Raw genomic sequence first — 56080 nt, forward strand, 5'->3', positions numbered from 1 at the left:
TCGTCGCCTATTCCAGGCGCTTCTCGATCCCGCTGATTGCGATTACCGCGGGCGCGGCCTCGGCGCTGGCGCGCGCGGCCGACGTGGTGGTGCTCCTGCCGTCCGCGCCGGAAGCCTGCCCGCACGGTCTGGCGCCGACGACATCGACCCTGCTGCAACTGGTGGTCGGCGATGCGCTGGCCATAGCGCTGCTCGAAGCGCGCGGCTTCACGCCCGACCATTTCCGCACGTTCCACCCCGGCGGCCAGCTCGGCGCCAATCTCACGCAGATCCACGAGATCATGCATGTCGGCGAAAGGCTGCCGCTGGTGGCTTCCGGCACGGGCATGCGCGAGGCGATCCTCGAATTGTCGAACAAGGGCTTCGGCTGCGTGGCGATCGCGACGGCGGATGGCGCGTTGGTGGGCATCATCACCGATGGCGACATCAGGCGTCACATCGGCAGCAATCTCATGGAAATGAGCGTCGATCAGGTGATGACGAAAAAGCCGAAGACGGCCACACCGGACACGCTGGTGGCGACGGCGCTGCAGATTATCAACAATTCGGCCATTACGAGCCTGATGGTGGTCGAAGGCAGGCGGCTCGTGGGACTGGTTCATCTGCACGACCTGCTGCGCATCGGCGCCGCCTGAAAAAATCAAAGGACGCGTCGCGTTCGGGAAGCCCTAGGCGACGCGCCTGATTTTCCGGATCGAAAGCGCCATGCGCTTTCGAAATGTCAAACTGCCTCGACGGTCAGTTCCAGATCGGTGTCGGCCGAACTGACGACGCGCACCTGCGTGCCGGCCGGCAGGTCGGGACCGGAGACGCGCCACAGTGTGTCGCCGAGTTTGATGCGGCCGCGACCGTCCTTGATCGGCTCGGCCAGCGTTGCCATCCTGCCGACCAACTGCGCGCCGCGCCGGTTGAGGAGCGGCTGGTCGCTAGGGGTATTACGCCCACCAACCAGCTTCTTTCCGGCAAGGGCCGAGACCAGCGACAGGGCCAGGAAGGCGAGGACCTGGACTTCCCAGGCCCAGAAGCTTGCGTCCCAGACGAGCAGGGAAATCACACCGATCACCAATGCGGCGATGCCGATCCACAGCATGAATATTCCTGGCGCGATGACCTCCATCACCAGGAGGACGAAGCCCAGAACCATCCAGTTCCACGGACCAAGTTCGGAAATGATGCGGTCGAACATGGGAGTGCGCTCCTAGTTCTTGTTTGAGAGCATGATCTTTTCCGAAAACCGGCTCCCACTTTTCGGGATCATGCTCTTATGATCTCAGTTCTCGCCCGATCTCAGTTTTCGCTTGGGCGAACCACCGGAGGGCGGGCGGCCTGCCTGGCGGCGCCGGCGGTGCCTTCGCTGCGGAACACCTCCCTGGCGATCTCGCTTATGCCGCCGAGGGTGCCGATCAGCGCCGAGGCTTCCATCGGCATCAGCACGACCTTGCTGTTGTTAGCGGTGCCGATCTTGCCCATCGCTTCGGTGTATTTGAGCGCCACGAAGTAATTGAGTGCCTGCACGTCGCCCTTGGAGATGGCTTCCGATACAACCTGGGTGGCTCGCGCTTCGGCCTCGGCCGAGCGTTCGCGCGCCTCGGCGTCGCGGAAGGCGGCTTCCTTGCGGCCTTCGGCCTCGAGGATCTGCGACTGCTTGAGGCCTTCGGCGGCGAGGATCTGCGCACGCTTATTGCGTTCGGCGGTCATCTGACGACCCATCGATTCGATGAGGTTGGCCGGCGGATTGATATCCTTGATCTCGACGCGGGTGATCTTGATGCCCCACGGATGCGCCGCTTCGTCGACGACGCGCAGCAGGCGCTCGTTGATGGCGTCGCGGTTCGACAGCAATTCGTCGAGGTCCATCGAGCCCATGACGGTACGGATGTTGGTCATCGTCAAATTGAGGATGGCGTTCTCCAGGCCGGCGACCTGGTAGGCGGCCTGGGCCGCATTGAGGATCTGGTAGAAGGCGATGCCGTCGACGCCCACAATGGCGTTGTCGCGCGTGATGATTTCCTGGCTCGGAACGTCGAGCACCTGCTCCATCATGTTCATCTTGGCGCCGATTCGGTCGACGAACGGCACGATGAGGTTGAGGCCGGGGCTTAGTGTTTTGGTGTAACGACCAAAGCGCTCCACCGTATAATTATAGCCTTGCGGGATTGTCCGGATGCCTTTGATAAGAAGCACCAATACCAGAAAGGCAAGCGCACCAATCGCAATACCGAAACCACTGAAGTCCATTTGAATCTCCCTCAGATGCCGGCCATGGCGTTGATTCCATGCAACCGACTTCACCAAACACTTAGGTGTGTTTCAATAATGTTACAATCAGGTGATCGTTGATTATTAGTGCATGGAATAGCGCAACTGCGGCGATCGATCGCCGCAACGTGGCGGCCTCAGACCCAGCCCGACAGCTCGCGCCGCACCATCGCCTCGATCACCGCCATGCCTTCTGCACTGTCGTTGAGGCACGGGATGTGGGCGAATTTCTCGCCGCCGGCGTGATGGAAGGTCTCGGCCGCCTCGCGGCCGATTTCGTCCAGCGTCTCGATGCAGTCGACGGAAAAGCCTGGGTTGACGATGGCGATCGATTTCACGCCGTCCTTCGCCAGTTTCTCGACCGTCTTGTCGGTGTAGGGCTGCAGCCATTCCTGGGCGCCGAAGCGCGACTGGAAGGTGATGATCAGCTTCTTTTCATCCCACCCCAGTCGTTCACGCAACAGCCGTGTCGTCTTCTGGCAGTGGCAGTGATAGGGATCGCCCTTCTCGAAATAGGGCTTCGGGATGCCGTGATAGGAGGTGATGACCACCTCGGGCTCGAAGTCTAGCGTTGCCAGATGCCGTTCGATCGAATGGGCGAGCGCCTCGATGTAGACCGGCTCGTCATAGTAGGGCGGAACACTGCGCACGGCAGGCGCGCGGCGCATCTTCATCAAGGCGCGAAACAGCTGGTCGTTGGCGGTCGCGGTGGTGGTCGCGGAGTATTGCGGGTAGAGTGGGAACGACAGGATGCGGTCGCAGCCTTGTTCGACCAGCCTTTGAGCGACGCTCGCGGTCGAGGGGTTGCCGTAGCGCATCGCCCAGTCGACCACGACATCGGGTAGGTCGATGAGCGCTGCGGCCAGCTTTTCGCTCTGCGCGCGGGTGTAGGTGCGCAGCGGCGACTCGTTCCTCTCGCGGTTCCATATCCTGGCGTAATTGGCGCCGGACTTCTTCGGTCTGGTGGTCAGCACCAAGCCGTAGAGGATCGGATACCAGATCGCCTTGTTGAGTTCGATGACGCGCGGATCGGACAGGAATTCGCGGAGATAGCGCCACATCGGCTTGAAATCGGTACCGTCGGGCGTGCCGAGATTGACCAGCATGACGCCGATCTTGCCTGCCTTTACCGGCGGATGTCCCGCCGGCAGCAGGTCGAGCGCTTTCGCGGCTTTGGGGTCGACAGGCGTGGAAAGCGTCATGAAGGTCTCCCGACACCGCGAAACCGACGATGTCGGGCGAACCTAGCGATGCGGCGCGAGTTTTCAATGCTGCGTCTGGCCGCACCTTACCCTGAAAGCCAAAAACCGCCCGGTTTCCCGGACGGATTTTGCTGGTCGCAAGCGCGAAGCGAGGTTACTTCGCCGGAATGGTCAAGCTCGCGCCGACCGGAAGCCGGCGTGGCTCGTAGCCTTTGTTGGCCTCGGAGATCACCTTCCACTTGGCGCCGTCGCCGTAGGCCTTCTTGGCGAGATCCCAATAGGTATCGCCGGCGACGATGACATGGCTGGCTTCGGCCGGGGCGCCGTCAGCCGGCTTTGCCGGAGCAGGTGCGGCTTCGGCCGGTTTTGCCGGTTCGGCCGGAGCCGGCGTTGCCGGGGCGGTTTCCGCCGGGACAGTCGGCGGCGTGGTGGTGATGTCGCCGGAGCCTGCCGGCAATGCGGGCATCGCCGGCTCCGCCGGTGCAGCCTCGGCCGATTTTGCCGGTTCCGCTGGAGCAGGTGCCGGTTCGGCTGGTTTTGCCGGCTCGGCGGCCGGGGCAGCCGCTACGGTTGCGGCAACCTCGGTGATGCGGCCGTCGAGCTTGGGCGTGTAGGGCCGGTGCGCGGCGAGATAGTCGGCGACCACCTGTTCGAGGCCCGGGCCGTAATCATAGGCGTTCTTGGCCTTCTCGGCGAAGACCTTATAGCCGTCGCCGCCCTGGCGGACGTAATTGTTGGTGGCGACCAGATAGTCCTTGTCCGAATTGATCGGCGCCCAGGCACCGTTCTGCATCACCTCGACCGACTTGACTCGGCCGGCATTGGGCGCGACCGACTTGTCGAAGGAGTATTTGAGACCTGCCACCTGCGGGAAGCGGCCGCCGCCGTCCTCGACCTGGCTGACGCCGTTTTCCAGCCCGGCAACCAGATCCTTGCCGGAAATCTGGAAGGTCGCCAGCGTGTTCTGGAACGGCAGCACGGTCAGCACCTCGCCCATGGTGACGGTGCCCTTGTCGATCGAAGCACGCAGGCCGCCGCCATTCGAGACGACGATCTCGACGCCCTGTCCCTTGACGCGGTCGAGGATGGCGTCGGAGACGAGGTTGCCCATCGCGCATTCCTTGGTGCGGCAGCTTTCGCGGCTGCCGTCGATGGCCTCGGTGGTCTCGGCCACTTCCTTGTTCTTCAGCGCCTCGATCGGCGCGCCAAGCTCCTTGATGCGGGCAAGAACGGCCGGATCGGGAGTGATCGACTTGTCGAGGAAGATCGGGTCGCCGCTGGCTTCCTTGACGTTGCCATTGTCGTCGAACACGACCTTGAATTCGCCGAGATATTTCGAATAGGACGCGGCCTGCACGACAGGCACCTTGGAGCCGTCGGGGTTGTCGACCATCGTCGGGTAGGGGCCTTCAGCCTTCGGGTCGGTGTTGGACAGAAGCGAATGGCTGTGGCCGCCGACCACCACATCGATGCCCGGGATCTTGGCGATGACATCGCGCTCGCGCCTGTAGCCGATATGGGTGACGGCAATGATCTTGTTGACGCCTTGCGCCTTCAGCTTCTCGACCTCGGCGGTGATCGACTTGACGTCGTCCTCGATGGTAATGTTGGGGCCGGGAGAGGCGAGTTCCGGCGTGTCGTTGGTCACGGCGCCGACAATGCCGATCTTCTGGCCGCCGACCTCAAGCACAATCGACGGCTTGATCTTGCCTGCGGCGCCGGACTTGTCGTTGGGCACGACATTGGCGCTGACGATCGGGAACTTCGCCTTGTCGAGATAAGGCACCAGCGCGCTCTCGCCATCGTCGAATTCGTGGTTGCCGAGCGTCACCGCGTCGGGCTTGATCTGATTGAGGAATTCCTCCTCCGCCGTGCCCTTGTAGGTGATGTAGAACAGCGATCCCTGAAAGCTGTCGCCGGCATTGAGCAGCAGCACGTTCTGGCCTTCGAGCTTCTTGCGCTCCTGTGCGATCGCGGTGACCAGCCGGCCGGCGCCGCCGATGCACTCACCCTTGGTCTCTTCCTCGGCCGAGCAGGTTGACTCGTATTTGTTGTTGCCTTCGATGCGGCTGTGCCAATCGTTGAAATGCAGGATGTTCAACGTGTAGTCGGCAAAGGATGGTGCGGCCGACAGGCCGAGTGTCGAGGCAGAGAGGGCGGCAATGGCGGCGAGCTTCTTCATCTTCGTCTCCCGGATATGATCAAAGGCGTTTAGCGCTCTTGCCCGACTGCAGGATAACAGCCAGCATTTCGGGTATGTTCACATCGCGGTTGTGGCGATGCAAGAAGAATCAGGGCGGATAACCGGCATCGGTTTGCCGGCATAAAAAAGGCGGCGGCATCGCGCCGCCGCCATCCGCAAAGCCGCATGGGAAAGGTTCAGCCGCGCCTGGTCAGCACGAAGTTCTGCCCGGCGGAGCTGGTGCAATTCAGCTGGTTTATGGACACCAGCAGGCAGTTGAAAGCGATTGGCTGCTGCCGGATCAGCGAGGTTCCGTTGATCTCGACCGAGGTGGCGCCGGTCTTGGTGTAGCTGCCGTCAGCGAATTTCTCACCGGTCTCCGCCGAAACGGTGGTGAAGACGCCGCCGTTCAATGTCGAGACCGCCTTGCCTTCGGCGTTCAGCCATGAGCCTTCGACGCCTCGCGCCTGCGATGAGATCGGTGGCCCGTCGGAGCCGCCGGTGGTGCAGGCGGCAAGCATCGTCGCAAGAGCGCCCGCCGCGCCCGCAGAAAGAATTTTGCGCGCAATCGTCATATCAAATCCTCTCCTGACGCATCGGCCCAATCGTCAAACGACGCTTTGGAGAACACGATGTGCGTGGCCTCAAGTTTCCAGAGCCGTCCCTCGTGCGTCCAAATGGATGCACACTGCTCTCGTCCGCATCCCTTCAATCGCCCGATTTCCGGGCGATTGCAAGGCAGTGAGGCAGGGGTATGGAACCGCTATCGAACGAGGATGTTGCGGAATTGCCACGGGTCGCTTTTGTCGAGGTCCTCGGGAAACAGGCCCGGACGGTTATCGAGCGGCGTCCAGTCGGTGTAGTAGCCCTTGACCGGTCCGAGATACTGGGACTGCACTTCCAGGCAGCGCCTGTAGTCCATCTCGTCGGCCTCGACGATGCCGGCTTCCGGGTTTTCCAGCGCCCAGACCATGCCGGCGAGCACGGCCGAGGTGACCTGCATGCCGGTAGCGTTCTGGTAGGGCGCCAGCTTGCGGGCTTCGGCCAGCGACAGCTGCGAACCGTACCAGTAGGCGTTCTTGGCATGGCCGTAGAGCAGCACGCCAAGCTCGTCGACGCCGTCGACCAGTTCGTTTTCGTCAAGCACATGGTGGATCGGCTGCGGCTTGCCGGCAGCGCCGAACATTTCGTGCAGCGACAGCACGGCGTCGTTGCAGGGGTGATAGGCATAGTGGCAGGTCGGGCGGTATTGCACCTTCCCCTTCTTCGACCGCACGGTGAAGAAGTCGGCGATCGAGATCGCCTCATTGTGCGTCACCAGGAAACCGTATTGCGCGCCCGGCGTCGGGCACCAGGAGCGCACGCGGGTGTTGGCGCCGGGCTGTTCGAGATAGATCGCAGCCTTGGAGCCATGCTTGTGCTCCTTGCCGTTCTTCGGCATCCATCTCTCATGCGTGCCCCAGCCGAGCTCGGCCGGCTGCAGCCCTTCCGAGATGAAACCTTCGACCGACCAGGTGTTCCAGAACACGTTCATCGGCTTCGGCTTCTTGGTGCGCTGGGTGTCGCGCTCGGCGATGTGGATGCCCTTGACGCCGGCCTGCTTCATCAGCTTCGCCCAGCCGTCACGGTCGTCCTGCGCGGGTTCGGAAAACTCGAGGCCGAGGTCGCCCGCAAGGTTCAGCAGCGCCTGCTTGACGAACCACGAGACCATGCCCGGATTGGCGCCACAGGTCGAAACCGCGGTAGCGCCGCCGGGCTTGTCGTGCTTCTCCTTGATCAAGGCTTCGCGCAGCGCGTAGTTGGTGCGGCTGGCATTGTCGGCCTTGGCGTCGAAATAGAAGCCGAGCCACGGCTCGACGACGGTGTCGATGTAGAGCACGCCGAGCTTGCGGCAGAGCCGCATCAGGTCGACCGAGCCGGTATCGACCGACAGATTGATGCAAAAGCCCTGGCCGTCACCATTGGTCAAAAGCGGCGTCAGCAGTTTCTTGTAGTTTTTCTCGGTCACGTGCTCCTGGACGAAGGCGATGCCGCGCTCGTCGAGCAGCTTGCGGTCGGTGTCGAGCGGGTCGATGACCGTCATGCGCGACTTGTCGAATTTGAAATGGCGCTCGATCAGAGGCAGCGTTCCCCGTCCGATCGAACCAAAGCCGATCATCACGACAGGGCCGGTGATTTCACCGTAAACGGGCCAGTTTTCATTCGCCATTTTATCGAGCACTCCTTCAAGCAACGCGCCAAAACGGCCGTTCGACCGCCGCGCGACAAACCATAGATCATTGTCACAATAAAGCGAAAAGCAGGGATAAGGTTAGTTCCCGGCCGCGCAGATACGCCTACGGTTCGAGCAGTTTCGCGAATTCCGGTGTGAACAGCGCTTGTGCTTCGGAGACCGGCATTTCAACGAGATCGCCGCCGCAAGCCTGGATGACGTTGGGCAAACCTTGCAGGCCGAAGACCAGAACCTGCCTGTCGCCATCGCGCTTCAGGCTGGCGCCGAGATAGTCGCTGATCAAATCGTCGATGCCGCATTCGGCCTCGTAATCCACCTCGGTCTGGTCGCTTGGCTTCTTGCGGTTCTCCCTGACGAAGGCGGCCAGCGAGGGGCCTGGCTTGCCGTCGCCCGTATCGGAAAACATGTCCTGAAGGGTAAGCAAGGCGCCACGGCGCACGTCCATGACATAGGCGTCGGAATAGTTGTTCGGATGCGCACCGCCGCAATAGAGGCTGCCGGATTCCGACCAGCTCATCAGCTTCGGCGTCAATGACGTCACTTTGGACGTCGTGTCTTCGTAGCCGCCAAGCGAATCGTCATCCATGCCCTCCATCGGTGGTCCATCGTGGAAGCCGGCGTATTGCAGCGCCGCGCACGTCAAGGCGCTGAGGCTGTCATGCCAATGGCGGTTCTGCAGCAAGGCATTGGCGGCTTCGATCGGCGCACTGCCGGCGAGATCGACGATGCGCGGCCTGGCGAATTTGGTGCGCGGATCGGTGACATAGTTGTAGGCTGCATCCGGCCAACCTTCCTTGGCGTCTGCCTTGGGCGCGAAATCCAGCTTGATATAGTCGTAGGGCGATGCCGCCATGGTGATCGGCGCATCGTCGCCCGAGAATGTCATGTCGGTGAAATCATAGAGATCGCGTGGCGTCGTCGCCGGCGTCTCCGTCTGGGCACGGCTGGCGATCCTTGTCAGCTTCAGCGGCAGGGTCTTTTTGGCCGTCCAGGTGCCTTCCAGCGTCTTGCCCTTGTCGGCGGAACTCAACCGCCAGACGGCGCCGATGGGTGGAGCCTGGCCGTCGCCGCACTTCTTGGCATCGCAGGCTTCTTCCTCGGCCAATTGAAAGGTGGCGCCCTTGCTCGACTTCGCCTGCAGAGGAATATCGACGCCCTTGGAGCGGTAGAAATAGCGCGCCGCCTGTGCCTCTCCAGCCGTCGCCGGATCGCCGGTAAACTCGACGACGATGTCGATGTTGCCGAGCTTGCCGGCATAGGTGACGGGGTCGGCGAGCGCCGTTGCCGGCAACGCCAGCAATGCACCGAGCAATACGGCTTGCTCCAGGATTTTTCGGATCATCGTCACTCCTGAGCCATGGTTTGCAGGCGTTGCACCAGCCGGTCACGGTCTGATGTCATCCCCTTATAGTCGAGTTGAGCCTCATCCAGCGCCTGCAATTGCGCCGCGAAAGAGGCGGCAAGCGTTGCCCGGTCGGGATGCCGCGCCAGCACTTTCAGCGGGTCGAGATGGATGCGGATGGTGAACAGGATGTCGCGCGACAGAGGCAGTTTGCGCAGCGTCTGGCGCTCGACGCGGATGAAGGCGTGGGCGTTGACGTCGCCGTCGGGAAATCGCGAGGGGCGGTTGGTGGCACGGTCGATGCGCTCGACATTGGAGAGCGGATGATAGAGCGCGTCGCCGGCCTGGATCGACCAGTTGAAGCGTTCGACGGCCTGACCCTGCAGGCCGTCGAACATGCGGTTGATGAGCTCGGCCGGCCTGGTGCCCGGACCGAAGCCCGGCACCGGTGCGTGGATCTGCTGCAGCGGCCGGCCGAATTTTTCGACCAGCGACCAGGATGACGGGAAACACAGCGAGCCGGCGGCGAGCCGCCAGCCGGTGTCGTCACGGCGCATCAGGATCAGGTCTTCCTGAACGAGCAGCGACGCTGCGACCAGCGGGGCATCGGGGAAGGTGGCGTCAGAGTCGGCTTTGGCGCCAATGACCTCAACCCCGGCATTGGTGCGCCGGTACATCCCGGGAAATGTCGACAGCAGATGTGCTTCGATGAGGCCGCGCACTTCGCGCTGGGCGTCGCGCGTGCCGTCTTCCTCGACAAACACCTTGTCGGGAATTTCGGCATACAGCCGGCGCTTTTCGGCGAGATGGTCGAAGAGATACCGGTCGACCTCGATCCACTTGTCGAGTTCGAGCGGCTTCAGCCCGATGGTGAAGAGCTTTGAGGAGCCATCATAGGGCGTGTGCGTGGGCTGACGAGAATTCATGCTTCGCTAGAAAGTGTCCAATGCCGGCGGTTATTCTCGCAGCCGCTTCGTATCAGGCCAATGTTGCCGGGATCAAGCCGCGCAGAGAATTGCCGACGAACAGTGTTTTGGCGGATTTCAACTCGTCATAGCTGTAGATCGCCTCCTGGGCGCGGCCTTCGTCCAGCAACTCGGCGCGCAATACGCCAGGCAGCAGGCCGCAGTCGAGCCTGGGTGTCATCAGCATGCCATCACCGAAATCGGCGAAGACGTTGGTGATGGTGCCTTCGCAGATTTCACTGCGCTCATTTGCGAGCAACACTTCGTCGGCCTGGGTGATCAGATATTCGGAGCGGGCGTGAGTGTAGACTTGCCGCCGGCCGGTCTTGTGGCGCAGCAGCGTGTCGGTGGAGGAGAGCCGGACCCGCGCCAGTCGCAGCCGCCAGACCTTGTCGGCGGCGAGTGGCTCGTAACGCTGAACAGAAGCCGTCACCTCGCCATTGCGCTGCAGGACGAGCCGGGTGCGCAGCGCCGTCTGCTGCGCCCCGATAGTATTCGCCAGCACCTCGCCGATCCGCTGCGGATCGCAGGCAAAGCCGAGTTCTTCCGCCGAGCCGTAAAGGCGTGCGAGATGGCGTTCGAAGCGCAGAAAGCCCTGGCCGGGCTCCCAGCGCATGGTCTCGATCAGCTCGAAATCGGCGGTGTCCCCGTCGCGAAGCGCGCCTTCAGCAGACACTCCTGATACTCCTCTTGCGCCGTCGAATCGAAGACGACGCCGCCGCCGACATTGTAAACGGCCTCGCCACTGGAAAAGAGGGATATAGTGCGGATCGCCACCGAAAAGCGCATCATGCCGCCAGGCGCGATCCAGCCGATGGCGCCGCAATAGACGTCGCGCGGTGTGTCTTCCAGCTCGTGCAGGATTTCCATCGCGCGGATTTTCGGCGCGCCGGTGATCGAGCCGCAGGGAAACAGCGCGCCAAAGACTTGGCGGATGCCGAGATCAGGCAGAAGCTTCGCCCGCACACGGCTCACCATCTGATGGACGGTCGGGTAGCTCTCGATGCGGAACAGTTCCGGGACTTCCAGCGTGCCGACCTCGCTGATCAGTGAGATGTCATTGCGCAGGAGATCGACGATCATCCGGTTCTCGGCCTGGTTCTTTTCGTCGCTGCGCAAGAAGGACTTCAACCGCGCGTCCTCGGCCTTGGTCGCGCCGCGCGGTGCGGTGCCCTTCATCGGATGGGTTTCGATCATGCCTAAGGCATTGATCTCGAAGAACAGCTCGGGCGAACGCGATAAGACGATGGGATCGCCGAGCGAAATCAGTGCGCCATACTTGACCGGCTGGCGTCCTGTCAGTGCGTCGAAGGCAGCAAGCGGATCGCCCGACCATTGGGCACGGACCGGAAAGGTCAGGTTGCCTTGGTAGCAATCGCCCTTGCGGATGTGGTCGTGAAGGCGCGCGAAGCGTCTGGCGTAGTCCTGAGCGGACCAACTGGCCCTGGCGTCGAAGATGGGGCCATTGGTGGCCGGCGCATCGTTGCGCGGCACGCCCTCTTCGACCGGAGCATCGAAGACACCCAGACAAACCAGTGGCGCACGCCGGCCTTCAGGCAGCAGCGGCACGAGTTTCGGTTCGAGCAGATAGCCCGCTTCGTAGGAGAAATAGCCGGCCAGCCATTTGCCGGCATCGCTCGCCGCCTGCGCAGCCGCCAGCGCCGGCAGAAAATCCTTGGCATCATAGGCAATGATGATGTCGGCCGGGTGGTCGAAGACCAACTGACGGCCGCTTTCATCGTTGCGGAAAATGGCAGAGGGCAGGGGCATGGGGCTCGGGTACTGCGGTCGATGACGCCAGAACCGCTCTATATGGGGGCCGGGCGGCGTGCAATCGAGGGAGCGGCGTCGCAGGGCGCAAAGACAGTGGCGAATGCAAAAACAAAGACGGCGCCCGAGAGCGCCGCCTTCTGGTTATGTTGCCGATGACAGATCAGCTGTTGTTGGCGGTCCCGGCGCTCGGGAATTGGCGTGCGAACTCCTTTTCGTCGCCGGTGGCAAGCAGCTTGGCCTGCTCGACCCACTTTTCGCGGGCGATGCGGCCGTCGAAATTCAGCGTGTCCTCGATGCGCTTGACATCGGCCGCGGTCCAGCCGGCGATCTGCGCGTAGGTGGTGACGCCAAGGCCCTTGAGCAGTTTGTCGTTGACCGGGCCGATACCGATCAGGCGGCGCAGATTGTCGGCCTTCCCAGCTGCCGGGGCGGCCTTCTTCGGGACGGCGGCGGGCTTTGAAGCCGCGGCTTTGGGCGCGGCCTTGGCGGCGGCAGGTTTGCTGGCCGCTGGTTTTGCGGCCGCGGATTTGGCCGCAGCTGGTTTGGCCGCGGCGGGTTTGGCGGGGGCCGGTTTCGCGGCCCGGGCGGACTTGGCCGTTGCCGCTGTCGATACCAGCGCAGCCGGCGCCGAACTTGAAGGCTTGGTGGATGGAGCCGATGTTTCACGCAGCCGGCGTTCGAGATCGGCGCGGGTCTTGCCGCAGGCGTCGAGTTCGCCGGTCAGGCGATCGGCGTCGGCGCGCAGTCTGTCACGCTCGCTGCGGGTGCGGTCGAGATCACCCCGCAAGCTGTCGAGTTCGCCGCGCAGCCGGCCCCAGATAAACCAGCCAACCAACACACCTACAAGGAACGCCAGGACAATGTAAAAGAAGGTCATCGTCTCTCTCCAGTCGGATCCGTCCGCCGCCGTCCCAAGTCATGACCTTGGCAGATCGGATCATCCAATGTGGTTCGGCGGCTCAGGGAACAGCCGGTCTGTCGTCGACTGTCGGCGTTCGGCTTTCCCGCCCATTGCCAACCGTCGCTGTCGCATTCGTCAGACCGCTGCCATGGGCCGGGATGCTGTCCGGCCTTAAGCCGCGCGCCCGGCTGAGCTTCGGTCGGAAAGCTATCATACGGCTTCGGGAAAGCTAACGGAAAATTTCGCCGGAGAGTTATTCAAGAACAGATATTTAGAACAAGAACAGCGCTGCCGTCACATGAATTCCGGCTAAACTGTTCTGCGATTCTGCAAAGTCGAGACCGCTCCTGAACCTGTCACTCTGCGGCATCGGTCCAATGGGTGCGCGCATTAACTGTCGAGCACTTCCAACTCGTCGATCAGGCCGCCGATCACGCCGAGCCCGATCTGCCAGAAGGCGGGGTCTGTGGCGTCGAGGCCGAAGGGGGCGAGAAGCTCCGAGTGATGCTTGGTGCCGCCGGCGCGCAACATCTCGAAATACTTGTCCTGGAAGCCATGCTCGGCGTTCTGGTAGACCGCGTAGAGCGAGTTCACCAGGCAGTCGCCAAAGGCATAGGCGTAGACGTAGAAGGGGGAGTGGACGAAGTGCGGGATGTAGGTCCAGAAGACCTCATAGCCCTCGCGCAGCTTGATCGCCGGCCCCAGGCTTTCGGCCTGCACCTCGAGCCAGAACTGGCCGAGCTTGTCGGAGGTCAGTTCGCCTTTCTTGCGCTCTGCATGCACCTTGCGTTCGAACTCGTAGAAGGCGATCTGGCGCACGACCGTGTTGATCATGTCCTCGACCTTCTGGGCGAGCATCGCCTTGCGCTCGCGCTTGTCGGTGGTCTGGTCGAGCAGCGAACGGAAGGTCAGCATCTCGCCGAACACCGAGGCCGTCTCGGCCAAAGTCAGCGGCGTCGAAGCCATCAGCGCGCCCTGGCCGCCGGCCAGCACCTGATGCACGCCGTGGCCGAGTTCATGCGCCAGTGTCATCACATCGCGCGGCTTGCCCATGTAGTTGAGCAGCACGTAAGGGTGCGCCGAAGGCACGGTCGGATGGGCGAAGGCGCCGGGCGATTTGCCGGGCCTGACCGGCGCGTCGATCCAGTTGCGGTCGAAGAAGGTGCGGGCGATCTCCGCCATGTCGGGGGAAAAGCGCTGATAGGCCGATAGCACAGTGTTCCTGGCATCATCCCAAGGAATCACCGTTTGCGGCGTTTCGGGCAAGGGCGCGTTGCGGTCCCAGTGGTTCATCACCTCCATGCCCAGCCAGCACGCCTTCATCGCGTAGTAGCGATGAGACAGGCGCGGATAGGCCTCGCGCACGGCCGATGCCAGCGCGTCGACCACGCTGCGCTCGACACGGTTGGCGAGATGGCGTGAGTCGGCGATGTCCTCGAAGCCGCGCCAGCGGTCGGAAATCTCCTTGTCCTTGGCCAGCGTGTTGGTGATCAGCGTGAAGGTGCGCAGGCTCTTGCGGAAGGTTGTGGCCAGCGCTTCGGAGGCGCGGCGGCGGACCTCCCCATCGGCGTCCTGCAGGCGGTTCAGCGCCGGCTCCAGCGTCAGTTCCTCGCCGTCTATGTCGAAACGCAGATCGGTCATCGTCTCGTCGAACAGCCGGTTCCAGGCACCGCGCCCGGTGATCGATTTCTCATGGAACAGCTGCTCGACCCGATCCTCGAGCTGGTAGGGCTTGTCCATTCTGAGGTCGAGCACCCAGGGCCGGTAATGGGCAAAGCCGGCGTCGGCGGCGAGGGCGGATTCGAGCGCCTTGTCATCGATCAGGTTCAGTTCCAGCGCGAAGAACAGAAGATGCGCGCTGGCGTCGGTCATCTTTTCCTGGATGTCGCCATAGAGCTTTGCGCGCTGCGGATCGGCCGTGTTGCCGGCATAGATCAGGCCGGCATAGGAGACGATGCGGCCGATCAGTTCCTCCAGCGCCTCATAGGCTGTCAGCGCCTCGCCAAGCCTGCCGGCGCTTCCGCGCCCGGCCTCCGCAGCCAGTGTGCCCTTCCAGCGGTTCTCGAAGGCGACGGCGTCGGCCGCCGCCTTGGCAAGGTCACGCTTCAGTTCGGGCGCCTCCATGCCGGAATAAAGATCGGCGAGATTCCATTCCGGCAGGTCGCCAAGTTCCGCCGCGCCCTGACCGGACGCTACCGCCGCAAGCTGCCGACCGAGAATCCTGCTCATCAACAATTACCTTCTGGAATCAATGGGAAAGGACAAGCCGGTCAAATCCTAAGGAATTCGTTCACCGGGTTTTTTGAAACCTTGTTTAGAACCCTGTGCCAAGATGATCCATGGGAATTTCCCGGGCGGGCAACTCAAATCAGTCATGACAGGTTCCATTCTTATAGTCGATGACGATCCCGTGCAGCGCCGGCTGCTCGAGGCGGCGGTGACGAAATTCGGCCACAGCGCCATCGTTGCCGATGGCGGCGAGGCCGGTCTGAGCGCGCTTGACGGACCCAATGCGAGGGGTATTTCGGCAGTCATCCTCGACCTTGTCATGCCGGGCCTCGACGGCATCGGCGTGCTGAAGGCGATGCGCGAGCGCGGCATCACTGTTCCCGTCATCGTGCAGACTGCGCAGGGCGGCATCGAAACGGTGGTTTCGGCGATGCGCCACGGCGCTTTCGATTTTGTCGTCAAGCCGGCGTCTCCCGACCGGCTGCAGACCGCGGTCGGCAACGCGCTCAAGGTCGAGGCGGTCGAGGACGAGGTCAAGCGCACGTCGCGGCGTCGCGGCGGCCACCTGACCTTCAAGGACATGATCACGCACAGCCCGGCGATGGACCGGGTGATCCGCCTCGGCCAGAAGGCTGCGGCCTCCAACATCCCGATCCTGATCGAGGGCGAATCGGGCGTCGGCAAGGAATTGGTGGCGCGCGCCATCCAGGGCAGCGGCGAACGCCGCACAAAGCCGTTCGTCACCGTCAATTGCGGCGCCATCCCCGACAATCTGGTCGAATCGATCCTGTTCGGTCACGAAAAAGGTTCGTTCACCGGCGCCACCGAAAAGCACACCGGCAAGTTCGTCGAGGCGCATTCGGGCACCCTGTTCCTGGATGAGATCGGCGACCTGCCGCTCGACGTGCAGGTCAAGCTGTTGCGCGCCGTGCAGGATGGCGAGGTCGATCCGGTCGGCGGCCGTTCCACCGTCAGGGTCGACATCAGGCTGATCTCGGCCACGCACCGCAACCTTCTGCAGCAGGTCAAGGACGGCAAGTTTCGCGAGGACCTGTTCTACCGGCTCAACGTTTACCCGATCGTCGTGCCGCCGCTGCGCGACCGCCGCGACGACATCCCCTATCTGGTCAAGCATTTCATGGACAAGGTGGCGCCGGCGGGCAATCGCCTGCACGGCATCTCGGATGCCGCACTGGCCATGCTGCAGGCGTATGATTGGCCGGGAAACATCAGGCAGCTGGAAAACGCCGTGTTCAGGGCCTCGGTGCTTGCCGAAGGCGATGTGCTCACGACTGACGAATTTCCGCAGATCCGGGCGCAGGTCGACGGCACCGTCAATCTCGACGCCGATGCGTCCTTGTCGGACCCCGGCATGGCCTTGAGCACCGGATCGCAAGGCGATGGCGCGCAGACTGACGACGCCGGTACTGCAGCTGCCGAGCCCGCCCCTCCGGCGAGGCTGCTTCAGCGTTTCGGCACGCTGCGGGCGCTGGACGAGCGTGGCAATGTGCGTGCGCTGGCCGATGTCGAACTCGAAATGATCAAGCTCGCCATCGACCATTATAACGGCCAGATGAGCGAGGTCGCACGGCGTCTCGGCATCGGCCGCTCGACGCTCTACCGCAAGCTCAAGGAATACGGCATCGACCCGGAAACCGGTCGCCTCGACCGCCTTGCCTCCTGAACGCCGAATTCCACAGCTTGCCAACGCAAGGCCGGGACCAGCTTGCCGTGCCATATCCGGCGCTGCATAAGGGGGTTGGGGCGGGAATATGGCTGATGCGGACAGCGTTGTTCACGCATTAAGGCCAGCGGTAACAGATCGTGTAGCGCGAAAAGGCTGAATCTTGATCTAAACCAGCAGTTTACCAAGAAATCCTGTGTATTATTTTTGACGGGATATCGCCACGGTGTTACCGCATTTCGGCTTCAATAAGCGATGATTAACCATTAGGATCGATATTCGGATGTGAGAACCACGCATCCGTTTGGACAAATCCGGGGACAAACGGCAGCCTGCAAGGCCTTTTGATTTGAACAAAGTCGAACGACACAGAAACGGGCGGCGCGATCACATGGGCGTCTGGCCGAGATGGCTGGCAGCGTTGATCGTTGCGTTCGCTTTCCTCGCCGCAACTGCTGCCGGCGCCAGCGCTGAAACGCGCTCGCTCAAGCTCTATCACCTCCACACGCACGAAAAGGCCGAGATCGTCTACAAGCGCAATGGCCGCTACGATCCGGCAGGCCTCAGGAAGATCAACATCATCCTGCGCGACTGGCGTCGCAACGAACCGACCAAGATGGATCCGCGCCTGCTCGATCTGGTGTGGGAAGCTTACCGGCAGGCCGGCGCCACCGACTATATCCAGGTCGTCTGCGGCTATCGCTCGCCGTCGACCAATTCGATGCTGCGCAGCCGCAGCCGCGGTGTCGCCAAGGAAAGCCAGCATATGCTGGGCAAGGCGATGGACTTCTACATTCCGGGTGTGCCGCTGAAAAAGCTGCGCAACATCGGCCTGAAGATGCAGGGCGGCGGCGTCGGCTACTATCCGTCGTCGGGTTCGCCCTTCGTCCACATGGACGTCGGCAATGTGCGGCATTGGCCAGGCATCAGCCGCCAGGAACTGGTCAGCCTGTTCCCCAATGGCAAGACGCTGCATGTGCCGAGCGACGGCAGGCCGTTGCCGGGTTATGACCAGGCGCTCGCCTCCTACAAGGCGCGCAAGGGCGCCGGTTCTCCTGCCATCATGATGGCCAGCGCAGGCGGCAGCACCAAGAAATCCGGTGGCTTCCTGTCCGCGTTCTTTGGCGGTGGCGGTGAAGACGAAGCCGACGACAGCGCCGATGTCGCTACCGCCGCGCCGCCGCCGAGAAGCGTGAAGCCGGTGCTGGCTGCCACGAGCAACAACAACAGCAATCTGCCTGGCATCGCGATCGTGTCGCCGCAGAACGCCAAGCGCGCCAACGTTCCGCAGCTTGCCGACGACAGCGCTGACGATTCGGAGCCGCAGGACACGCCGGAGACGATCATCGCCGCGCTGCCCGCCAAGGAAGTGCCGCTGCCCGCTTTCGCACCGCGGCCGAAGGCCGATGTCGGCGCGCAACAACCTGAGACCGTGCCGTTCGGCGTGGCCGATGCCACCACCGAACAGACGGTGGCGACGGCGCAGGCGCCGGCCAATGTGCCGTTCGGCACGGCCGATGCGAGCAATGCCGACCAGGGGGCCGATCAAGCTGCCGCTCCGGCGCAGGTCGCGGTCAACGTCCCGTTGCCGACCTGGCGTCCCGACCGCTCTTCGCCGCCGGCTGAGCTTGCGCCGCAGGACAAGGGCGTTCTGCTGGCGCTGGCCGATACGGCTGCCCACACACAGACCGCAACCGACGCGTTCTCGGTGCTGCCGTCGCGGCGTCCGGACGAGGTCAAGGCGGTTCTCGAACAGGCCAGCGCCGCCGATACAGCCGGTGCTACCGACGACTATCAGGTTGCGTCGCTTGAGCCGCGCTCGGCGTTCAACGATCCGTCAGGTGTCGATGCCGCATCGCCGCGCGGCGCTATTGCTGCCCGTCCCGCCGGTACCGATCCAGCCTCGGTGATCGGCGCCGGCGTCAAGACGACACGCAAGGAAGCCAGGGCTTCGGCCCGCGACCTGAAGCCAGGACCGAAGGCAGTGGTGGTGGCGGCCGAACCGCAGGCGGCCCGCTGGGCGCTGAGCAGCGGCGACAACATCGCCACCGTTTCCAGCCCGACGACAGCGCCGCGCTATGCCTACAACATCGTGCATACGCCGCCGAGCGAGGTCTACACCGCAGGCTTCCATGCGGACAACCAGATGGCCGATGCCAACCGCTTCACCGGCAATGCCGTGAAATTCCTTTCGGTCGCCCGCTTCCAGACGAAGTAAGAGCTCGACGGGGTAAACATTGAAGCCGCGCTGGGCAACCCGCGCGGCTTTTGCTTCTAGCGAGATATCGAGCACTGGCTTCCATCGCCCCAGAATGCTAACCACCAAACTGCATTCCCGCTTCGTCTAATGGTAGGACAGCGCCCTTTGAAGGCGTGAATCGAGGTTCGAGCCCTTGAGCGGGAACCAAAATCTCAACGCGTAGCAAACCCGGTCGGCGCAGCTGGCGGGTTTTTGTGCCGAGTGCAATTCCGGGAACACTGTGATTTTCCCGGGAAAGCGCGGAGCGCTTCCCTTGGGATTGCGCAAAGATAAAGTAGCGGAGGTTATTTTCCGAGCTTGCTCGCGGTCTGTGCGAGCGCCTCGATCTCATCCCACTTGCCGGCCTTGACCAACTCGTCCGGCGCCACCCACGAGCCGCCGACGCAGATAACGTTGGACAGGCTGAGATAGTCGGCGGCGTTCTTGGCCGAGATGCCGCCGGTCGGGCAGAATTTCACGTCGGCCAGCGGCGAGGCAAAGGCCTTCAGCGAGGCGATGCCGCCGGATTGTTCGGCCGGGAAGAATTTCAGGAACCGCAGGCCGGCCTCGCGGGCAGCCATGATCTCGCCGGGCGTGATGGCGCCGGGCAGCAAGGGAACGTCGCTGTCCTTGGCCGCCGCCAGCAACTCGCGCGTGATGCCGGGGCTGACGATGAACTTCGAGCCAGCCGCCGCTGCCTGGTCGAACTGCTTGGCATCGAGAATTGTGCCGGCGCCGACAATGGCGCCCTCGACCTCACCGGCCACGCGGCGGATCGCTTCCAGCGCATCGGCGGTTCTCAACGTGATCTCGATCGCCGGCAGGCCGCCGGCGGCCAGCGCCCGGGCGAGCGGGACGGCGTCCGCGACATTGGCGATCTTCAGCACCGGAATGACCGGCTGGCCATTGAGCAGCGACAGGAGCTTTTCGGTCTTGCTGGGCATTGGCTTTTCTCTCCCTGGGTGATTTCAACCGATTAGCAGAAGGCCGATTCCGAGTCCACGAAACCCGGCCTGCCGCGATGTCACATGTCGGCCAACGAGCCTGCGGGCGAATACCGACGAAGTGTCTTTAGCTCTGCCTTGAATCCGCTTTGACCACGGTCTAGTGGCTTGGCGATGACCAACCATGAACCCGTGCGCGTCGCCGCGCTCTACAAATTTGCGAGGCTGGGCGACTTCGACGCGCTGCGGGTCTTGCGCACGCCGCTTGCCGCCTTCTGCTGCGGGCGCGGCATCAAGGGCACGCTGCTTCTGGCGCAGGAGGGCATTAACGGCACGGTCGCCGGCAGCGAAACCGACATAGCCGACCTGATCGCTTATCTCGAGGCCATCGAGGGTCTTGCCGATCTCGAGGTCAAATACAGCACTGCCGCCGAAATGCCGTTCCATCGCATGAAGGTGCGGCTGAAGCGCGAGATCGTCACCATGGGCGTCGAAGACCTCGACCCGGCGACGGGTGCGGGGACCTATGTCGCGCCGGCCGACTGGAACGCGCTGATCTCGGACCCCGGCACCATCGTCATCGACACACGCAACGCGTACGAAGTGTCGATCGGCACGTTCGAGGGCGCGGTGGACCCGCGCACGTCGAGCTTTCGCGAATTCCCGGCCTGGGTGGAAAAACACCGCGACCAACTCGACGGCCGCAAGGTTGCGATGTTCTGCACCGGCGGCATCCGCTGCGAAAAGGCGACGGCCTATGTGAAGTCGCTCGGCTTCGAGGATGTGTTCCATCTCAAGGGCGGCATCCTCAGATATCTCGAAGAGGTGCCGGCCGAAGACAGCCTGTGGCAGGGCGAGTGTTTCGTCTTCGACGAGCGGGTCTCGGTGTCGCATGGGTTGACCGAAGGCGAGGCCGAACTCTGCCGCGCCTGCCGGCATCCGCTGACGCCGGAGAACCGGCTGTCGCCGCATTTTTCCACCGGCGTGTCATGCCCGCATTGCTACGAGGCACGCTCGGATGAGGATCGCACCCGCTATGCCGAGCGCCAGCGCCAGGTCGAACTTGCGCAGGCGCAGGGCAGGGGACATATCGGCAGTTAAGTGCCGCCGACGCCCTGACTGGATCACCACACGACAGAATAGCGGTCGATCACCCACAGCCATGTGCCGTCGGCCTGCCGGCGCGCGACCTCTGAGGTTATCGAGCCGTCGGCAAGCCTGGTCGACGTCAACGCGAGTTCGCCGTTAATGGCCGCCGGGCGCTGCTCGCCGCGCTGGAATTTTCGCCAGCTCGCGGCAAAGGCTTCGAACAAAGCGCGGATCGCCTCATGGCCACGCGTCAATTCGGCTGCTCCGGTGTCGATGACGGCATCGGGTTCGAACAGCGCTACCATGCCCTCAATGTCTCCCGCCCATTGCCGATCAATTAGCAGGCGCTCCAGATCCTGGGGATCTCGTGCTTGGTCGCGGTCTGGCTGATCGGTCACGGCAAAACTCCTCCCTCGCCGACGTTGCGGCGACACTAACCGAAGCCGAGGCGGGTTTCGACACATCGAATTTGATTTGCGGCATTGCCGGCGCCGATAGCAAAGCGCCGGTCCGTCATTGTAATGTCAACAATCGGGACCTACGTCTGCAACGTCCAAAACCTGCCCGTCCACGTTGGCGCGGGCCCTTTTCTGGAGGCACCATGTTCGACCCCAAGAAGCTTCTCGACGATCTGCTCGGCTCGCAAGTTCCCGGCACAACCGGCACCGTCCGCGACAAGGCCGGGCAGGCTGTGCAGATGGCCAAGGACAATCCGCTGGCCGCCGGTGCGCTGGCCGCGGTGCTGCTTGGAACCGGCACGGGACGGCAGGTCACCGGCACGGCCGTGAAGCTCGGCGGACTGGCTGCGATCGGCGGTCTCGCCTACAAGGCCTACCAGAATTACAAGGCCGGCAATGCACCCGAGCAGGCGCCGGCGGCCGGCCAGCCGGAATTGCTGCCGCCGCCCGCCGACACCGGCTTTCATCCTTCACAGGCGCCACAGGGGGAGGACGAGTTCACGCTGACCCTTGTGCGGGCGATGATCTCGGCGGCCAAGGCCGATGGCCATGTCGATGACGCGGAACGCCAAAAGATCGCCGGCAAGCTCAGTCTGGCCGGCATCGGCACGGAAGCGGAAAAGTTTCTGATGGCCGAGCTGGATAGCCCGCTCGACCTCGATACGCTGGTCGCAGGCGCCAAGACCGATGAGCAGAGGCTCGAGCTCTACACGGCGTCGCGACTGACGATCGACCCCGATACGCGCGCCGAACGCGGCTATCTCGACCTGCTCGCCGGCCGGCTCGGCCTGCCGGATGCGCTCGTCGATCATGTCGAGGCTACGGTGTCGGCGGCCAAGGTGCCGGTTCCGTCAGGCACGGCGCCGAATCCGCGCTGGTAGACAACGCAGCCGAGGCCGGAAAAAATGCGTTAACGTCTCGTTTACCGAGGAAGCGCATGATTTTAGTCAGTCGGATCGGCTTTCCTCCTCCCAAGCCCGGTTCAGATCAGGGCGGTCGCCAATGACCGCCCTTTTTGTTGGACCGATCACATAAAGTGCGTCGCGCTTCATGTTTTTGTCCTGATGCATGTCGTTCTCTCACAACCGGGGCCACTTTGAGCGACATGCACAGTGTCCGGCTTGCCATGATCCCCGTCATTTGCGATGGGTCGGTGCATTCGGATGCACCCCGATCTGTTGCCGGGATGCGCGGCGCGCAGGAGCGAAATCCATGACAGCCCTCACAGAGAAAACCGCCATCGTCACCGGCGCCGGCACCGGCATCGGCAAGAGCGTCGCCACGGCGCTGCTCAAGGCGGGCTGGAACACGGTGTTTTGCGGCCGCCGCAAAGCGGTGCTCGACGCCGCCATTACCGAAGCCGGGAAAGCGGACGCCAAGGCGCTGGCAGTTGCCTGCGACATCAGCAAGGCCGGCGAAGTCGATGATCTGTTCGAGACGGTGGCCGCAGCCTTCGGCCGCGTCGACCTGCTCTTCAACAATGCCGGCATGAGCTACAAGTCGACGCCGATCGACGAGATCCCGGTCGAGGTCTGGAACGATATTGTCGGCGTCAATCTCACCGGATCGTTCCTATGCGCCCGCGCCGCCTTCGGCGTCATGCGCAAGCAAAAGCCAATGGGCGGCCGCATCATCAACAATGGCTCTGTGTCGGCCTATGCGCCACGGCCGGGCTCGGTCCCCTACACCGCGACCAAGCATGCCATATCGGGGCTGACCAAGACGCTGGCGCTCGACGGCCGGCCCTATGACATCGCCTGCGGCCAGATCGACATAGGCAACGCGCTGACCGATATGGCGCACGCAATGACGGTCGGCGTGCCGCAGGCCAATGGCACCATCGCCGCCGAAGCGGTGATGGACGTCCAGCGCGTCGCCGACGCCGTCGTCCACATGGCCAGCCTGCCGCTCGATGCCAATGTGCTGTTCATGACGGTGATGGCGACCAAGATGCCGTTCGTGGGGCGTGGGTGAAGAGCCGAAGGCCTACCTCTTCAAAAACGACTCGATCCGCTCCAGCGCGCGCAAGATGTTCTCTTCGGAATTGGCGTAGGAGAGCCTGATGTAGCCTTCGCCGAGAATGCCGAAATCGGGGCCGCCGATCAGCGCCACGCCGGCCTCCTCGAGCAGTGCCGAGGCGAGCTTCTTGGCCTTCCAGCCGGTCTTCGAAACATTCGGGAAGGCATAGAATGCGCCCTTGGGCGTGATGCAGGAGACGCCCGGCAGCGCGTTCAGCCCCTCGACCACGATCTTCCTGCGGTTGTCGAAGGCGCGCATCATCTTGTCGACATCGTCCTGCGGGCCGTCGACCGCGGCGATGCCGGCGAACTGGCTCGGCGCGTTGACGCAGGACCAGCAATTGACCGCCAGCTTGCGCACCTTGTCGTAGAGATGCGCGCCCTTGTCGCCATTCGGCCAGATCGACCAGCCCATGCGCCAGCCGGTCATCGCCCATGTCTTCGACCAGCCGTTGAGCACGATCAGCCGGTCGCGAATTTCCGGAAAATTGAGCAGCGAAAAATGCGTCTCGCCGTCATAGGTCATGACGTCGTAGATTTCGTCGGAGAGGATAGCGACCTGCGGATGCGCTTGCAGCCCCTCCACCAGCTTCTCGATCTCGGCGCGCGGCGTGACGCCGCCGGTCGGGTTGGCCGGTGAGTTGAGGATTAGCAGCCTCGTCTTCGAGGTGATCAGCCCCAGCGTCTCCTCGGCCGAGAAGGCAAAGCCGTTCTCTTCGCGGATCGGCACCGGAATGGGCGCGGCGCCGGTGAACTCGATCATCGAGCGATAGATGGGAAAGCCAGGGTCGGGATAGAGGATCTCGGCGCCGGGTTCGCCGAACATCAGGATCGCCGCGAACATGGTCGGCTTGCCGCCGGGCAGGATCATCACATTTTCCGGCGAGACCTCGACGCCGGTGGTGGCCAGCGTGCGCCGCACCACCGCTTCGCGCGTCGCCAGCAGGCCGTTGGCCGGGGTGTAGCCATGGTGACCGTCGCGCAGCGCCTTGATCGCTGCGTCGACAATGTGCTGCGGCGTTTTGAAGTCGGGCTGGCCGATGCCGAGATTGACGATATCGCGGCCCTGTTGAGCCAGTGCGGTCGCCCGCGCCAGCACGGCAAAGGCGTTTTCCTCGCCGAGGCGGTCGAAGGCCGAAATCGTGTGGAGCATTTTTCCCGTCCGTGTGGTTCTTGCTGTTAGGTCGCGTTTTTGTGAGCGTCTGCTCACAAAAGTCAAACGGATTGGAGTTTTGCGTGTCGGAAAATCTCAAAGATTGGCAAGCGCGTCCGCGGCCCGAGCGCAAGCCCATTGACGGCCGCTATGTCCGGCTCGAACCGCTGAGCGCCGAAAAGCATGGCGACGGCCTTTACGAGGCGTCGTCGGTGCCTGACATTGACGGCCGCTTTGCTTGGCTGCCCGACTATCCGCCGCAAACCCGCGCCGATTTCCAGCCATGGCTGGATAAGGTCGAGGCGAGCGAGGATCCGCTGTTCTTCACCGTCATCGACAAGGCCAGCGGCAGGGTCGCGGGGCGACAGACGCTGATGCGCATCGATCCCACCTATGGCGTCATTGAGATCGGCAACATCTATTGGGGGCCGCTGATCTCGCGCAAGCCGGCAGCGACCGAAGCGCAGTTCCTGTTCATGAAGTACATTTTCGACGGGCTCGGCTATCGCCGCTACGAGTGGAAATGCAACAACCGCAACGACCCTTCGAAGCGCGCTGCGGAGCGGTTCGGCTTCAAGTTCGAGGGCATTTTCCGCCAGCATCTTGTGGTCAAGGGTGAAAACCGCGATACGGCATGGTACTCGATCATCGACAAGGAATGGCCGGCGCTGCGCAAAGCCTATGAGGCATGGCTCGATCCCGCCAATTTCGATGGCGAAGGCCGGCAGAAGCGGCGGCTCGAGGATTTCCGCGCCGAGTTCGGCGCGTAACAGGAGTTTTTTTCGATGGCGCACAGCCATGATCATGGTTCGCATGCTGGGCATGGCGCCGGCCATGTGCATGGCTCGACCGACAAGAAACGCGTGCTGATCGCAGCCTGCCTGACCGCCGGCTTCATGGTTGCCGAAGTGCTTGGCGGCGTTTTGACGGGATCGCTGGCGCTGCTGGCCGACGCCGGCCACATGCTCGCCGACTCGATCGCGCTTGGCCTTGCTTGGTACGCCTTCCATCTTGGCGGAAGGCCGGCGACAGTGCGCCTGACCTATGGCTTCGGCCGGGTCAAGACGCTGGTCGCCTACACCAACGGCATCGCCATCTTCGCCATTGCGTTGTGGATCGTCTACGAAGCCTGGGGCCGGCTGATGACGCCGGCGCCGGTGCTGGGCGGGCCGATGCTGGTGGTGGCGATCGCCGGCCTTCTGGTAAACTTCGCCTCGTTCTTCGTGCTGCATGGCGGCGACCGCGACAGCCTCAACATGCGCGGCGCCATCCTGCATGTGCTGGGCGACCTGCTCGGCTCGGCGGCGGCGATCGTGGCGGCGCTGGTCATACTGGCCACCGGCTGGACGCCGATCGATCCGATCCTGTCGGTGCTGGTCTCCCTGCTGATCCTGTCCACCGCGTGGTCGCTGATGCGCGAAGCCGCCCACGTCCTTCTCGAAGGCGTACCGGCAAGCCTCGACCGCGACCTCATCGCCAAGGACATTGCCGGCACCGTCAAGGGCGTGCGCGAAGTGCATCACATGCATGTCTGGTCGCTGGACGGCTCCAGCAACATGGCGACGCTGCATGCCTGCCTCAACGATGGCGTCGATCCGCACCAGGCGGTCAGCGCCATCAAGAAGCGGCTCGCCGCCGAACACGGCATCAGCCACGCGACGGTCGAACCGGAATTCGGCCAGTGCGCCGACAGCCATGACGAGCACGATCATGACCACGACCATGGTGCGCCACCGCATCACGGCCATTATCACTGACAGGGAATTTCATGGCATTGGCATCCGAGTTGACGAGTTCCCGCTGTGGCGGGACGGCATGATGGATCGCGACACGCGAAACGCGCTGATTGCCGCAGCCTGGATCATGCTGCTGTTCGGCATCGCGGCGTTCTATCTGCCGACCGTGATGCTGGCCGTCGGCAATGTCTCGACCGTACTTGCCGGCATCGTCGGCATCGCCTTCGTGCTGGCATTCTTTCTGGTGTTCTGGTTGCGGGGCCGCAGCCAGAACAAGGGCAAATAAGAGGCTTTGAAATGCGCATCCTGATTACTGGCGCCGCCGGCATGGTCGGCCGCAAACTTGTCGACCGGCTGGCCAAGGACGGCACGCTCAACGGCCGCAAGATCACCGGGCTCGACCTGCACGACATCGTGCCGCCGCAGGCGCCGGCGATGGATGGCGTCAGCATCGCCACGCATACGGGCGACCTTGCCGACGCCGGTGCTGCCGAGAGCCTGGTCGCCTCACGCCCCGACGTCATGTTCCATCTCGCCGGCATCGTGTCGGGCGAGGCGGAGGCGAATTTCGATCTCGGCTACCGCGTCAATCTCGACGGCACACGGGCTCTGTTCGATGCGGTCCGGCTGGCGGGCTTTTCGCCGCGTCTGGTCTTCACCTCGTCGATCGCGGTGTTCGGCGCGCCGTTCCCCGATGTCATCCCGGACGACTTCCATCCGACGCCGCTGACCTCCTACGGCACGCAGAAGCAGATGAGCGAAGCGCTGCTGGCCGACTATTCCAGGCGCGGCTTCTTCGACGGCATCGGCATAAGGCTGCCGACCATTTGCGTGCGGCCCGGCAAGCCGAACAAGGCGGCGTCAGGGTTCTTCTCCGGCATCATCCGCGAGCCGCTGAGCGGCCATGAGGCCATCCTGCCAGTGCCGCGCTCGGTGCTGCACACCCATGCCAGCCCGCGCTCGGCGGTGAACTTCCTGATCCATGCCGCCGGGATCGACAGTGCCGCCGTCGGGCCACGCCGCAACCTCACCATGCCGGGCGTTGCCGTCACCGTCGGCGAGCAGATCGAGGCGCTGGAACGCATAGCGGGCACCAAGGTGGCGAGCCTGATCCGTGAGGAGCCCGACGAGACGATCTGGGCGATCGTCAAGGGTTGGCCGACGCGCTTCGAGGCGCGACGGTCAAGAGACCTCGGCTTCAGCGCCGAAAAAAGTTTCGATGAAATCATCCGCGCGCATATCGAGGATGAGCTGGGCGGAAAGATCGCGGGTCAGGCCTGACCCGCCGAGGTCATACAGTTCCGGACAGGCTCGCCGACAACAGCAACAGTCCGAACAGGAAGACGAAGGCGGCGCCGCCGATCTCGACGAATGTGTGAATGCGGTTGCCCATGCGGCCATCGCCGGCGAAATAGACCGCCCAGTTCTTGGCGGTGACTGCGATCGTTGCCAGCGCCGAGACTGTGATGGCGGTTCCAATCGACATCGCCAGCACCGAGAGCAGGCCGCCGAGCCACAGGCCGTTGAGCAAAGCGAAGCTCAGCACAATCAGCGCGCCGGAGCAGGGGCGGATGCCGACGGCGGCTACTGCCGACCAGGCCGTGCGCCAGTCGAAGCGGTCGCCCGACAGCAGCGCCGGATCGGGCGCATGTGAGTGGCCGCACGTACCACAGACTTCGCCGGCTGGGTGATCGTGGGCGGCGTGATCGTGATGAGCGTGGTCGTGATGGGAATGATCGTGTGTGTCGTGGTCGTGCGCAGCGTGATCGTGATGATCATGCGAATGGTCGTGATGCACATGCAAGGCATGCGAATGCGCATGCGCCGCGTGGCTGTGAGCGGCATGTGAATGGCCGCCATGGGAATGACCGGCGTGGGCTGCCGACAGGCTGTAGGCGGGCGCCTTGCCGAACCAGCGCAGGACCGTAGGCCCGAGCTTGCGCCACAGCAGCCAGGCGCCGAACAAAGTGACGAAGACATAGCTCATGATCTCCATGAACCAGGCTGCGTCGGTCATCGAGATGGCGGTGCCGCGCAGGACGAAATAGGCAAGCAGCATCACCAGGATCGCGGTCAGGCCCTGCAGCAGCGCCGAGACGAAGGACAGCAGGATACCGCGCCTGAGCGCCACTTCATTGGCCACCATGTAGGACGAGATCACCGCCTTGCCGTGGCCGGGGCCGGCGGCGTGGAAAATGCCGTAGGCGAAGGACAGGCCGATCAGCAGCCACATCTTGCTGCCGTCCTCGCGCATTGCTTTCATCGCCGTGGCCAATGCGCGGTAGAATTCCTGCTGGCGCAGATTGATCCACATCAGGATGTGGGCGAACGGGCCGGTGGTGGGCGCCATGCCGTCATTGACACCGATGCCGAGTGAGCTCTGGGCATGGGCCTGCCCGAGAAAGTGCGTCATCAGCAGGGCAGCGGCCACGAGGCCGAATGCCAAACGCAGGGACGGTTTCATCACCGGATCTATCCTTCTGGCGGGCAATTCAGTTCGAGCTTGGTGGCGAAGATCTTGCTCATGTCGGTGCCTGTCGGGTCGTTGAAGAACGCGTCCGTCAGGGTCTTCTGGTTTTCCTTGATCGCCTCGTCTGGATCAGGCCGGATGACGCTCTTGGTGCAGTTCGAGGGCAGGCCTTCCACCGTGATGTTGCTATCCTCGGTGAAGTCGATCGCTGTGTAGAAGGTTGGATCGTAGACGCCGAAATCGATCTTGCCGGCGAGCTTGATCGGCACCTTGGGTTCGGATTCGAACAGGATGATCAACTGGTCGTTGTCGAAATTGGCCATCAGATGCGGTGGCGGCGTCATAGGCACGTCCTTGCCGTCGACGGTGACGAGCTGGAAATAGTTGAATTCGGCCAGCGAGGCATGAACTGTGTCGGCGACATCCTTCAGCTCCTTGTCGTCAAGCTTCAGGTCGGAGTTCTTGTCGAACTCCATCATCACCGTACTCGAAAACAGATCATCGAAACGCCAGAGGTGACGCAGCGCTTTCACACTTTGGTGATCCGGCGAGAGGATCACGTCGAGGCGGGCCTCGGCGAAGACATGAGGATGCGCGCCAGCCGCTCCGACGGAGGCAAAAGTCGTCGCCAGGGCCGAAGCCAGCATGATTGCGTGCCGTTTCAGATGCATTCTCGGTCGCTGTTCCATCGGCCTCGGAGAGATTTCGAGAGGTTACCAGAAACGGGGCGAAATTGGGACCGCGGCACGGCAGGACCGGCTCAAGCGCTCTCGCGGTTCTTGAACCATTGCACCAGGAAATCGACGAAGACACGGACCTTGGCCGGCAGATAGCGACGGTGCGGGTAGACGGCGAAAATGCCGCTGCCCGACTGGATGCGGTCGTCGAGCAACGACACCAGCAGCCCGGATGCGAGGTCGGGCGCGGCGATGAAATCCGGCAGGATGGTGAAGCCCAGACCGGACACGGCGGCGGCTCGCGCGGCCATCGGGCTGTTGACCTCGATCGGACCCGATACGTTGACACTGACAGACTCCTCGCCATCGCCCCTGAAGCGCCAGTTGGCGAGCGAGCGGCCATTGGTGTCGACGATGCAGGGCAAGTTGGCGAGATCCTGCGGGCGCGTCGGCTTGCCGTGCTTGGCGATCAGCTCCGGCGAGGCGCAAAGCTTGATCGAAAACGGCCCCAGGCGGCGGGCGATCAGCGATGAGTTCTCCAGGCGCGAGATGCGCACGGCAAGATCGAAACCTTCCTCGACCAGATCGACAAAACGGTCGTCGAGATGGATGTCGAGCACGATGTCGGGATGCTGTCTGGCGAAGTCGATGAGCGACTGGCCTATCGGCGCGTCGGCGAAGGTGCGCGCCGCGGAGATCTTGATCCTGCCGCGCACGTCGCCGGAGGATTCGCGCACGGCGTCGGCTAGGCTGTCGACCTCGCGCACGATTTCCGAAGCGCGGCTGTAATAGGTATGGCCGGCCTCAGTCAACGAGAACTGCCGCGTGGTGCGGTTGAGCAGCAGCGCGCCGAGTTCGTCTTCGAGTTCGCGCACATATTTCGACAGCAGCGCCTTGGAGCGACCGATCTTGCGCGCGGCCGCCGAAAAGCCTTCGGCCTCGACGACGTCGATGAAGGCGCGCATGCGGGTCAGTGTATCCATCATCAAGCCTTTCGTGCCGCATCGAGAATTCGCCGGCCGAGCCGTATCAGGGCAATGTCGCTGCCGGGAGGACCGAGCAGCGAGAGGCCGAAAGGGGCGCCGTCAACCGAGCCCAGCGGCAGGGTGATTTGCGGAAAGCCTGAAAGACCCGAAAGGCACAAAAGATGCAAGGCCCTTTCGCGGTAGGCCTGGAGCTGCTGCGGCTCGCTTTTGACCAGAGGTGCGGGGCCTGGAACGGTAGGCAGGACAAGAAACCCGTCCTGGCCGAGCAGCGCGGCTAGCTCGGAGCGGAACGTCAAGCGGCGCACCGCCTCGGCCCGCGCGGTCTTTTCGTCGATTGTCCGGCCGAAACCAAAGCGCTCCTCGACGCCCGGCCCGAGATCGCGCTCGTCCGAAATGATCCAGGCGCCATGCTGCTGCCAGGCCTCGGCGGCCTGGAGGCGGCGAAAGCACCAGTAGAGCTCGTCGGGGAAGGAGGCGAAGCTGTACTCTACCGGCGCCGGCTCACCGACAAGACTGGCGGCCAGCGCTCTCATCCTGGCATATTCGGCTGCCTCGGCGGGGCCGGCCACGAAAGCGTCCAGCCAGCGGATCGAAAGCGGCCGGTTGAGCGGATGCTGATGCGGGTCGCGGCCAAGCAACAGCTTGCCGATCGTCTCATAGGTCTCGATGTCGTCGGCGAACCAGCCGAATGTGTCGAAGCTCGGCGCCAGCTTCATCGTGCCTTCGAGCGAAATGCGGCCATGCGTGGTGCGCAGCCCGATCAATCCGCAAAAGCTCGCCGGGGCGCGGATCGAGCCGCCGGTGTCGGAGCCGGTGGCGATATCGGCAAGCTTGCCGGCCACCGCCGCCGCCGATCCGGAGGACGAGCCGCCGGTGACGCGATCGGGAGCGGCCGGGTTCACCGGAAACGGAAAATGCGCGTTCTGGCCCATCAGCGAGAAAGCGAACTCGTCGGTCTGCGTCTTGCCGATGAAACGCGCGCCGGCGTCGAGAATCATCTGCACGGCCGGTGCCGTGCTGGACGCGGCGTGGGACTCGGCGAACTTCACCGGATTGCCGCAACCGGTGCGGTAGCCGGCGACGTCGTAAATGTCCTTCACAGCCAGGCGCAGCCCGGCCAGTGGCCCAAGTTCCGCATTGGCCACCGGCATTCGACGCAGGTCGAGAAGGGCGTTGAGCGGGCCGTGCGTGCCTGGCATCGTTCGATATCCCTATATAGTAGGCCCAGCATTGTTCGATGCCGGAAATTTTACAACCTGGAGTACGATTTTTATTGATTGTGAAATCTTTCGATCTTATATCGCGCTTGCCCAAAGTCGCACGTGCCTGTGGGTGTCCGCCGATCCTCGAATGGTGAGGGAAATCGGTAAGGTAACTGGAGCTAACCCCTCCAGTCGGTCTAGCGGCCAACCGCCAGCCCGAGGACACCTTGAAGCAACGACGGTGCGGGCCTTTCTGGTGTTCTGCCGGTCGTCCAAAGACCGGGGTTACTGAAGAGGCACACCTTCATTGCCGGTAGTGCGGACGGGTCTCCCATCCAAGCCAAGGCAGACAAAGCGAACCGAGGCCGGGCAAGGCCAAGGTTCACCGCCGCGAGACGGCGTTTCATGGTTCCGGGGTCTCCACCGGCTGGTTCCATGGATTTCCGTCCCGCCTTTGTTTGACCGCGTGTTCGCGAGGCCGAAAGCCCGTCCCGCAGCCTTATTGCGCGCCGCAAGGCGTTAATGGAGAGACCCCGATGGCCACCCAGCGCATCCTCGACTTCCTCGCCACCCGACGTCCGTCCGGCCCCTGCCTCGTCGTCGACCTCGATGTCGTGCGCGACAATTTCCGTGCCTTCGAGAAGGCGCTGCCCGATTCCAGAATCTACTATGCGGTGAAAGCAAACCCTGCGCCGGAGATCCTGCGCCTGCTTGCTGCGATGGGCTCGTCCTTCGACACCGCTTCCGTTGCCGAGGTCGAGATGGCGATGGACGCCGGTGCGCCGGCGGACCGCATCTCCTTCGGCAACACCATCAAGAAGGAGCGTGACATTGCACGCGCCTACCAGCTCGGCATTCGGCTGTTTGCCGTCGACTGCGTCGAGGAGGTCGACAAGATCGCCCGCGTCGCTCCCGGCGCGCGCGTGTTCTGCCGCGTTTTGACCGACGGCGAAGGCGCCGAGTGGCCGCTGTCGCGCAAGTTCGGCTGCGTGCCTGCGATGGCCGTCGACGTGCTGCGCCATGCCAGGACGCTCGGCCTCGACCCCTATGGCGTGTCGTTCCATGTCGGCTCGCAGCAGACCGACCTGACGGCGTGGGACCGTGCGCTGGCCGACGCCAAGAAGGTGTTCGCCACGCTCGCCGACGAAGGCATCGTCCTGAAGATGGTCAATATGGGCGGCGGTTTCCCGACGCGCTATCTGCGTGATGTGCCGGCGGCCCAGGCTTACGGCCAGGCCATCTTCTCGGCGCTGCGCAAGCATTTCGGCAATGCGATCCCTGAGACCATCATCGAGCCGGGTCGCGGCATGGTCGGCAATGCCGGCGTCATCAAGTCGGAAGTCGTGCTGATCTCGAAGAAGGCCGAAAACGACAATGTGCGCTGGGTGTTCCTCGACATCGGCAAGTTCGGCGGTCTGGCCGAGACGATGGACGAGGCGATCCGCTATCCGATCGTCACCCGCCATGACGGTTCGGAGACCGCACCTTGCGTGCTCGCCGGCCCGACCTGCGATTCGGCCGACGTGATGTACGAGAAGACGCCGTATCCGCTGCCTCTGTCGCTGACCATCGGCGACGATGTGCTGATCGAAGGCACCGGCGCCTACACAACCACCTACTCGGCGGTCGCCTTCAACGGCTTCGAGCCTCTCCGATCCTACGTGATCTGACGGCTTCGGCCTTCAGATCACCCCAGGCGGACGTTTGCGTCCGCTCGGGTTCGCCTTGGAACAAGCTCCGCTCGTGAAGGATCGCGGAAATGGACATTGTAAATTACATTGATGGTGCCGTGGGAATCTCCCCCCTTGACGGGGAGATGGCAGGCAGGCCAGAGGGGGTCGTCTCGCGTGAAGCGCCGGCATCCCTCGTCCACGACGCGGTGTCGCGTCAGGTCGTGCCGACCCCCTCTGTCGCCTTCGGCGACATCTCCCCCTCGAGGGGGGAGAGTGCCCGCGCCATTCCCATCGTCGCCGAAACTGCGGCAGACATTGCATTGCGTGAAGCGTTGCTCGATCGCGCTATGGGGCCGATGCGGCGCAAGAAATCGTCGGAGAAGCTGCGGCGTGGGCGCCGGCCTTCCGAAGGTCTCGCTTTTGTCGTGCGGGATGCCGCCGGCGCGGTTGCCGGCACGGTGCGGCTGTGGGACGTACGTCTGGGCGAGGGCGGCCCGGGAGCACTTCTGCTCGGACCGCTCGCCGTCGATCCGGCGCTGAAGAACGCCGGCATCGGCTCGGCGCTGATGCGCCATGCTTTGGCCGAGGCCGCGCGTCTCGGCCATGCCGCGGTGCTGCTGGTCGGCGATGCGCCTTATTACGGTCGCTTCGGCTTTTCGGCGGAGAAGACTGGCGCGCTAGCCATGCCTGGTCCGTACGAGCGGCACCGCCTGCTCGCGCTGGAACTGATCGATGGTGCGCTCGACGGCGCGCATGGCACGCTGAAGGCTGCAGGTCGCAAGCTCAAGACACAGAGGCTCTCGCTGGCCGCCTGATTGGTCAAAAACAAACGCCGCCGGTCCTTTGCATTTCAGCGAGGGCGGCGTTTTGTTTTTGCGAAGGGCTCAGCCGATCAGCTGGCTGAGCGCCATGGCGACCGACATATCGCCTTCGACCTTTATCTTGCCGGACATGAACGCCATGGTCGGATTGAGGTCGCCGGCGATCAGCGAATCCAGATCGTCGAGCGACAGCTTGATGGTGCAGTCGGTCGGCGCATCGGTGTTTGAGACGGTCGCGCCATCGATGACGATGACGCCGTCGGTGCCGGTGTCGAACTTCACGGAATGTTCGAACCCGGCGCTCGCCACGCGCGACCTCATCTTCTCGGCAATGTCCTGAACGCTCATGACTGTTCTCCTGGTCTCGTTGCGTTTTGCCGCGCTTCAGTGACCGGCCTCCGCCGAAGTCGCTGTCTCGCGCGTACCGCGATCCTGGTCGCTTGGCGCATATAGCTTCGAGTTGACGTAAACGTCAACGCGCGATGCGTCATCTCGTTTCAGTCGGAAGGAATGCGGCAGAGAACATTCACCCTGCGACGAAGGTTAGTGTTCAGCAGCGGGCTTCGCCGCCTCGGCCTGGGCCGATTCCGCCGGGGCCGGTTCGGTCGGCGTGGCCGGATCCTTGCGGCGGCGCATGGCGTTGTCGCGGATTTCATCCTTGGTCAGGAAGTTGACCTGGTCGATCAGCACTTCATGCACCAGGTCGGCGCCGACGCGAGCGTTGACGGTGTCGCGTATGGCCTTGCGGAAGGCATCGAGATTGATGGTTTCCTTCTTGGTGAAGTCGATCTGCGGATTGGAGTAGAGATAGGAATAGACCTGATCGGTCATCAGCGCTTCGGCCGGGATCGACATCTTCTTTATCTCGGCCGGCTCGACCGTGTAGACGAGCTTGGTGAGGAAATAGCCGTCGATCTTGGAATCGCGGATCAGCGGCACCGAGATGATGTCGGTCTTGACGTAGTCGAGGCCACCCAGCATCGGTTTCGGCGTCTCGCCGACGCCGCGCTCACCGGCCGCCTGGAACGAATAGAACACCGCGCCAAGCGTGGCGGCGCAGATCCAGATCGCGGCGGCGATGAATTTGATCACCGGTTGTTCCCGCCTGTTGCCGAGATCATCAGCTCGCCCAACCGAATTCGCCGGCCGAGTATGTGCCGTCGGCTTCGGCGCGCTGAATGGCGTTCTTCAACAGCGTGGCGACTTCGTTGACCGCGTTGAGGTGGGCGAGGATTGCAGCCTCGTTTTTCGCGAGCTTCTGGCGCAGCCGCGCCAGACTGTCGCGATGCTGTTCCAGGAATTCGATCTCGTTGGCGCCCTTCATGGCGCGGGTCAGCTCATAGAGGTAGCGGCTCTTGCGGGCGTTGGAGGCCTTGAGGTCATAGCTGGTGTCGTTCTTCAAACCGGCCGTCTCTTCCTCGACCGCTTCCTCGATGCGGCCGATGATGGCGGCAATGTTGCCCGGCCGTGCAAACGGGATCGGCGCTTCGGACGTACGCGCCGGCAGGTTGGAAGAGTATTTTGAAAAATCGGCCATTGAAAATCCTGGTCTAGATCTTGATTTCGGTTTTGATGGTCGTCTCGTCGCCGGTCATCGACCGTGCGGCCTTGCGCTGCAATTCCTCGACCAGCGAGGTGGACAGCCGGGTCTGCTGGTCGATCTCGGTCTTGTGCGGCCCGGTTGACACCGGGCCGATCGGCACGGTGCGCTTGCCGTCCTTGTAGTGGTCGGCGAGCAGCGATTTGGCTATGCCGATCCCTCCGCGCTCGGCCATGACGTCGGCGACACGCTCGGCAAGCTGCGATTTCCACATGTCGCCGGCCAGCCCCTTGCCGTAGACGCCCTCTGTGTCCTTGGGCAGCATGTTCTGGATGAAGGTCTGCAAGACCATGGCCTCGAACTTCTTGAATTTTCCCGCGGGATCGGCGCCTGCCGCGGCCTTGTCGGCCGTGGCACGCGACAAGATCGAGCCGGTATCCACCGAAGCCGCCATGTCGACCAAAAAGGCGCCGCCAACGCCGTTGGCCCGCTTGGCCAGCGCGGCACGGGCAGCCTCGATATCCGTCGGGTCGACGGCTCGGGCAACATCGAGAACGATGTCGCTGGGTGGAGAAATCGCCAAGAAAGTCCGCCTCTTTGCCGGGTTTCCTGAGCGACCATGCCGCAACAAGCTTGTGGCAGGCTTGCCGGTTTGAAATCCTTCGCCGGATGCTGGGCCATTGCTATCAGCAGCGGCAAGTCCGGCTGGGTCGATGCGATCTGGTCGTTTGCGGTGGGCGCTGCCGGTGTCGCCATGGTCAGATCGTAGGTGGCGTAGGCGCAGAGGCCGAACACGGCGCCGTACACCCAATACAGCCCGCCGCACGGAACGAAACCGAACGCCGTCCGCAAGTGACGCGGCTCTAACTTCCGATTATTCCTGCCCGCGCCTCTGCGCGATCAGATCGAGCCGGTCGCGGTCGGAGCGTTCGCGTTCGTCCTGTCGGCGCACGTCCTTGTAGGCGCGCTCGACCATGTTGGTGCGCGCCGTCGCAGTGGCGATGAGCGTGATCTCCTGCCTGGCGCTTTCCAGGCTCGCTTCCTGCCGGACCAGCGCATTGGCGATGCGGCGATGGTAGAGGTCAGGGAACAGCACCGCCAGCGACTGATCGGCCTCGAAATGCTGGACAAGTTCCCTGGCTTCGGTCTCGGCGGTTGCGGCCGCCGCCAGGAAGGCCGCATGGCGCGTCTCGTGCAGGGCCTTCAGCTGCTCCTGCACCTTGACCAGTTTCTTCAGCCGTTCCATGCGCGTGCTCATCTCACCTCGCCAGCGTCAGGTCGACAAAGCCGTCGACGAACAGCGACAGCATGGTGCCGATGGCGAAGTAGAAGATGATCATGCCGCCGGCGATGACGAAAGGCAGCGAGATGAAGTAGACCGGGATCTGCGGCGTCAGCTTGTTGACGAAGCCGATCGTCAAATTGACCAGAATGGCATAGGCGATGAATGGGCTGCCGAGCCGGATGACCAGGAAGAAGGCGTCCGACACCGTGTCGGTGAGATCGACCAGGGCGGCCTGGGGATTGAAGAAGGCGTTGACCGGCGCCACCGTGTAGGAGGCGACCAGAGCGCGGATGATCTCGTGGTCGAAATCGAAGACGAAGAGCAGCAGCAACGCTGAAAACGAGATGATGGCGGCGAGGGCCGCCTGCGGCTCTGGCTCCTCGATCGCCGGGCCGCCGGTGCCACCATAGCCGATCAGCATGGCAATGGCCGAGCCCATGAAGCGCAGCGCTTCCATGTAAAGCCTGGTCATGGCGCCGATCAGCCCGCCGACCAAAAGTTCCGAAATGATCATCGGTGCCAGCACCTGCGGACGCGCATCGACGAAGGGAAAGATCTTGTCCCACAGGAAGGCGAGCAGGCCACCGGTGGCGGCGATCGACACGAACAGCCGGACCTGGACCGGCACGCGGGCGCTGGACAGGCCCGGCATCAGCATGAAGCAGGCGCCGATGCGACAGAAGGCGAGGAAGGCGGCGATGACGACGCCTTGCGACAGTATGTTCACGAGATCGTCCCGAGCACCTTGATCTCGACGCCCTTGGCGATTTCGACATGGGAGAGAACGGGAAGCGTCGTGAACAGGCGCTCGATGATCATGCGCACATAGGGGCGAGCATCGGGCGCGGTGACGAGGACAAAACGCTCGCCGGCCTCGAGATGCTTGCGGATCGCCTTGGTCGCGTCCTGGCCGAATTCCTCCAGCTGGCGCGGGTCGATGTCGAATTCGCGCACCTCGCCCTTGGCGTCGCGCTTGAGGCTCTGGTGGAAGGCGAGGTCCCAGCGGTTGCCGAGGCGCAGCACCTTGAGCATGCCGCCCTCGGAGAGATCGCCGCAGATCTGCTGGGCCATGCGGATGCGGACATGCTCGACGATCTGCTCGGTGCGGCGCACATGCGGCGCGATCTCGGCGATAGCCTCGATGATCAAATGCAGGTTGCGGATCGATACGCGTTCGGCCAGCAGCAATTTCAGCACCGCCTGCAGGCCGGGATAGGAGATGTGCGAGGTGCAGATCTCGTCGGCGAGCTTGCGGTATTCCGGATCCTGGCGCTCGAGCAGCGCCTTCATGTCCTTGTAGGACAGAAGCTGCGGCAGGTTGTTGCGGATCACCTCGGACAAATGGGTGAGCAGCACCGACATGTTGTCGGCAAAGGTATAGTTCTCGCGCTTCAGATCCTCGGCGAAGGTTTCGAGCACCGAGAAGGCGCGCATGCCGAAGGCCGGCTCGCGGATTTCCTCGCCGGGAACGTCGGGCAAATCCCGGTTGCCGAGCAGCACCATGATCTCGCCGACGCGCATCTGGTATTCGGCGACGACGGTGCCGTGGACCTTGATCTGATAGCTTTTCGGCGGGATGCCGAAATCGTCGGCGACGCGCACTTCCGGCACGACGAAGCCATATTGCGTGGCAAATTTCTTGCGCATCTTGGCCATGCGGAACACCAGTTCCTGATGCGACACCAGCAGCCGCGTCGACAGCTGTTTGCCGATCAGAAGCTCGATCTCGGCGGTGGTCAGCGAAGCCTTGACCGAGTTCTTCTCTTCCTCGACCTTGTTCGCCTTCTCCAGATCCTTGATCGCTTCGGCGGCGGCAGCCTCGCGGTTGGCGCGCATCGGGATGACGTAGCCAAGGCCGGCCATGCCGGCGGCTAGCGTGAAGAACGGGAAGAACGGCAGGCCGGGCATCAGGCCGAGCAGGACGAGCAGCGAGGCCGCGACATAGAGCGCGCGCGGATGCGCACCGAGCTGGCCGAACACCGCCTGGTTGGTCGAGCCGCGCGTGCCGCCCTTGGACACAAGCAGGCCGGCGGCGAGCGAAACGATAAGCGCCGGGATCTGGGTGACGAGGCCGTCGCCGACCGACAGTTTGATGAAGACATCGGCGGCTTCGCCCATGCCCATGCCGTGCCTGATGTAACCGATGGCGATGCCGCCGACGATGTTGATGGCGGTGATGATGAGGCCGGCAATGGCGTCGCCGCGGACGAATTTCGAGGCGCCGTCCATCGAGCCGAAGAAGGAGGATTCCTCTTCCAGCTCGCGGCGGCGCAGTTGCGCTGTCTTGTCGTCGATCATGCCGGCGGACAGGTCGGCGTCGATCGACATCTGCTTGCCGGGGATGGCGTCGAGGGTGAAGCGGGCGCCGACTTCGGCAATACGGGTGGCGCCCTTGGTGATGACGATGAAGTTGACCACAATCAGGATCATGAAGACGATCAGGCCGATGACGAAATCGCTGGCCATCACAAGTTTGGAGAAGCCGGCGATGACATAGCCGGCGGCGTGCGTGCCCTCATTGCCGTGCGACAGGATCATGCGCGTGGTGGCGATGTTGAGCGATAGCCGTAGCATGGTGGCGATCAGCAGCACGGTCGGGAAGGACGAGAAATCGAGCGGCCGCTGGATCCACAGCGCCACCATCAGGATCAGCACCGACAGTGCGATCGAGAAGGCGAGGCCGATGTCGATGAGGAAGGCCGGGATCGGCAGGAATAGCACGGCCAGGATGATGACGATGCCGATGGCGAAGAAGACATCGCGGCCGTTCTTGGCCACTGTTCCTGTCGCTAAGCTTTCGCTGACCGCCATGTCGTCCCCAATCACAAGCCTGCCGAGCACGCGACAGCCCTTCGAGCCTAACCGGTCAAGCTTGCGCGAGGGTGGGAGGACTGGTTACTTGCCGGGACGACAGAGGCCTTGAGGAGAGAGATCATGCTGGTGATCATCGGCACCATTCGCTTGCCGGCGGAACGGCTCGACGAGGCAAGGCCGGCCATGCGGCTCATGATACTGGGCAGCCGTGCGGAGCCCGGCTGCATCGAATACTCCTACGCACAGGACGTACTCGACGTCGGGCTCATCCATGTAACCGAGGTGTGGAGCGACAGGGCCGCGCTCGACGCGCATTTCCGCTCGCCTCACATCGCCGATTGGCGGGCGAGCTGGGCATCGCTCGGCATAGGCGAGCGCAACCTCATGCTCTATGAGGCCGGCGAGCCGAAGCCGACCTGAGGACCGGGCACAGTCAAGAAGGCGTTGGCCCAAGAAAGTCTAGCAGGCGTTGACCTGTCTGCAGGACCATCCGCCGCCATCGGTATCGTGGCAGTCTTCATAGCTGCCGTAGCAGGTGTTCGTCGAATTGCGATACCAAGGGTAGCCGCGAGGACAGCAAACATCTTGTTGTGCAGTCTGGATAAATTCCTTTGCCGGCCGGCTTTGGTTTTCCGGATTGCCTCCCGCCAAAAGAGACATCGGGTGTGACACAACAGACCTAACCGGCATATCCATGCTTGAATTGCTCACCGCAGACGAGCTCAAAAAAATCCTGCCAACAGCTAATGAAAAAAATCCCCGCGCACTCATCTTCTCCTCCTTGAGGGAAATAGAGACGGGCAAAAATAACACAGCTGCGTCGATTGCGTAAGCGATCGCTCATATACCTCGACAGGCTAACAGGGGATTGAAGCGGGGCGGCAAGCTGACTGCGCCTCAGCGCCGGAATGGCGGCACAAGCAGCCGGCATTATGTCGGCGTGCTGATCGTCGCCGAACTGCACAGCGATCCGTCCGATGGTGAGACGCCGGTGCTGGCGCCGGCCAAATTCCGGCATGCGGTGCTGGTGCCGACCATGAACGTCCGGTCCACCGCCGAAACCATCCAGCGCGCCATCGCGGAGGAACTGGAGGTGGTCGAGAATTTCGACAACCGAGCCGTTGTCGGGCTTTTGACCGAGGGCCATCTGATGCGGCGCTACGCCGAGGAACTCGACAAGGCGCGGCGCGACCTGTCGGGCGAAGACTAGGCCTCGGCCGGCATCTTAAATGTCCCTACTCGGCGCTTGCCACGTGTACAGTGTCACTGTACAAATTGTTCAGTGGGAGAAAAAGACGGGATGAGCACCGACCAGGCTCCGGTCAAGAATGGCGTCGCCTCGACGGCGACGCATGCCCATCAGATGCTGGGCCAGCGGCTGAAGAGCCTGCGTCTCGGCCGGCGGCTTTCGCTGCGCGAACTCGCCGAGCTGACCGGGACCAGCGCCAGCTTCATCAGCCAGCTCGAGCGCGGCCTGACCGGCGCCAGCACCGCCTCGCTCAACCAGATGGCCTCGGCGCTGGGTGTAAGCGTGGCGATGCTGTTCGAGGATAGTGCCGCCGGGCAGCGCGGGGTCTTGCTGCGCAGCGAGCGGCCGAGCCTGCCGCCCAGCGACGGCTGCCGCAAGATGCTGCTCTCGCGTCCCCCTTTAAGCGACATGGAAGTCTATGTCGGCGAGTTCGAAATCGGCGGCTCGACCGGCCCAGCGCTCTACACCCATGGCGACGCGCACGAGATGCTCGTCGTGCTGCGCGGCATCGTCGAGGTTTCGCTCGGCGATGTCAGGCATGTGCTGGAAGAGGGCGACAGCATCGAATACGCGACATCGACAGCACATCGCTCAGAGAACATCGGCAGTGGCCGAGCCGAGGTGATGTGGATCATTGCGCCACCGACTTCGGTGCGCGCCGAACTCGATCAATATAGTGCCTGGAAACCGCTCGCAGCCAGGTAGGTTCAATCCATGCGGGTCAAATGGGAGAACAATAATCATGCTGAAAACAAGACATCTTGGCCTTGGCGCCGTGCTGGCGCTCGGCGTTCTGGCAACCGCAGCGTTCGCGCAGGAAAAGCCTGTCGCGGGTGAGGTCAAGGAAGGCTCGCTCAAGGGCAAGACGCTGACGCTCGTCTCCTATGGCGGCATCTACCAGGACGGCCAGGCCGCCGCGCTGAAAGAGTTCGTCGAGAAATCCGGCGTCACACTGCTCAATGACGGGCCGACCGAGATCGCCAAGCTGCAGGCGCAGGTCGAATCCGGCAACGTCACCTGGGACGTCGTCGACACCGCCGACCTGCCGCCCTACGTCTATTGCGGCAAGCTGTTCCAGAAGCTCGATTTCAGCAAGCTCGACGTCTCAAAGGTTCCGGAGGGCCAGGTCGGCGAATGCTCGGTGCCGGCCATGAACTACGGCGTCGTACTGATGTACAACAAGGAGAAGTATGGGGATAACCCGCCCAAGAGCTGGGCCGATTTCTTCGACACGGCAAAATTCCCGGGCGTGCGCGCGCTGGATGGTTCGGGCGATCCGACCGGTGGCCTGCTGGAGCAGGCGCTGAAGGCGTCGGGCGGCGATCCGAAGGCGATGACGGTGGCCGACATCGACAAGTCCATCGACGTGATCCGCAAGCTCGGCCCCGACACGATCTACTGGAAGACCGGCGCTGAATCGCAGCAACTCGCCGAGTCCGGCGAGGCCGACATGCTGATGATGTGGACGGGCCGTGCCATGACGGCGGTGAAGAACGGCGCCAAATATGCGCCGGCCTGGCAGGACTGGCTGGTGGTGATGGACCAGATGACCATTCCGGTCGGCGTCAAGGATACGGATGCGGCTTATGCGCTGCTCAATGCCTATCTCGGCAAGGGGGCGCAGGAGATCCTGGCGCAGCAGACCTCCTATACGCCGATCAACAATGACGCGCAGCCCAAGGTCGATGCGTCGGTCGCCGCCTTCCTGACCAACACGCCCGAGCGCCAGAAGCAGGGTTACAAGCAGAACATCAAGTTCTGGGTCGAGAACTTCCCGGTGGCGCAGGAGAAGTGGTCGGCGCTGATGGCCGGCAACTGAACAGCCAAGTGAGAGCCAGGCCGTGAGCGCGTCCGAACTCATCGCCCAACCCGCCGCCCATGCGCGGTCGGGTCGGGCATGGCGGCCGTTCGCGCTCACGGCGCCGGCGCTCATCCTGCTCGTCGCGGTGATCGGCTACCCGCTGCTCACCATCGTGCTGCGCAGCCTGTCGGAACCTGAATGGGGCCTGCAGAACTATGCCTGGTTCTTCGGCGCGCCGGTCAACCTGACAGTGCTGCAGCGGACCTTTGTCATTTCGGCCTGGGTGACGCTGGTCTGCGTCATCGCGGCCTATCCCTATGCCTATCTGATGACGGCGGTCGGGCCGCGCGTCCGGCTGGTGCTGGTGCTTTGCGTGCTGATCCCGTTCTGGGTGAGTGGTGTGGTGCGAACGCTGTCCTGGGTGATCCTGCTGCAGGATTCGGGCGTCATCAATTCGCTGCTGCGCTCGGTCGGGTTCGGCGCGGTCAAGCTGATCCGCACCCAGACCGGCGTGGTCATCGGCATGGCGCAGGTGCTGTTGCCGTTCATGATCCTGCCGCTCTATTCCGTGATGCAAGGCATCGACCTCAGGCTGATGCGTGCGGCGCAAAGCCTCGGTGCGCGGCCGTCGCGCGCGTTCTTCACCGTCTATCTGCCGCTGTCGCTGCCCGGCGTCTATGCCGGCGCGGTCATCGTCTTCATCCTGTCGCTCGGCTTCTACATCACGCCGGCTTTGCTCGGCGGCCCGCGCTCGACCATGCTGTCGACGCTGGTGCAGACGCAGGTGCTGAGCCTGCTGCAATGGGGCAGGGGCGGCGCCATGGGCGTCGTTCTGCTGGTCACCACCTTCGTGCTGCTGGCGCTGGCAGCACCTGTGATGCGGTCCAGGCATCGGGAAGCGGGGCGGCGCTGATGGAGATGAAGCCGCTCACCCGCGTTCTTCTCGGGCTCGTCTGCCTGCTGGTGGCGATATGGCTGGTGGCGCCGACGCTGGTCGTGGTGCCGATGTCGTTCAACGAAAACAAATCGCTGGCGTTTCCGCCGCAAGGCTTTTCCTGGCAGTGGTACCAGAATTTCGCCACCAATCCGGACTGGTCGAACAGCTTCCTGAACTCGCTGAAAGTCGCCTTCATCGTTGCCGTCCTGGCAACGGTGCTCGGCACGCTTGCCGCCTTCGGCCTCGACCGCATGAAGGCGCGGCCGGCGAACCTTTTGCGTATGCTGATGCTGACGCCGATGGTGGTGCCGGGCGTGGTGCTGGCGATCGGCATCTATGCCGTCTATCTCGACACGCAGCTCGTCGGGACGCTGCTCGGCTTCGTGCTGGCCCACACCATCCTTGCGCTGCCCTTCGTGCTGATCGCGGTCTCGGCCAGTCTCGAAGTGTTCGACCGCCGGCTGGAGACAGCCGCAGCCAGCCTGGGCGCCGGCGCACTAACCACGTTTCGCACGGTGACGCTGCCGCTGATCGCGCCGGGCGTGCTCTCCGGCCTGCTGTTCGCTTTCGCCACCTCGTTCGACGAGATTGTCGTGTCGCTGTTCATCACGAACCCCTATCTCAAGACATTGCCGGTGCAGATTTTTGCCTCGATCACGCGCGACGCCGATCCGACGGTGGCGGCTGTCGGCACGATCCTGCTTTTCGCGACCACGATCCTGATCGGCGGCGGCATGCTCCTTCTTGGCCGCGAGCGGAAAGGACGCCAATGAATCCGAAGCCGACAAGCAAGGGCGCGGCGATCGATCTCGAAGCGATCAGCAAGGCCTATGGCGGCTTCAAGGCGCTGGACGGCGTGTCGCTGCGCATCGAGCCCGGCGAGTTCATGACGCTGCTCGGCCCCAGCGGCTCGGGCAAGACGACGACGCTCAACGTGATTGCCGGTTTCACCGATGTCACCAGCGGCAAGCTTCTGGTCGGGGAAAAAAGCGTCGTCGGCGTGCCGGCGCACAAGCGCAACATCGGCGTCGTCTTCCAGCATTACGCGCTGTTCCCGCATATGAGCGTCGGCCGCAACGTCGCCTATCCGCTGACGCTTCGCGGCGTCGACCAGGCGACGCGGCAGACACGCGTGGCAAGGGCGCTCGACATGGTCAAGATGGGCGATTTCGCGCATCGCTATCCCAGCGAATTGTCGGGCGGCCAGCAGCAGCGCGTGGCGTTGGCACGCGCCATCGTCTTCGACCCGCCGCTGCTCCTGATGGACGAGCCGCTCGGCGCGCTCGACAAGAAGCTGCGCGAATGGCTGCAGCTCGAGATCAAGCGCATCCATCGCGAACTCGGCACCACCTTCGTCTATGTCACGCACGACCAGGAAGAGGCGCTCGTGCTGTCCGACCGTATCGCCGTGTTCAACCGCGGGCGCATCGAGCAGGTCGGCACCGGCCGCCAGCTCTACGACGAGCCAGCAACGCTGTTCGTCGGCCGCTTCATCGGCGATTCCACCGTGCTGCGCGGCAAGGCGCGCAGCGATGGCAACAGCACCGCGCTAAGCATCGCCGGCGAGACGGTGACGGTACCGCGTAAGCTGTCGGGAGAAGCCAGTCCGGTGATGCTGCTGCGTCCCGAAAAGCTCGCGATCCGAAGAGCCGGCCAAAGTGCTGCCAATGGCGCCAACCGCCTGTCGGGAACGATCGCGGAAGCCATCTATCTCGGCTCGGAATCGAAATACGAAGTCAAGCTCGCCGACGGCTCGGCCGCGATCGTGCGCTCACCGCTGACCGGCGAGAGTTTTGGCCTCGGCGACAAGGTCGAGCTCTGCTTCGAAGGCAGCGACGCCAAGCTGCTGGCGGACGACGCAAGCGCCGACACCACACTCACCTGATTCCATCTCGCCTGATCCCATCTGGCCTGATCCCATCTGAAAGTCATTCCATGCAAGCCAAGCGCAACGGCGACATATCGTTCTGGTATGCGGATCTGGGGGCGGTTCCCGTTCCGCGCCCGCCCTTGCCTGGAAACATCGAGGCCGATGTCGCCATTGTCGGCGCCGGCTATACCGGCCTGTGGACCGCCTACTATCTGAAAAAGGCGAAGCCATCGCTGCGCGTCGTGATCGTCGAGCGCGAATTTGCCGGCTTCGGCGCTTCGGGGCGCAATGGCGGCTGGCTGTCGGGCGGCTTCAGCTGGTCGCGCGAAAAATATCTCAAGACATCGAGCCGGCAAGGCGTGATGGCGATGCAGGCTGCGATGGCAGGCTGCGTTGACGAAGTGATCCGCGTCGCGACCGAGGAAGGCATCGACGCCGACATTCGCCGCGTCGACAATCTGACGGTGGCCACCAACGCAGCGCAGTTGGAGCGCGTGCGCGAAGAATGCGAGACGATCCGTTCCTGGGATGTCGACCCGAACCGCGTCGAGATGCTGGACGCCGCCTCAACGCGCACGCGCATCAACATCCGTAACGTCATGGGCGGCTTCGTCGTCCATGGCCAGGCGCGGGTGCAGCCGGCCAAGCTGGTGCGTGGGCTTGCCGATGCCGTCGAGCGGCTGGGCGTGCCGATCTATGAGAAGACTACGGTGACAAGCATCGCCAAGGGCAGCGTGACGACAGACCACGGTACGGTGCAGGCGGAGACGATCATCCGCGCGACCGAGGGTTTTACATCAGGCATCCCCGGCGAGGAGCGGACCTGGCTGGCGCTCAACAGCGCGCAGATCGTGACTGAGCCGCTGCCTGCCGACCTGTGGCGCGACATCGGTTGGGAAGGGCACGAACTGCTCGGCAATGCGGCGCATGCCTATTGCTATGCCCAGCGCACGCGTGAGGGACGCATCACGATGGGCGGACGCGGCGTGCCTTATCGCTACGGCTCGCGCACCGACGTCAACGGCCAGACGCAGCAGGCCACGATCGACCAGCTGCACACGATCCTGACGACGCTCTTGCCGCAGACCAAGGGATGCCGCATCGATCACGCCTGGTGCGGCGTGCTCGGCGTGCCGCGCGACTGGTGCACCACGGTCGGCCTCGACCCCGCGACCCGCATCGGCTGGGCCGGCGGCTATGTCGGCCTCGGCGTGTCCAGCTCCAACCTTTCGGGGCGCACGCTGGCTGACCTTGTTCTCGGGGCAAACACCGAGCTGACGAAGCTGCCCTGGGTCAACCGCAAGGTCAGGCCATGGGAACCGGAGCCCTTCCGCTGGCTGGGCGTGCATTCGATGTACCAGCTTTATCGCATTGCCGATGGCCGCGAGGCGGCAGGGCTTGCGCGCACCTCGAAGCTGGCCGCGTTGGCCGACAGCATCACCGGCCACTAAAGCCATTTGTTCTCACGCAATTCCGGGGCAGACACCTTTCCTGGAATTGCTCTTATCCATGGAGCTAGACTTGATCGATCTTTCGACCTTCCACGATCTCGCCAAGGCCGAGATCGGCGCGTTCTCTCCTAAGCCAACCTCGATTGAAGGGGATCAGGTCGAGGCCGTGCGCTCGTTCTTTCAATCGCCGGACGGAACCGTCGACATCGGCATCTGGGAATGCACGCCCGGCCGCTTCACCGCCGATCGTTCGGACTCGTCGGAGATCTGCCACATCATTTCGGGGCGCGTGGAACTGAGCCGCATCGATGGCGAGGTGCGGGAACTCGGTCCGGGCGATCTCCTCGTCCTGCCGCAGGGCTGGAAGGGCGAGTGGCTGATACGCGAGACCACGCGCAAGCTCTACATGATCCAGAGCGCCGGCTGACCGGCGCTACGGCTATGGCGAGCTCAGTGATCGATAGGCCCCTTCGGCGAGACCAGCGCGGTGCCGGCGGTCGTCGGGCGCTCGATCAGGCGGCGCACGCGCGGCGGTTCGTCGCCGCTGTGCAGCGCCCGCACCCGCTCGCCGACGACGGCGTCGGCATGGGTGGCGCGCCGGTTGTGGCGGATGTATTCCAGCCAGGTCGGCGTGTGGTAGTGTTCGATCCAGACTGCGGGATTTTCTAGGTCCCGAGCCAGCGTCCAGTTGCGGGCGCCGTCGCGGCGGCGGATGCGCCCGCGCTCGGCCATGGTGGCGAGGAATTCGGGCACATCTTCGTCGCGGATAATGTACTCTATCATGATGGCGATGGGGCCGCTGCGCGGCTTCAGGTCGAGGCCGAGATGCGGCTCCTTGAAGCGGTTGAGCGGGTCGAGGTTGAGAGTCGTCTGCTGCGGCAGCGGCAGGAACAGGCCGATGGCGCCGCCAACAAGCATCGCGATGGCCGCCGCAATCAGCGCGGTTTCGGCGCCATGCACATCGGCAACGACGCCCCAGATCCAGCTGCCCAGCGCAATGCCGCCGAAGGTCGCCGTCTGGTAGACCGACAGCACCCGGCCGACGACCCAGCGCGGCGTCGACATCTGCACCGTGACGTTGAAATGCGACAGCGCGATCACCCAGCAGGCGCCGCCGATGAGCAAACCCGCCGCAGTATGCCAGGCATTGAGGCTGATGGCGGCATTGAAGGCGCAGACGGCAAAGCCGGCGAAGGCCATCCGCACCATCGTTTCGCTGGATAGCAATTGTCTGAGACGCACGCTTATCAGCGCGCCGCCGACGGCGCCGATGCCGAAGGCGCCGAGCATGATGCCGTAGGTCAAGGCATCGCCCTTGACGACGTCGCGCGCCACCAGCGGCAGCAGCGCCAAAACCGCGCCGGCGCTGAAGCCGAAGGCGGAGCCCCTGACCAGCACCTTGCCGATGTTGGGCGACATGGCGACATAGCGCAGGCCGGCGCCCATGGCGGCGCCCAGCGTCTCGCGCGGTAGCGTCGAGACCGGCAGCTCCGGCTTCCAGCGGAATAGCACGATGATGAGACCTATATAGCTCAGCGCATTCGCGGCGAACGCAGCAGCCGCACCAGCGGCGGCAACGATGATGCCGCCGATCGCCGGGCCGACGCTGCGTGTCAGGTTGAAGCCCAGTGAATTGAGTGCAACCGCGGCCGGCAGCTTGTTGCGCGGCACCATGTCGCCGACCGATGCCTGCCAGGACGGGTTGTTGAGCGCCGTGCCGCAGTCGATCAGGAAGGTGAAGGCAAGCAGCGTCCACGGCGTCATCCAGCCGTTCCAGGTGAACAGCGTTAGAAGTGCAGAGACGACCAGCATGAAGATTTGGGCGATCAGCATCACCTTGCGCCGGTTGAAGCTGTCGGCGATGGCGCCGGCGACGAGTGCAAACAGCATGATCGGCAGAGTGGCCGAGGCCTGGACCAGCGCCACCTGATAGGGCGACGTGGCGATGGTGGTCATCATCCAGGCGGCGCCGACGCCCTGGATCAGGCCACCGAAATTCGACACCAGGCTGGCCGACCAGACGGCGCGGAAGATGCCGTGCCGGAACGGCGCCAGCGCCGAGACGCGTTCGCTGTCCGGCTCGTCATCGATCATTGGACCTGTCCCACCTTCACGTGCTGGTTTCGTCCGCCGGGACGACAATCATGGCATCCGTTTGAAATAGAGCACGACATCCAAAAGGGCGAACGCGTCTTCGAAAAAGATCATGGTCCAACAACAGGATAGCAAGGCGAAAATACGTCAGCCGGGAAGGGTCCGCTACCCAGAGCGATGTTCTCATTGGTCCACTGCGCGGGGCTGTCGGCCGCGCGCGAAGTCAGCTTCTGTCCCGGGCAGCGGCATGCAAGGCTTCGGCCAGCGTGCTTGGCGTCTCGCCGCCGGCGTGAAGGCGCAGGAAAAGCTCCATGCCGACAAGCCGCAGCCTGGACGGTTGCTCGCGCCGCGCGAGCTGGACCATGTCCTCCACATTCGCGGCGGGCCATTTCATGGCATCGCGCAGGAAACCGCCGCGCAGCAAAGTCTCCGTGCCGGCAGAGAATTGCGACGACATTTCGAAGCCGATCTTGCGCGCCTGGACGTTCTGGCGCGGAATGTGCTTTTCAGCGATCTTTCGCAAAAGCCATTTTCCTGTTTTGTCGCGGTATTTCTGCCGCCTCGGCAAATGGATGGCGAAGTCGATCAGCCGGTTTTCCAGGAACGGGACCCGCAGTTCCACGGACGCCGCCATGCTCAGCCGGTCGTGCCGGTGCAGTATGTCCTGCAGATGCGAATAGAGGTCGTAGAGGCAACTACCGAGAAAGGCGCGATCCGCGGGCGGCGTCACCGGCTCCAGCCGGTCGAAGATCTCGGTTTGCAGGAAATTCAGCTCCGGCGACAAAGCACGCAGGACCATGCTGCGATCCATTTGTGAGTGGCTTCCAGCCGAGACCTTGTAGGGGGCATGACGCTGTTGCTCGAATCTCCGGTCGAGCGAGCGCTTCGAATGGACCAGGCGCCGGGGCCACGACCAGGAACGCCACTTCTTCATGCTCAAGGCCTGCAATGGGTAGCCGCCAAACAATTCGTCTGCGCCTTCGCCGGTGAGCAGCACCTTGACGCCATCGGCCCGGCATTGTTCGGCAAGCGCCAGCAGCGCGACATGGCTGGCGTGCCAGCCATCGCTTTCAAGATGCCAGATTACCCTTGGCCAAAGTTCGAAAAACCGGTTCCTGTCGACCTGCACCCGGCGCAAGGGCACGCCGACATGGCGGCCGGTGCGTTCGGCGTCTTCGGCCTCGCTGTTGCCGAGCTGCGGGTCGACGACATAACCGTGGACTTCCGGCCTGAACCGCCTTGCCAGCGCCGTTATCAGGCCGGAATCGACACCGCTGCTGCAGGCGGTGGCAACGCTGGTATCGGCGATGCAGTGAAGTCCGACGCTGTCCTTGAGCAACGCCTCGAGCGTCGCCATGTGTTCAGCATCAGCGGATGCATCGCCGGTAATGCGCGCGGTCTCCAGCACGTCCAGCACATGCCAGAAGCGGCGCTTCTCGATAACGCCATCGGTGATCTTCCACAGGCCGGCGGGCGGCAGGCGCTCGATGCGGTCGAACAGGCTGTAGCTGGAATCGCGGCTCTGCCAGGCAAGCCGCAAGGTGATCTCGCGGCTGTCGATGTCGCGCGGAAAACCGTCGCAGGCGAGGATCGCCTTGTCCTCCGAGGCGAACAGGATTCGCTCCGGCGTGTCGGCCACCGACATCGGCTTGATTCCAAGACGGTCACGCGCAAGCCACAGCGCACTGCTGCGAGCGTCGAAATAGGCGAAGGAAAACATCCCGTCGAACAGCGGCACGGCTTTTTCGGGACCCCAGTGATGCAAGGCTTCGAGAACCACTTCGGCATCGCAGATGGTTCGAAAGACGACGCCTTGCGCCTGCAGCGTTTCGCGCAACGAGCGGTAATTGTAGACCTCGCCATTGTAGACGAGAACGCCATCGCCGGAAGAAGTCAGCATCGGCTCACGGGCGGCGGGCGAGGGATCGATGATGGTCAGTCGGCGGTGACCGAGGGCCAGCCGATTGTTGTGCCAGCTGTCATGATCGTCGGGGCCGCGATGTACCAGCGCCTGCATCATGCTGGCGACATCCGACAGGTCGTTGGCGTCGATCGGGTTTCGTTTGCGCCAGACGCCGGCTATTCCGCACATGGCCTGCCGGTGAGTTCTGCCTGAGTCATGGCCTGCAATCTAGCCGGAACACAGCCGCCTGCAAGCGCTGCCTAGAACCCGTTTTCAATGCGCTCGAAGATGACGTTGGTGAAGGCCGAGATCTGGCTGCCGATGAACGGACCGGTCAGCGCCACGACCAGCATGATGGCGACGATCTTGGGCACGAAGGTCAGGGTGATTTCCTGGATCTGGGTCAGGGCCTGGATCAGGGCAATGCCGATGCCGACCACCATGGCGACCAGCACCACCGGCGCGGAAGCAACAAGCACCGTCCATACCGCGTACTGGACGATGTCTAGGGCGTCGGCCTCGTTCATGTGAGCGCGCCTCTATGGAACTGTCTAGCTGGCCGGCTTTATCGAAACGCCCGCGCCGACCGGCACTTCGGTGCCGTTCTGCAGCACGGCGATCACGCCGTTGCTTGCAAGCTTGACCGAGGCCACGACGCCGGTCGTCTTGCCGTCGGCCGAGGTGATCGAGCGGCCGATCAAGGCATCGGCCTGCGACAGCGCCGAGGACTGCATGATCTGGTCGAGCTTGGTGTTGGTCTGCACCGATTGCTCTACCTGCGAGAAGGTGGCGAGCTGGGCGACATACTGTGTCGAATCCATCGGTTTCGTCGGATCCTGGTTCTTCATCTCGGCGATCAACAGCTTCAGGAACGACTGGTAGTCGACCGCTGTCTTCGACGTCTGCTGGGTGCCCTGGTTGGCGCCCGTGGGGATCGTCGTCGTCATGTCCACATTCATCAGTATTGTGCTCCCACGGCCAGCGGGCGCTTCGCACCCAGAACATCGTCATTGCCGCCAAGTGCGCGACGTTCGAGCGGATAAAGCGCGCGGATAGCCTTCAGCGCTTCATAGATATGGTCTTCGCCGACCATGCGGTCGATCTGCTTCAGCGCGCCACTGATCTGCTCATCCTCGAAGCTTGCCAAAAGCAAGGGCAGCGAGCGGCGGAACATGGCGCGCGCCTCGATGGCGCCGGCCGGGTTCATCAGCATCACCTGCAGGATGAAATAGAGCTGCTTGAGCGGCGTCGAGGCATCGTCGGCCTGGATGACATGGTTCTCGAGCAGGAACTGTACGTCGTTCATTAGCTCGACGGTGACCTTGCGGTCGACGCGGATGACGGCGCCGTTGATGTAGATCTTCTCGTTCGGCTTCAGCGATATCTTCAGCGTGTTGGTCATTGAATGCCGTCCCGAATGATCTGGGACACTTCGATCAGCCCTTCGAAATTGTCGGTGCGGCCCTGGCGGATGTCCTCGGCCTCGCGCAGCAGCCACAGGCCGATGGAGATGAGGTTGGCGCGCAGTTCCTTGGGCAGGACATTGTCGCTGGAACCGAGATCCTCGACGAAGGTGGTCCAGACCCGGTTGGTGAAGTGCAGCGCTTCGACCGCCTCCATCGAGGTGTGGCCGACCGCCGCCGCCGCCGCCAGCATTTCGATCGAGCGGGTCAAAAGCTGCCGCTCGCGATCTTTCGCATCGGCAACGGAGTCGGTCTGGATGTCGGCGTAGGAGAATTGGTACATCGTTTGGCTCTACCGTTGCGGTTGAGATTGTCAGGTCAGGTAGTTCAGCAGGCTCATCTGCTGCAGGCGCGCGGTCAGCGCGAAGGACGTCTCGATATGCTGCGTCAGATCCGCGACGCGGGTGGCGGCCTCGGCCGGATCGACGCCCTCCAGATCGAGGATATGGCGCTCGAACAGGTCGACCTGCGTCTTCATGCGGTCGCTCGCGTCGGAAACACGCTTCTCGGCAAGGCCGGTCTCGGCCTGCAACTGGCCGAGTCCGCCCAGCGCCTCGCCGACCATCGCCTGGGCGCGACCGACGACGGTGGTCTTCGCCGCCTGGCTGATGTTGCCGGAGAGCAGGCCGGTGACCAGGGCGGAAGCCATGGCGAGCTTGCGGATGCTGTCTTCATTGGCGCTGGCCGAGGTCTGGGTGGTTTCGCCCAGCGAAATGCGGCTGACGATCTGCTGGTCGGTGGCGTTCGACCAGTTGGCCTGCCAGCCGGCGCCCATGAACTGCGGCACGACATTGCTGGTGATGAAGCCGTCCATCTGGGCGGCGGTGATGTTGGCGGCGAGCGGATCGGTCTGCGTGAAGCCGAAATACGACGAGAAGGAAGCGTCGAACGCCGCCTTGGCCGGCGAGCCGGCGGCGGTGAAATCGTCGATCGGCTTGACGTCGGTGTTGGTGCCGGCAAACAGATATTCGCCGTTGACGCTGGCATTGAGGATAGAGGTCATCTGCTGCACGGCGGCCTTGCCGGCTTGCTGCGTGATGGTGCTCGAGGAATTGCCGGCGGCGGTCAGTGCGGTCAGCAAATTCTGCGCAGTGTCGGAAAGCTGGCCAAGCGCAGCCTGCGTCGAGGACAGCCGAGCGGTGACCAGCGAATTGGAATCGATGATGACGTTCAACCGGTCGAGGTCGCGCGAGAAGGTGACCGCCTGCGAGGTGCGCGCGCCGAGCGCCAGACCGACATCGGCGACGGTGCCGGTCGTCGATTCCTTAGTGGCTTTGACCAGTTCGCCCTGCATGCGCATCTGCTGATAGCGCGCGGCGTTGGAGAGAGCGGCTGAGGAGACGGATGTGGCTTTCATGGCTTATCCCACGGCATCGAGCAGGGCCGACAGCATGTCGTCGACGGTTTTCATCATGCGCGCCGAGGCCTGATAGGTGTGTTCGAGGTCGAGCAGCAGCGACATCTCCTGGTCGACATTGACGCCGGTGTCGTTGGACAGCGCCTCGGCAGTGCGCGATGCCAGCGCTTCCTTGGCGTCGGCGTTGCTCGAGGCCTGCTGGCGCTGGCCTTCGAACCAGCCAATGGCATTGGCGGCGTAGTCGGACACGCTGGACGTGACGGTGATGCCGGCCGCAGCGTCGAAAGGCATCGGCTTGTCGAGCTTGTCGCCATAGCCGATCAAGAGCTGCGAATAGGAGGCGTTGCCGGCAGTGTTGGCGATATAGGCCGCACCATTGGCGCCGCCGTCGCGCAGCAGCACCGGATTGCCGCCGACGCTCGAGTCCATTGCGGCGTTGACCTTGATCGAGCCGGCAAGCCCGTCGATCAGCGTGCCGGCGGCCGGAATGGCGGGCGCACCCGACCAGGTGAACAGGCCGGTTCGGTCGGGCTGCGAAGGTGCTGTTTCGGCAAAGGCGGTGATGAGGCCGCGCGCCACTTCGTCGAGCTGGCTCTGCATCGTCGCCGCGACGCCGTCGCGCAAGGTGATGAGCCCGGCGAGCTTGCCGTCGGCGCTGGTGTTGCCGCCAGCCCCGGCGCTGACCGGCACATTGTCGATGTAGATGGTGTTGCCTGGTGTGCCGGCCGTGTAGCCCGCCGACGGGGTGAAACTTACCGAGCGCGGAATGGTCTCGAACAGTGTCGTGCCATCCTTGGTGGTGATGACCATGTCGTTGTCGCCACGCGTGAAGGTCGACACCGGCACATAGTCCGCGATCTTCTTCAGCAAAGCGTCGCGCTGGTCGAGCGCGTCGGATGCGTCGGTACCCGAACGGGTTGCGGAGATGACCGCCTTGTTGGCGTCCTGGAACTGACTAAGCAGCGAGTTGAGATCGTTAACCGCCGTAGATATCTCGCCATCGGCCTGGGTGCGGAAATCCTGGATCGCGTTGGTGCCGTCGTTCAGCGAGCGCACCACTTGCTGGGCCGCATCGATGACGCTGGAACCGAGACTCTGGTTCGATGGCGTGGCGGCGTAAAGCTGCAGCGCGTTCTGCAGCTTGCCGATCGCGGTCGAGGCAGAGGAGGCGTTGTCGACGCCGTTGACTGCAACGGCGAGGCGGTCAATGCCGCTGTAGAGCGTGCTCTGGCCGCTCCAGGCCGATTGCGCGCTAAGGTTCTGGCGAAACAGCAGGGCGTTGGTGGCGCGCTGGATCTCGACCGAGCGCGCCCCGGGCGCGCTGCTGACGACGACCGCCGTGCGGCGGGCATAGTCGGGGTTGCTGGCGTCGGCAATGTTGCGGGAAAGGACGCTGGTCTGCTTCGATGTGGTCTGAAGCGACTGTTGGGCTATGGTCAATGCGGAAGTCAGCGACATGCGGGTCTTTCACGAGGCCAGTGGGGAGGGGATGACGTCTCTGCCCTGTCGGCGGCGTCGGCGCTCGGAAACCTGCAATCCCGGACCACCCCGGCCGGTTTGCCGGTGTGGCCTCGAATTCGAAATCCGCGCACCGCGCTGCTCTGGTTTGGGTTCATTCCCCTAGCGCCCGTCGTTTATCTCTTCAGGTTGACAAGGACATCCATGAGGTCGGAACCGGTCTGGAACACTTTCGAGTTAGCGGTGTAGCTGCGTTGCGCCGCGATCATGTTGGTCAATTCCTCGGCGATATCGACGTTGGAATTTTCCAACGCGCCGGAGATGATGCTGCCGAGCTTGCCTTCGTTGGCGAAGCCGATGCGCACGGTGCCGGAGTCGGTGGACTGCGCATAGACATTGCCAGGCAGTGCGGTGAGGTTGTCGGCGCTCTGGACGTCGGCCAGTGGGATCTTGAACAGCGGCTTGGTCGAGCCGTCCTGATACTGGGCGTAAATGACTCCGTCCTCGCCGATCTGGATCTTTTCGATCGTGCTGGGCGCGTTGCCGTTGACCTTGGCTTCGGAGACTGTGAAGCCGGTGCCGAGCTGAGTCAGCTTGGACAAATCGAGGTCGAGCGACGCAC

At 63.4% G+C, this 56080-nt stretch carries 57 protein-coding genes and 1 tRNA gene (2 of these 58 only partly in view); 22 read left to right on the forward strand and 36 right to left on the reverse strand.

Annotated elements, in window-relative coordinates:
* Window positions 1-635: the 3' portion of a KpsF/GutQ family sugar-phosphate isomerase gene (locus NKI15_RS11635; RefSeq protein WP_023704013.1), read on the forward strand. 361 nt of this gene lie to the left of the window's left edge; only the last 635 of its 996 coding nucleotides appear in the window; its start codon lies beyond the left edge, outside the window; it ends in the stop codon at window positions 633-635.
* 86 nt (window positions 636-721) lie between these two features.
* On the opposite strand, the gene NKI15_RS11640 is transcribed toward NKI15_RS11635, so the two are convergent.
* The 12 genes from NKI15_RS11640 to NKI15_RS11695 all read right to left on the reverse strand — a co-directional run bounded on the left by NKI15_RS11640 (window position 722) and on the right by NKI15_RS11695 (window position 15086).
* Window positions 722-1186: an NfeD family protein gene (locus NKI15_RS11640; RefSeq protein ID WP_023686409.1), complete on the reverse strand. Its 465-nt coding sequence runs from the start codon at window positions 1184-1186 to the stop codon at window positions 722-724.
* A gap of 101 nt (window positions 1187-1287) precedes the next feature.
* Window positions 1288-2238, reverse strand: coding sequence for an SPFH domain-containing protein (locus NKI15_RS11645; protein WP_023671952.1), 951 nt, complete (start codon window positions 2236-2238; stop codon window positions 1288-1290).
* A gap of 158 nt (window positions 2239-2396) precedes the next feature.
* Window positions 2397-3461 carry a ferrochelatase gene (hemH, locus tag NKI15_RS11650; protein ID WP_352513985.1) on the reverse strand — a complete coding sequence of 355 codons (1065 nt, stop codon included), beginning with the start codon at window positions 3459-3461 and terminating at the stop codon, window positions 2397-2399.
* A 154-nt stretch (window positions 3462-3615) separates the two neighbouring features.
* Window positions 3616-5643, reverse strand: a complete 2028-nt coding sequence (locus tag NKI15_RS11655) for a bifunctional metallophosphatase/5'-nucleotidase (RefSeq protein ID WP_023747138.1) — start codon at window positions 5641-5643, stop codon at window positions 3616-3618.
* A gap of 197 nt (window positions 5644-5840) precedes the next feature.
* Window positions 5841-6218, reverse strand: coding sequence for an Omp10 family outer membrane lipoprotein (locus NKI15_RS11660; protein WP_023683250.1), 378 nt, complete (start codon window positions 6216-6218; stop codon window positions 5841-5843).
* Between the two features lie 188 nt (window positions 6219-6406).
* Entirely contained in the window at window positions 6407-7852 is a 1446-nt protein-coding gene (locus tag NKI15_RS11665; RefSeq protein WP_023747139.1) for a homospermidine synthase, read from the reverse strand.
* A 127-nt stretch (window positions 7853-7979) separates the two neighbouring features.
* On the reverse strand, window positions 7980-9218 hold the full coding sequence (locus tag NKI15_RS11670) for a hypothetical protein (protein WP_023747140.1): 1239 nt from the start codon (window positions 9216-9218) through the stop codon (window positions 7980-7982).
* Window positions 9219-9220: 2 nt separating this feature from the next.
* Window positions 9221-10144, reverse strand: coding sequence for a heme-dependent oxidative N-demethylase family protein (locus NKI15_RS11675; RefSeq protein WP_023747141.1), 924 nt, complete (start codon window positions 10142-10144; stop codon window positions 9221-9223).
* Window positions 10145-10196: 52 nt separating this feature from the next.
* Window positions 10197-10859: an aminotransferase class IV family protein gene (locus NKI15_RS11680; protein ID WP_031242745.1), complete on the reverse strand. Its 663-nt coding sequence runs from the start codon at window positions 10857-10859 to the stop codon at window positions 10197-10199.
* Complete coding sequence (locus NKI15_RS11685; protein ID WP_023747143.1) at window positions 10808-11953, reverse strand: aminodeoxychorismate synthase component I; 1146 nt, start codon at window positions 11951-11953, stop codon at window positions 10808-10810. The genes NKI15_RS11680 and NKI15_RS11685 overlap by 52 nt, the downstream gene beginning before the upstream one ends.
* A 163-nt stretch (window positions 11954-12116) precedes the next feature.
* The gene (locus tag NKI15_RS11690; RefSeq protein WP_023747144.1) at window positions 12117-12833 is read right to left on the reverse strand and encodes a helix-hairpin-helix domain-containing protein; all 717 of its coding nucleotides are present in this window, start codon (window positions 12831-12833) and stop codon (window positions 12117-12119) included.
* Between the two features lie 414 nt (window positions 12834-13247).
* Entirely contained in the window at window positions 13248-15086 is a 1839-nt protein-coding gene (locus NKI15_RS11695; RefSeq protein WP_352513984.1) for a M3 family oligoendopeptidase, read from the reverse strand.
* Between the two features lie 145 nt (window positions 15087-15231).
* Here NKI15_RS11695 and NKI15_RS11700 point away from each other — a divergent pair, with 145 nt between their 5' ends.
* From NKI15_RS11700 to NKI15_RS11710, 3 genes are all read left to right on the forward strand, one after another.
* Window positions 15232-16770, forward strand: a complete 1539-nt coding sequence (locus NKI15_RS11700) for a sigma-54-dependent transcriptional regulator (RefSeq protein WP_023747146.1) — start codon at window positions 15232-15234, stop codon at window positions 16768-16770.
* 391 nt (window positions 16771-17161) lie between these two features.
* On the forward strand, window positions 17162-18988 hold the full coding sequence (mepK, locus tag NKI15_RS11705) for a peptidoglycan L,D-endopeptidase MepK (protein ID WP_352513983.1): 1827 nt from the start codon (window positions 17162-17164) through the stop codon (window positions 18986-18988).
* A 115-nt stretch (window positions 18989-19103) separates the two neighbouring features.
* Window positions 19104-19177: transfer RNA gene (locus tag NKI15_RS11710), tRNA-Gln, on the forward strand.
* 137 nt (window positions 19178-19314) lie between these two features.
* Here NKI15_RS11710 and NKI15_RS11715 read toward each other — a convergent pair.
* Entirely contained in the window at window positions 19315-19953 is a 639-nt protein-coding gene (locus tag NKI15_RS11715; protein WP_023747148.1) for a 2-dehydro-3-deoxy-phosphogluconate aldolase, read from the reverse strand.
* A gap of 174 nt (window positions 19954-20127) precedes the next feature.
* Between NKI15_RS11715 and trhO the strand changes: the two genes are divergently transcribed.
* Window positions 20128-21054 carry an oxygen-dependent tRNA uridine(34) hydroxylase TrhO gene (trhO, locus tag NKI15_RS11720; protein ID WP_023704004.1) on the forward strand — a complete coding sequence of 309 codons (927 nt, stop codon included), beginning with the start codon at window positions 20128-20130 and terminating at the stop codon, window positions 21052-21054.
* 23 nt (window positions 21055-21077) lie between these two features.
* On the opposite strand, the gene NKI15_RS11725 is transcribed toward trhO, so the two are convergent.
* A complete protein-coding gene (locus NKI15_RS11725; RefSeq protein WP_023733472.1) occupies window positions 21078-21440 on the reverse strand; it encodes a YybH family protein in 363 nt (120 codons plus the stop codon).
* A 203-nt stretch (window positions 21441-21643) separates the two neighbouring features.
* Between NKI15_RS11725 and NKI15_RS11730 the strand changes: the two genes are divergently transcribed.
* Window positions 21644-22381 (forward strand): tellurite resistance TerB family protein, encoded by a 738-nt coding sequence (locus NKI15_RS11730; protein ID WP_023671935.1) that lies wholly within the window; start codon window positions 21644-21646, stop codon window positions 22379-22381.
* A gap of 66 nt (window positions 22382-22447) precedes the next feature.
* On the opposite strand, the gene NKI15_RS11735 is transcribed toward NKI15_RS11730, so the two are convergent.
* Entirely contained in the window at window positions 22448-22570 is a 123-nt protein-coding gene (locus NKI15_RS11735) for a hypothetical protein (RefSeq protein WP_023710951.1), read from the reverse strand.
* Between the two features lie 142 nt (window positions 22571-22712).
* Between NKI15_RS11735 and NKI15_RS11740 the strand changes: the two genes are divergently transcribed.
* Complete coding sequence (locus NKI15_RS11740) at window positions 22713-23474, forward strand: SDR family oxidoreductase (protein ID WP_023671933.1); 762 nt, start codon at window positions 22713-22715, stop codon at window positions 23472-23474.
* Between the two features lie 12 nt (window positions 23475-23486).
* Here NKI15_RS11740 and NKI15_RS11745 read toward each other — a convergent pair whose 3' ends face one another.
* A complete protein-coding gene (locus tag NKI15_RS11745; RefSeq protein ID WP_023747149.1) occupies window positions 23487-24671 on the reverse strand; it encodes a pyridoxal phosphate-dependent aminotransferase in 1185 nt (394 codons plus the stop codon).
* An 83-nt stretch (window positions 24672-24754) separates the two neighbouring features.
* Here NKI15_RS11745 and NKI15_RS11750 point away from each other — a divergent pair, with 83 nt between their 5' ends.
* From NKI15_RS11750 to denD, 4 genes are read left to right on the forward strand one after another with little or no spacing between them, the layout of a single operon-like run.
* On the forward strand, window positions 24755-25441 hold the full coding sequence (locus NKI15_RS11750) for a GNAT family N-acetyltransferase (protein WP_023747150.1): 687 nt from the start codon (window positions 24755-24757) through the stop codon (window positions 25439-25441).
* Between the two features lie 15 nt (window positions 25442-25456).
* A complete protein-coding gene (locus NKI15_RS11755) occupies window positions 25457-26428 on the forward strand; it encodes a cation diffusion facilitator family transporter (RefSeq protein ID WP_023747151.1) in 972 nt (323 codons plus the stop codon).
* Window positions 26429-26486: 58 nt separating this feature from the next.
* Window positions 26487-26693 carry a hypothetical protein gene (locus NKI15_RS11760; protein ID WP_023686390.1) on the forward strand — a complete coding sequence of 69 codons (207 nt, stop codon included), beginning with the start codon at window positions 26487-26489 and terminating at the stop codon, window positions 26691-26693.
* Between the two features lie 11 nt (window positions 26694-26704).
* Complete coding sequence (gene denD / locus NKI15_RS11765) at window positions 26705-27688, forward strand: D-erythronate dehydrogenase (protein ID WP_023747152.1); 984 nt, start codon at window positions 26705-26707, stop codon at window positions 27686-27688.
* Window positions 27689-27698: 10 nt separating this feature from the next.
* On the opposite strand, the gene NKI15_RS11770 is transcribed toward denD, so the two are convergent.
* The 4 genes from NKI15_RS11770 to NKI15_RS11785 all read right to left on the reverse strand — a co-directional run bounded on the left by NKI15_RS11770 (window position 27699) and on the right by NKI15_RS11785 (window position 31739).
* Window positions 27699-28871, reverse strand: a complete 1173-nt coding sequence (locus NKI15_RS11770) for a nickel/cobalt transporter (RefSeq protein WP_502898686.1) — start codon at window positions 28869-28871, stop codon at window positions 27699-27701.
* An 8-nt stretch (window positions 28872-28879) separates the two neighbouring features.
* Complete coding sequence (locus NKI15_RS11775; protein WP_023671926.1) at window positions 28880-29548, reverse strand: DUF1007 family protein; 669 nt, start codon at window positions 29546-29548, stop codon at window positions 28880-28882.
* A gap of 89 nt (window positions 29549-29637) precedes the next feature.
* Window positions 29638-30537, reverse strand: coding sequence for a LysR family transcriptional regulator (locus NKI15_RS11780; protein ID WP_352514048.1), 900 nt, complete (start codon window positions 30535-30537; stop codon window positions 29638-29640).
* Between the two features lie 2 nt (window positions 30538-30539).
* The gene (locus tag NKI15_RS11785) at window positions 30540-31739 is read right to left on the reverse strand and encodes an amidase (RefSeq protein WP_023747154.1); all 1200 of its coding nucleotides are present in this window, start codon (window positions 31737-31739) and stop codon (window positions 30540-30542) included.
* 539 nt (window positions 31740-32278) lie between these two features.
* Between NKI15_RS11785 and odc2 the strand changes: the two genes are divergently transcribed.
* Together odc2 and NKI15_RS11795 are read left to right on the forward strand one after the other, a co-directional pair.
* Window positions 32279-33412 (forward strand): ornithine/lysine decarboxylase, encoded by a 1134-nt coding sequence (odc2, locus tag NKI15_RS11790; RefSeq protein ID WP_023747155.1) that lies wholly within the window; start codon window positions 32279-32281, stop codon window positions 33410-33412.
* 146 nt (window positions 33413-33558) lie between these two features.
* Entirely contained in the window at window positions 33559-34230 is a 672-nt protein-coding gene (locus NKI15_RS11795; RefSeq protein ID WP_023747156.1) for a GNAT family N-acetyltransferase, read from the forward strand.
* A 69-nt stretch (window positions 34231-34299) separates the two neighbouring features.
* Here the strand turns inward: NKI15_RS11795 and NKI15_RS11800 are convergent, their stop codons facing one another.
* The 7 genes from NKI15_RS11800 to flhA form a co-directional block, all read right to left on the reverse strand.
* Entirely contained in the window at window positions 34300-34584 is a 285-nt protein-coding gene (locus NKI15_RS11800) for an SCP2 sterol-binding domain-containing protein (protein ID WP_023714024.1), read from the reverse strand.
* 195 nt (window positions 34585-34779) lie between these two features.
* A complete protein-coding gene (locus NKI15_RS11805) occupies window positions 34780-35328 on the reverse strand; it encodes a hypothetical protein (RefSeq protein ID WP_023747157.1) in 549 nt (182 codons plus the stop codon).
* A 28-nt stretch (window positions 35329-35356) separates the two neighbouring features.
* Window positions 35357-35773 carry a hypothetical protein gene (locus NKI15_RS11810; RefSeq protein WP_023747158.1) on the reverse strand — a complete coding sequence of 139 codons (417 nt, stop codon included), beginning with the start codon at window positions 35771-35773 and terminating at the stop codon, window positions 35357-35359.
* A gap of 13 nt (window positions 35774-35786) precedes the next feature.
* On the reverse strand, window positions 35787-36359 hold the full coding sequence (locus NKI15_RS11815) for a rod-binding protein (protein WP_023747159.1): 573 nt from the start codon (window positions 36357-36359) through the stop codon (window positions 35787-35789).
* A gap of 291 nt (window positions 36360-36650) precedes the next feature.
* Window positions 36651-37034 carry a hypothetical protein gene (locus NKI15_RS11820; protein ID WP_023703992.1) on the reverse strand — a complete coding sequence of 128 codons (384 nt, stop codon included), beginning with the start codon at window positions 37032-37034 and terminating at the stop codon, window positions 36651-36653.
* 1 nt (window position 37035) lies between these two features.
* Window positions 37036-37788: a flagellar biosynthetic protein FliR gene (fliR, locus tag NKI15_RS11825; RefSeq protein ID WP_023703991.1), complete on the reverse strand. Its 753-nt coding sequence runs from the start codon at window positions 37786-37788 to the stop codon at window positions 37036-37038.
* Window positions 37785-39872, reverse strand: a complete 2088-nt coding sequence (gene flhA / locus NKI15_RS11830; RefSeq protein WP_023671908.1) for a flagellar biosynthesis protein FlhA — start codon at window positions 39870-39872, stop codon at window positions 37785-37787. Before flhA ends, fliR begins: the two co-directional genes overlap by 4 nt.
* Before the next feature lie 123 nt (window positions 39873-39995).
* Between flhA and NKI15_RS11835 the strand changes: the two genes are divergently transcribed.
* The 9 genes from NKI15_RS11835 (at window position 39996) to NKI15_RS11875 (ending at window position 47610) form a co-directional block, all read left to right on the forward strand.
* Window positions 39996-40295, forward strand: a complete 300-nt coding sequence (locus NKI15_RS11835; protein ID WP_023703990.1) for a putative quinol monooxygenase — start codon at window positions 39996-39998, stop codon at window positions 40293-40295.
* Between the two features lie 448 nt (window positions 40296-40743).
* Entirely contained in the window at window positions 40744-41085 is a 342-nt protein-coding gene (locus tag NKI15_RS11840) for a hypothetical protein (protein WP_023703989.1), read from the forward strand.
* Window positions 41086-41175: 90 nt separating this feature from the next.
* Window positions 41176-41829, forward strand: coding sequence for a helix-turn-helix domain-containing protein (locus NKI15_RS11845; protein WP_031195920.1), 654 nt, complete (start codon window positions 41176-41178; stop codon window positions 41827-41829).
* Between the two features lie 37 nt (window positions 41830-41866).
* Window positions 41867-42943, forward strand: coding sequence for an extracellular solute-binding protein (locus NKI15_RS11850; protein WP_023703987.1), 1077 nt, complete (start codon window positions 41867-41869; stop codon window positions 42941-42943).
* 22 nt (window positions 42944-42965) lie between these two features.
* Window positions 42966-43838 (forward strand): ABC transporter permease, encoded by an 873-nt coding sequence (locus NKI15_RS11855; RefSeq protein WP_023703986.1) that lies wholly within the window; start codon window positions 42966-42968, stop codon window positions 43836-43838.
* On the forward strand, window positions 43838-44635 hold the full coding sequence (locus NKI15_RS11860; protein ID WP_023703985.1) for an ABC transporter permease: 798 nt from the start codon (window positions 43838-43840) through the stop codon (window positions 44633-44635). Before NKI15_RS11855 ends, NKI15_RS11860 begins: the two co-directional genes overlap by 1 nt.
* Entirely contained in the window at window positions 44632-45747 is a 1116-nt protein-coding gene (locus tag NKI15_RS11865; RefSeq protein WP_023703984.1) for an ABC transporter ATP-binding protein, read from the forward strand. Before NKI15_RS11860 ends, NKI15_RS11865 begins: the two co-directional genes overlap by 4 nt.
* A gap of 50 nt (window positions 45748-45797) precedes the next feature.
* Window positions 45798-47183, forward strand: coding sequence for an NAD(P)/FAD-dependent oxidoreductase (locus tag NKI15_RS11870; RefSeq protein WP_023703983.1), 1386 nt, complete (start codon window positions 45798-45800; stop codon window positions 47181-47183).
* A 58-nt stretch (window positions 47184-47241) separates the two neighbouring features.
* Window positions 47242-47610: a cupin domain-containing protein gene (locus NKI15_RS11875; protein WP_084013515.1), complete on the forward strand. Its 369-nt coding sequence runs from the start codon at window positions 47242-47244 to the stop codon at window positions 47608-47610.
* Window positions 47611-47633: 23 nt separating this feature from the next.
* On the opposite strand, the gene NKI15_RS11880 is transcribed toward NKI15_RS11875, so the two are convergent.
* From NKI15_RS11880 to NKI15_RS11920, 9 genes are all read right to left on the reverse strand, one after another.
* Window positions 47634-49277: an MFS transporter gene (locus tag NKI15_RS11880; RefSeq protein WP_023703981.1), complete on the reverse strand. Its 1644-nt coding sequence runs from the start codon at window positions 49275-49277 to the stop codon at window positions 47634-47636.
* A gap of 223 nt (window positions 49278-49500) precedes the next feature.
* Window positions 49501-51369: an asparagine synthase (glutamine-hydrolyzing) gene (asnB, locus tag NKI15_RS11885; protein ID WP_023703980.1), complete on the reverse strand. Its 1869-nt coding sequence runs from the start codon at window positions 51367-51369 to the stop codon at window positions 49501-49503.
* Between the two features lie 71 nt (window positions 51370-51440).
* A complete protein-coding gene (fliQ, locus tag NKI15_RS11890; protein WP_023671896.1) occupies window positions 51441-51707 on the reverse strand; it encodes a flagellar biosynthesis protein FliQ in 267 nt (88 codons plus the stop codon).
* A gap of 24 nt (window positions 51708-51731) precedes the next feature.
* Window positions 51732-52139, reverse strand: a complete 408-nt coding sequence (gene flgD, locus NKI15_RS11895; protein WP_023671895.1) for a flagellar hook assembly protein FlgD — start codon at window positions 52137-52139, stop codon at window positions 51732-51734.
* Window positions 52139-52582 carry a flagellar biosynthesis repressor FlbT gene (gene flbT / locus NKI15_RS11900; protein ID WP_023695743.1) on the reverse strand — a complete coding sequence of 148 codons (444 nt, stop codon included), beginning with the start codon at window positions 52580-52582 and terminating at the stop codon, window positions 52139-52141. The genes flgD and flbT overlap by 1 nt, the downstream gene beginning before the upstream one ends.
* Window positions 52579-52926 (reverse strand): flagellar biosynthesis regulator FlaF, encoded by a 348-nt coding sequence (gene flaF / locus NKI15_RS11905; RefSeq protein ID WP_023671893.1) that lies wholly within the window; start codon window positions 52924-52926, stop codon window positions 52579-52581. The genes flbT and flaF overlap by 4 nt, the downstream gene beginning before the upstream one ends.
* Window positions 52927-52956: 30 nt before the next feature.
* The gene (locus NKI15_RS11910; protein WP_023683291.1) at window positions 52957-54000 is read right to left on the reverse strand and encodes a flagellar hook-associated family protein; all 1044 of its coding nucleotides are present in this window, start codon (window positions 53998-54000) and stop codon (window positions 52957-52959) included.
* A gap of 3 nt (window positions 54001-54003) precedes the next feature.
* Window positions 54004-55458, reverse strand: coding sequence for a flagellar hook-associated protein FlgK (gene flgK / locus NKI15_RS11915; protein WP_023703979.1), 1455 nt, complete (start codon window positions 55456-55458; stop codon window positions 54004-54006).
* A 176-nt stretch (window positions 55459-55634) separates the two neighbouring features.
* Window positions 55635-56080, reverse strand: the end of a protein-coding gene (locus NKI15_RS11920) for a flagellar hook protein FlgE (protein WP_023671890.1). 808 nt of this gene lie beyond the right edge of the window; only the last 446 of its 1254 coding nucleotides appear in the window; its start codon lies beyond the right edge, outside the window; the stop codon is at window positions 55635-55637.

The organism is Mesorhizobium sp. M0862 (genome assembly GCF_040319795.1).
Lineage (GTDB): Bacteria > Pseudomonadota > Alphaproteobacteria > Rhizobiales > Rhizobiaceae > Mesorhizobium.

Coding starts and splice junctions, on each gene's coding strand:
- NKI15_RS11810 (WP_023747158.1), bottom strand. CDS start 35,773: ATGGCCGATTTTTCAAAATACTCTTCCAACCTGCCGGCGCGTACGTCC.
- NKI15_RS11690 (WP_023747144.1), bottom strand. CDS start 12,833: ATGACCTTCTTTTACATTGTCCTGGCGTTCCTTGTAGGTGTGTTGGTT.
- NKI15_RS11640 (WP_023686409.1), bottom strand. CDS start 1,186: ATGTTCGACCGCATCATTTCCGAACTTGGTCCGTGGAACTGGATGGTT.
- NKI15_RS11880 (WP_023703981.1), bottom strand. CDS start 49,277: ATGATCGATGACGAGCCGGACAGCGAACGCGTCTCGGCGCTGGCGCCG.
- NKI15_RS11735 (WP_023710951.1), bottom strand. CDS start 22,570: ATGCATCAGGACAAAAACATGAAGCGCGACGCACTTTATGTGATCGGT.
- NKI15_RS11715 (WP_023747148.1), bottom strand. CDS start 19,953: ATGCCCAGCAAGACCGAAAAGCTCCTGTCGCTGCTCAATGGCCAGCCG.
- NKI15_RS11820 (WP_023703992.1), bottom strand. CDS start 37,034: ATGAGCACGCGCATGGAACGGCTGAAGAAACTGGTCAAGGTGCAGGAG.
- flgD (WP_023671895.1), bottom strand. CDS start 52,139: ATGAATGTGGACATGACGACGACGATCCCCACGGGCGCCAACCAGGGC.
- NKI15_RS11740 (WP_023671933.1), top strand. CDS start 22,713: ATGACAGCCCTCACAGAGAAAACCGCCATCGTCACCGGCGCCGGCACC.
- NKI15_RS11800 (WP_023714024.1), bottom strand. CDS start 34,584: ATGAGCGTTCAGGACATTGCCGAGAAGATGAGGTCGCGCGTGGCGAGC.
- NKI15_RS11875 (WP_084013515.1), top strand. CDS start 47,242: ATGGAGCTAGACTTGATCGATCTTTCGACCTTCCACGATCTCGCCAAG.
- NKI15_RS11770 (WP_502898686.1), bottom strand. CDS start 28,871: ATGAAACCGTCCCTGCGTTTGGCATTCGGCCTCGTGGCCGCTGCCCTG.
- NKI15_RS11695 (WP_352513984.1), bottom strand. CDS start 15,086: ATGAGCAGGATTCTCGGTCGGCAGCTTGCGGCGGTAGCGTCCGGTCAG.
- NKI15_RS11865 (WP_023703984.1), top strand. CDS start 44,632: ATGAATCCGAAGCCGACAAGCAAGGGCGCGGCGATCGATCTCGAAGCG.
- NKI15_RS11775 (WP_023671926.1), bottom strand. CDS start 29,548: ATGCATCTGAAACGGCACGCAATCATGCTGGCTTCGGCCCTGGCGACG.
- NKI15_RS11700 (WP_023747146.1), top strand. CDS start 15,232: ATGACAGGTTCCATTCTTATAGTCGATGACGATCCCGTGCAGCGCCGG.
- NKI15_RS11670 (WP_023747140.1), bottom strand. CDS start 9,218: ATGATCCGAAAAATCCTGGAGCAAGCCGTATTGCTCGGTGCATTGCTG.
- NKI15_RS11860 (WP_023703985.1), top strand. CDS start 43,838: ATGGAGATGAAGCCGCTCACCCGCGTTCTTCTCGGGCTCGTCTGCCTG.
- flaF (WP_023671893.1), bottom strand. CDS start 52,926: ATGTACCAATTCTCCTACGCCGACATCCAGACCGACTCCGTTGCCGAT.
- trhO (WP_023704004.1), top strand. CDS start 20,128: ATGACCAACCATGAACCCGTGCGCGTCGCCGCGCTCTACAAATTTGCG.
- NKI15_RS11845 (WP_031195920.1), top strand. CDS start 41,176: ATGAGCACCGACCAGGCTCCGGTCAAGAATGGCGTCGCCTCGACGGCG.
- denD (WP_023747152.1), top strand. CDS start 26,705: ATGCGCATCCTGATTACTGGCGCCGCCGGCATGGTCGGCCGCAAACTT.
- NKI15_RS11745 (WP_023747149.1), bottom strand. CDS start 24,671: ATGCTCCACACGATTTCGGCCTTCGACCGCCTCGGCGAGGAAAACGCC.
- odc2 (WP_023747155.1), top strand. CDS start 32,279: ATGGCCACCCAGCGCATCCTCGACTTCCTCGCCACCCGACGTCCGTCC.
- NKI15_RS11870 (WP_023703983.1), top strand. CDS start 45,798: ATGCAAGCCAAGCGCAACGGCGACATATCGTTCTGGTATGCGGATCTG.
- NKI15_RS11645 (WP_023671952.1), bottom strand. CDS start 2,238: ATGGACTTCAGTGGTTTCGGTATTGCGATTGGTGCGCTTGCCTTTCTG.
- flgK (WP_023703979.1), bottom strand. CDS start 55,458: ATGTCGCTGACTTCCGCATTGACCATAGCCCAACAGTCGCTTCAGACC.
- NKI15_RS11850 (WP_023703987.1), top strand. CDS start 41,867: ATGCTGAAAACAAGACATCTTGGCCTTGGCGCCGTGCTGGCGCTCGGC.
- NKI15_RS11755 (WP_023747151.1), top strand. CDS start 25,457: ATGGCGCACAGCCATGATCATGGTTCGCATGCTGGGCATGGCGCCGGC.
- flhA (WP_023671908.1), bottom strand. CDS start 39,872: ATGGCGGTCAGCGAAAGCTTAGCGACAGGAACAGTGGCCAAGAACGGC.
- flbT (WP_023695743.1), bottom strand. CDS start 52,582: ATGACCAACACGCTGAAGATATCGCTGAAGCCGAACGAGAAGATCTAC.
- NKI15_RS11730 (WP_023671935.1), top strand. CDS start 21,644: ATGTTCGACCCCAAGAAGCTTCTCGACGATCTGCTCGGCTCGCAAGTT.
- NKI15_RS11675 (WP_023747141.1), bottom strand. CDS start 10,144: ATGAATTCTCGTCAGCCCACGCACACGCCCTATGATGGCTCCTCAAAG.
- NKI15_RS11835 (WP_023703990.1), top strand. CDS start 39,996: ATGCTGGTGATCATCGGCACCATTCGCTTGCCGGCGGAACGGCTCGAC.
- NKI15_RS11760 (WP_023686390.1), top strand. CDS start 26,487: ATGATGGATCGCGACACGCGAAACGCGCTGATTGCCGCAGCCTGGATC.
- NKI15_RS11785 (WP_023747154.1), bottom strand. CDS start 31,739: ATGCCAGGCACGCACGGCCCGCTCAACGCCCTTCTCGACCTGCGTCGA.
- asnB (WP_023703980.1), bottom strand. CDS start 51,369: ATGTGCGGAATAGCCGGCGTCTGGCGCAAACGAAACCCGATCGACGCC.
- NKI15_RS11655 (WP_023747138.1), bottom strand. CDS start 5,643: ATGAAGAAGCTCGCCGCCATTGCCGCCCTCTCTGCCTCGACACTCGGC.
- hemH (WP_352513985.1), bottom strand. CDS start 3,461: ATGACGCTTTCCACGCCTGTCGACCCCAAAGCCGCGAAAGCGCTCGAC.
- mepK (WP_352513983.1), top strand. CDS start 17,162: ATGGGCGTCTGGCCGAGATGGCTGGCAGCGTTGATCGTTGCGTTCGCT.
- fliQ (WP_023671896.1), bottom strand. CDS start 51,707: ATGAACGAGGCCGACGCCCTAGACATCGTCCAGTACGCGGTATGGACG.
- NKI15_RS11910 (WP_023683291.1), bottom strand. CDS start 54,000: ATGAAAGCCACATCCGTCTCCTCAGCCGCTCTCTCCAACGCCGCGCGC.
- NKI15_RS11795 (WP_023747156.1), top strand. CDS start 33,559: ATGGCAGGCAGGCCAGAGGGGGTCGTCTCGCGTGAAGCGCCGGCATCC.
- NKI15_RS11665 (WP_023747139.1), bottom strand. CDS start 7,852: ATGGCGAATGAAAACTGGCCCGTTTACGGTGAAATCACCGGCCCTGTC.
- NKI15_RS11660 (WP_023683250.1), bottom strand. CDS start 6,218: ATGACGATTGCGCGCAAAATTCTTTCTGCGGGCGCGGCGGGCGCTCTT.
- NKI15_RS11685 (WP_023747143.1), bottom strand. CDS start 11,953: ATGCCCCTGCCCTCTGCCATTTTCCGCAACGATGAAAGCGGCCGTCAG.
- NKI15_RS11780 (WP_352514048.1), bottom strand. CDS start 30,537: ATGGATACACTGACCCGCATGCGCGCCTTCATCGACGTCGTCGAGGCC.